At 71.1% G+C, this 57,671-nt stretch carries 43 protein-coding genes and 3 pseudogenes (1 of these 46 running past the window's edge); 28 read left to right on the top strand and 18 right to left on the bottom strand.

Translation table 11 applies throughout. The annotated features are described in order from the left end of the window. Both proS and AC507J_RS19510 read left to right on the top strand, forming a co-directional pair. A protein-coding gene (gene proS / locus AC507J_RS19515) for a proline--tRNA ligase (protein ID WP_496290608.1) crosses the window boundary here: on the top strand, positions 1-280 show its 3' end. 1,127 nt of this gene lie to the left of the window's left edge; only the last 280 of its 1,407 coding nucleotides appear in the window; the start codon falls outside the window, past its left edge; it ends in the stop codon at positions 278-280. 278 nt (positions 281-558) lie between these two features. After that, entirely contained in the window at positions 559-2,115 is a 1,557-nt protein-coding gene (locus AC507J_RS19510; RefSeq protein ID WP_496290607.1) for a chloride channel protein, read from the top strand. Between the two features lie 9 nt (positions 2,116-2,124). On the opposite strand, the gene fxsT is transcribed toward AC507J_RS19510, so the two are convergent. The 7 genes from fxsT to AC507J_RS19475 form a co-directional block, all read right to left on the bottom strand. Beyond that, positions 2,125-5,106: an FxSxx-COOH system tetratricopeptide repeat protein gene (gene fxsT, locus AC507J_RS19505; protein WP_496290606.1), complete on the bottom strand. Its 2,982-nt coding sequence runs from the start codon at positions 5,104-5,106 to the stop codon at positions 2,125-2,127. Between the two features lie 93 nt (positions 5,107-5,199). Then, the gene (locus AC507J_RS19500) at positions 5,200-6,429 is read right to left on the bottom strand and encodes an FxsB family cyclophane-forming radical SAM/SPASM peptide maturase (protein WP_496290605.1); all 1,230 of its coding nucleotides are present in this window, start codon (positions 6,427-6,429) and stop codon (positions 5,200-5,202) included. Continuing rightward, a complete protein-coding gene (locus tag AC507J_RS19495) occupies positions 6,416-6,670 on the bottom strand; it encodes a hypothetical protein (protein WP_496290604.1) in 255 nt (84 codons plus the stop codon). Before AC507J_RS19495 ends, AC507J_RS19500 begins: the two co-directional genes overlap by 14 nt. Before the next feature lie 146 nt (positions 6,671-6,816). Next, positions 6,817-10,110: an SAV_2336 N-terminal domain-related protein gene (locus AC507J_RS19490; RefSeq protein WP_496290603.1), complete on the bottom strand. Its 3,294-nt coding sequence runs from the start codon at positions 10,108-10,110 to the stop codon at positions 6,817-6,819. Continuing rightward, positions 10,110-11,120 carry an AAA family ATPase gene (locus AC507J_RS19485; protein ID WP_496290602.1) on the bottom strand — a complete coding sequence of 337 codons (1,011 nt, stop codon included), beginning with the start codon at positions 11,118-11,120 and terminating at the stop codon, positions 10,110-10,112. The genes AC507J_RS19490 and AC507J_RS19485 overlap by 1 nt, the downstream gene beginning before the upstream one ends. A gap of 32 nt (positions 11,121-11,152) precedes the next feature. Then, a complete protein-coding gene (locus tag AC507J_RS19480; protein WP_496290601.1) occupies positions 11,153-13,102 on the bottom strand; it encodes a VMAP-C domain-containing protein in 1,950 nt (649 codons plus the stop codon). An 11-nt stretch (positions 13,103-13,113) separates the two neighbouring features. After that, positions 13,114-13,476, bottom strand: coding sequence for a CU044_2847 family protein (locus tag AC507J_RS19475; protein WP_496290600.1), 363 nt, complete (start codon positions 13,474-13,476; stop codon positions 13,114-13,116). Positions 13,477-13,625: 149 nt separating this feature from the next. Between AC507J_RS19475 and AC507J_RS19470 the strand changes: the two genes are divergently transcribed. The 11 genes and pseudogenes from AC507J_RS19470 to AC507J_RS19420 all read left to right on the top strand — a co-directional run bounded on the left by AC507J_RS19470 (position 13,626) and on the right by AC507J_RS19420 (position 20,453). Then, positions 13,626-14,273, top strand: coding sequence for a ribonuclease FAU-1 family protein (locus tag AC507J_RS19470; protein WP_496290599.1), 648 nt, complete (start codon positions 13,626-13,628; stop codon positions 14,271-14,273). Positions 14,274-14,532: 259 nt separating this feature from the next. Beyond that, positions 14,533-14,985 (top strand): 30S ribosomal protein S16, encoded by a 453-nt coding sequence (gene rpsP / locus AC507J_RS19465; RefSeq protein WP_496290598.1) that lies wholly within the window; start codon positions 14,533-14,535, stop codon positions 14,983-14,985. Position 14,986: 1 nt separating this feature from the next. Beyond that, entirely contained in the window at positions 14,987-15,220 is a 234-nt protein-coding gene (locus AC507J_RS19460) for an RNA-binding protein (protein WP_013732101.1), read from the top strand. 2 nt (positions 15,221-15,222) lie between these two features. Beyond that, positions 15,223-15,786, top strand: a complete 564-nt coding sequence (gene rimM, locus AC507J_RS19455; RefSeq protein ID WP_496290650.1) for a ribosome maturation factor RimM — start codon at positions 15,223-15,225, stop codon at positions 15,784-15,786. Positions 15,787-15,803: 17 nt separating this feature from the next. Further along, entirely contained in the window at positions 15,804-16,577 is a 774-nt protein-coding gene (gene trmD / locus AC507J_RS19450) for a tRNA (guanosine(37)-N1)-methyltransferase TrmD (protein WP_496290597.1), read from the top strand. A 145-nt stretch (positions 16,578-16,722) separates the two neighbouring features. Further along, positions 16,723-17,079, top strand: a complete 357-nt coding sequence (gene rplS / locus AC507J_RS19445) for a 50S ribosomal protein L19 (protein ID WP_496290596.1) — start codon at positions 16,723-16,725, stop codon at positions 17,077-17,079. A gap of 183 nt (positions 17,080-17,262) precedes the next feature. Beyond that, positions 17,263-18,137: pseudogene (gene lepB, locus AC507J_RS19440) on the top strand (signal peptidase I). 9 nt (positions 18,138-18,146) lie between these two features. Next, positions 18,147-18,782 carry a signal peptidase I gene (lepB, locus tag AC507J_RS19435; protein WP_496290595.1) on the top strand — a complete coding sequence of 212 codons (636 nt, stop codon included), beginning with the start codon at positions 18,147-18,149 and terminating at the stop codon, positions 18,780-18,782. Between the two features lie 53 nt (positions 18,783-18,835). Continuing rightward, a complete protein-coding gene (locus tag AC507J_RS19430) occupies positions 18,836-19,324 on the top strand; it encodes an NUDIX hydrolase (RefSeq protein ID WP_496290594.1) in 489 nt (162 codons plus the stop codon). Then, complete coding sequence (locus AC507J_RS19425) at positions 19,318-20,130, top strand: ribonuclease HII (protein ID WP_496290593.1); 813 nt, start codon at positions 19,318-19,320, stop codon at positions 20,128-20,130. Before AC507J_RS19430 ends, AC507J_RS19425 begins: the two co-directional genes overlap by 7 nt. Next, positions 20,127-20,453, top strand: a complete 327-nt coding sequence (locus AC507J_RS19420; protein WP_496290592.1) for a DUF2469 domain-containing protein — start codon at positions 20,127-20,129, stop codon at positions 20,451-20,453. The genes AC507J_RS19425 and AC507J_RS19420 overlap by 4 nt, the downstream gene beginning before the upstream one ends. An 86-nt stretch (positions 20,454-20,539) precedes the next feature. On the opposite strand, the gene AC507J_RS19415 is transcribed toward AC507J_RS19420, so the two are convergent. Then, positions 20,540-21,166, bottom strand: a complete 627-nt coding sequence (locus AC507J_RS19415; RefSeq protein WP_496290591.1) for a methyltransferase domain-containing protein — start codon at positions 21,164-21,166, stop codon at positions 20,540-20,542. Positions 21,167-21,298: 132 nt separating this feature from the next. Between AC507J_RS19415 and AC507J_RS19410 the strand changes: the two are divergent. Further along, a pseudogene (locus AC507J_RS19410) lies at positions 21,299-21,850 on the top strand (murein hydrolase activator EnvC family protein); the annotation flags it as partial. Positions 21,851-21,908: 58 nt separating this feature from the next. Here the strand turns inward: AC507J_RS19410 and AC507J_RS19405 are convergent. Further along, positions 21,909-23,087 carry an aminotransferase class V-fold PLP-dependent enzyme gene (locus AC507J_RS19405; protein WP_496290590.1) on the bottom strand — a complete coding sequence of 393 codons (1,179 nt, stop codon included), beginning with the start codon at positions 23,085-23,087 and terminating at the stop codon, positions 21,909-21,911. A gap of 80 nt (positions 23,088-23,167) precedes the next feature. After that, on the bottom strand, positions 23,168-24,268 hold the full coding sequence (locus AC507J_RS19400; RefSeq protein WP_496290649.1) for a tyrosine recombinase XerC: 1,101 nt from the start codon (positions 24,266-24,268) through the stop codon (positions 23,168-23,170). A gap of 355 nt (positions 24,269-24,623) precedes the next feature. Between AC507J_RS19400 and AC507J_RS19395 the strand changes: the two genes are divergently transcribed. Then, positions 24,624-24,824 carry a hypothetical protein gene (locus tag AC507J_RS19395; protein WP_496290589.1) on the top strand — a complete coding sequence of 67 codons (201 nt, stop codon included), beginning with the start codon at positions 24,624-24,626 and terminating at the stop codon, positions 24,822-24,824. Positions 24,825-24,967: 143 nt separating this feature from the next. Here the strand turns inward: AC507J_RS19395 and AC507J_RS19390 are convergent, their stop codons facing one another. The 3 genes from AC507J_RS19390 to AC507J_RS19380 are packed head-to-tail and all read right to left on the bottom strand — an operon-like array spanning position 24,968 to position 28,016. Next, complete coding sequence (locus AC507J_RS19390; RefSeq protein ID WP_496290588.1) at positions 24,968-26,143, bottom strand: DNA-processing protein DprA; 1,176 nt, start codon at positions 26,141-26,143, stop codon at positions 24,968-24,970. Then, on the bottom strand, positions 26,140-27,657 hold the full coding sequence (locus AC507J_RS19385; RefSeq protein ID WP_496290587.1) for a YifB family Mg chelatase-like AAA ATPase: 1,518 nt from the start codon (positions 27,655-27,657) through the stop codon (positions 26,140-26,142). Before AC507J_RS19385 ends, AC507J_RS19390 begins: the two co-directional genes overlap by 4 nt. After that, a complete protein-coding gene (locus AC507J_RS19380; protein ID WP_496290586.1) occupies positions 27,657-28,016 on the bottom strand; it encodes a YraN family protein in 360 nt (119 codons plus the stop codon). Before AC507J_RS19380 ends, AC507J_RS19385 begins: the two co-directional genes overlap by 1 nt. Positions 28,017-28,227: 211 nt before the next feature. Here AC507J_RS19380 and AC507J_RS19375 point away from each other — a divergent pair, with 211 nt between their 5' ends. The 8 genes from AC507J_RS19375 to AC507J_RS19340 all read left to right on the top strand — a co-directional run bounded on the left by AC507J_RS19375 (position 28,228) and on the right by AC507J_RS19340 (position 37,712). Next, on the top strand, positions 28,228-29,292 hold the full coding sequence (locus AC507J_RS19375; RefSeq protein WP_496290585.1) for a hypothetical protein: 1,065 nt from the start codon (positions 28,228-28,230) through the stop codon (positions 29,290-29,292). Between the two features lie 858 nt (positions 29,293-30,150). Beyond that, entirely contained in the window at positions 30,151-31,023 is an 873-nt protein-coding gene (gene rpsB / locus AC507J_RS19370; RefSeq protein WP_496290584.1) for a 30S ribosomal protein S2, read from the top strand. Positions 31,024-31,149: 126 nt separating this feature from the next. After that, positions 31,150-31,977 (top strand): translation elongation factor Ts, encoded by an 828-nt coding sequence (gene tsf / locus AC507J_RS19365; protein ID WP_496290583.1) that lies wholly within the window; start codon positions 31,150-31,152, stop codon positions 31,975-31,977. Positions 31,978-32,130: 153 nt separating this feature from the next. Beyond that, on the top strand, positions 32,131-32,898 hold the full coding sequence (gene pyrH / locus AC507J_RS19360) for a UMP kinase (RefSeq protein WP_496290582.1): 768 nt from the start codon (positions 32,131-32,133) through the stop codon (positions 32,896-32,898). A 74-nt stretch (positions 32,899-32,972) separates the two neighbouring features. Continuing rightward, positions 32,973-33,530 carry a ribosome recycling factor gene (gene frr / locus AC507J_RS19355; RefSeq protein ID WP_496290581.1) on the top strand — a complete coding sequence of 186 codons (558 nt, stop codon included), beginning with the start codon at positions 32,973-32,975 and terminating at the stop codon, positions 33,528-33,530. A gap of 303 nt (positions 33,531-33,833) precedes the next feature. Continuing rightward, positions 33,834-35,111 carry a phosphatidate cytidylyltransferase gene (locus tag AC507J_RS19350; RefSeq protein ID WP_496290580.1) on the top strand — a complete coding sequence of 426 codons (1,278 nt, stop codon included), beginning with the start codon at positions 33,834-33,836 and terminating at the stop codon, positions 35,109-35,111. 104 nt (positions 35,112-35,215) lie between these two features. Then, positions 35,216-36,367, top strand: a complete 1,152-nt coding sequence (gene rlmN / locus AC507J_RS19345; protein ID WP_496290579.1) for a dual-specificity RNA methyltransferase RlmN — start codon at positions 35,216-35,218, stop codon at positions 36,365-36,367. Positions 36,368-36,398: 31 nt separating this feature from the next. After that, a complete protein-coding gene (locus AC507J_RS19340) occupies positions 36,399-37,712 on the top strand; it encodes a DivIVA domain-containing protein (RefSeq protein WP_496290578.1) in 1,314 nt (437 codons plus the stop codon). Positions 37,713-37,815: 103 nt separating this feature from the next. Here the strand turns inward: AC507J_RS19340 and AC507J_RS19335 are convergent, their stop codons facing one another. Beyond that, positions 37,816-38,037, bottom strand: coding sequence for a DUF2631 domain-containing protein (locus AC507J_RS19335; protein ID WP_496290577.1), 222 nt, complete (start codon positions 38,035-38,037; stop codon positions 37,816-37,818). A 258-nt stretch (positions 38,038-38,295) separates the two neighbouring features. Here AC507J_RS19335 and AC507J_RS19330 point away from each other — a divergent pair, with 258 nt between their 5' ends. Then, positions 38,296-39,888 carry a Rieske 2Fe-2S domain-containing protein gene (locus tag AC507J_RS19330; RefSeq protein WP_496290576.1) on the top strand — a complete coding sequence of 531 codons (1,593 nt, stop codon included), beginning with the start codon at positions 38,296-38,298 and terminating at the stop codon, positions 39,886-39,888. A 27-nt stretch (positions 39,889-39,915) separates the two neighbouring features. Here the strand turns inward: AC507J_RS19330 and AC507J_RS19325 are convergent, their stop codons facing one another. Continuing rightward, the gene (locus AC507J_RS19325) at positions 39,916-41,538 is read right to left on the bottom strand and encodes a phytoene desaturase family protein (RefSeq protein ID WP_496290575.1); all 1,623 of its coding nucleotides are present in this window, start codon (positions 41,536-41,538) and stop codon (positions 39,916-39,918) included. A 107-nt stretch (positions 41,539-41,645) separates the two neighbouring features. On the opposite strand from AC507J_RS19325, the pseudogene AC507J_RS19320 reads away from it, so the two are divergent. Beyond that, positions 41,646-41,982: pseudogene (locus AC507J_RS19320) on the top strand (alkaline phosphatase PhoX); the annotation flags it as partial. Here the strand turns inward: AC507J_RS19320 and AC507J_RS19315 are convergent. Continuing rightward, positions 41,952-42,803 (bottom strand): YhjD/YihY/BrkB family envelope integrity protein, encoded by an 852-nt coding sequence (locus tag AC507J_RS19315; protein WP_496290574.1) that lies wholly within the window; start codon positions 42,801-42,803, stop codon positions 41,952-41,954. The pseudogene AC507J_RS19320 and the gene AC507J_RS19315 sit on opposite strands and share 31 nt — an antisense overlap. A 224-nt stretch (positions 42,804-43,027) precedes the next feature. Between AC507J_RS19315 and AC507J_RS19310 the strand changes: the two genes are divergently transcribed. Next, the gene (locus AC507J_RS19310) at positions 43,028-45,586 is read left to right on the top strand and encodes a M14 family metallopeptidase (protein ID WP_496290573.1); all 2,559 of its coding nucleotides are present in this window, start codon (positions 43,028-43,030) and stop codon (positions 45,584-45,586) included. A 101-nt stretch (positions 45,587-45,687) separates the two neighbouring features. Here AC507J_RS19310 and AC507J_RS19305 read toward each other — a convergent pair whose 3' ends face one another. Continuing rightward, on the bottom strand, positions 45,688-48,840 hold the full coding sequence (locus tag AC507J_RS19305) for an FG-GAP repeat domain-containing protein (RefSeq protein ID WP_496290572.1): 3,153 nt from the start codon (positions 48,838-48,840) through the stop codon (positions 45,688-45,690). A 146-nt stretch (positions 48,841-48,986) separates the two neighbouring features. Continuing rightward, the gene (locus AC507J_RS19300) at positions 48,987-49,205 is read right to left on the bottom strand and encodes a hypothetical protein (protein WP_496290571.1); all 219 of its coding nucleotides are present in this window, start codon (positions 49,203-49,205) and stop codon (positions 48,987-48,989) included. 83 nt (positions 49,206-49,288) lie between these two features. Here AC507J_RS19300 and AC507J_RS19295 point away from each other — a divergent pair, with 83 nt between their 5' ends. Together AC507J_RS19295 and AC507J_RS19290 are read left to right on the top strand one after the other, a co-directional pair. After that, the gene (locus AC507J_RS19295) at positions 49,289-57,076 is read left to right on the top strand and encodes a ricin-type beta-trefoil lectin domain protein (protein WP_496290570.1); all 7,788 of its coding nucleotides are present in this window, start codon (positions 49,289-49,291) and stop codon (positions 57,074-57,076) included. 23 nt (positions 57,077-57,099) lie between these two features. Next, positions 57,100-57,585 (top strand): hypothetical protein, encoded by a 486-nt coding sequence (locus AC507J_RS19290; protein ID WP_496290569.1) that lies wholly within the window; start codon positions 57,100-57,102, stop codon positions 57,583-57,585. Positions 57,586-57,671: the final 86 nt, after the last annotated feature.

Below are 57,671 nucleotides of genomic sequence, written 5' to 3'. Positions count from 1 at the left end.
CGCGGTGCTCGCCGCCCTCGACGCCGACCAGCGGGCGCTGCACGACCAGGCGCTCGCCTTCCGCGACTCGCGCACGGTCGACGTGGCGACCCTGGACGAGGCGATCGAGGCGGCGGCCACCGGCTGGGCCCGGGTGCCGTGGCCGGCGGTCGGTGTCGAGGGCGAGGCGAAGGCCAACGGGCAGGGCGTCACCGTCCGCTGCCTGCTGCGCGCCGACGGCTCCGTGCCGGACACCGAGGACGAGCCCGACCTGTACGCCATCCTCGCCCGCGCCTACTGACCGCGTCACCCCGCCTGCCCGCCCCCGTTGTACCGGGCGGGCGGGAAGTGGTCGCCCGCCGGTCCGGCAGCCCGGCCGTGACGGGGGACCCCCGCCGTGGGCCGGCCCGGCCGCTGCCGGGGTACGGGCGACCCGTGGGGACCGCGCTCGGGCGTGGACCCGCGTAGCTCCATCGGCCGATATCATCATGCTGCCCGCGCCGCCCGGCGGCGGGCGAGCTGGCTGCGAGCAGACGTGCGGGCGGCGCCGGAGGGCGCCGGCAGGGTGATGGAGCCGCGATGACGGACCGGGGACCGCGGGGCGGCTGGCGCCTGTGGGTTCCGCTGTCGCTGCTGACCGGAGCGGTGGCGGGCCTGGGTGCCGCGGCCTTCGCGGCGTTGCTGAAACTCGGTGAGCGGTTGCTGCTCGGCGGGCTCGGTGGGCACCACGTGCCGGGCGTGGCGAGCGAGGGTGGCGGGGATCCGAGCGGCTTTCCGCATCCGTGGGTCATCCCGCTGCTCGTCGCCGGCGGGGCGTTGGTGGCCACCGCGTTGGTGCTCAAGGTCGCCCCGGAGACCAGCGGCCACGGCACGGACGCGGCCATCCACGCCACCCATCACGACCCGGCGGGCATGCGGGCCCGGGTTCCTGCGGTCAAGATGGTGGCCTCGGCGGTCCTGATCGGCTCGGGTGGGTCGGGCGGCAGTGAGGGGCCGACCGCCCAGATCACCGCTGCGCTCGCCTCGGTGCTGGCCCGACGCTTCCGGCTCTCCTTCACCCAGGCCCGGACCACCGTCGCGATGGGGCTGGCCGCCGGGGTCGGCGCGATCTTCCGGTCTCCGCTGGGAGGTGCCCTGCTCGGCGCGGAGCTGCTCTACCGCTCGGACGTGGCACCCGGCGTGATCGTGCCCGCCCTGATCGCCTCGGCCGCCGCGTTCATGGTCTTCGGGTCCATCCACGGGTTCGATCCGCTCTTCGGCGTGGTCGACGGCATCGGTTGGGACAATCCCGGGCAGTGGCTCGCGATACCGGTCCTCGGCCTGCTCGCCGGCCTGCTCGGGCGGTTGTACGCCAGCACGTTCTACGCCACCGCGAGCTTCTTCTCGTCGGCGCGGATGCGGTGGCTGCCCCGGGTTCTGCGTACGGCCGGTGCCGGGCTGCTGGTCGGTCTCCTTGGTCTCGCCATTCCGGGCGTGCTGGGCACCGGTTACGGCAGCGCGCAGCGGGCCATGGATCCCGAGGTGGTGCTGCAAGCCTCCCTCTGGCTGCTGCTGGCAGTCCCGCTGGCCAAGATCGTGGCAACCTCGCTCTCGGTGGGCTCGGGTGGCTCAGGCGGGATCTTCGGCCCGGGGCTGGTCATCGGGGGGACTGCGGGCGCGGCCTTCTGGCGTCTCGTGGAGCCGCTCGGGCTGGCACCGGAATCGCCGGCGCCCTACGTGATCATCGGGATGGCCGCGTGCCTCGGCTCGATCACGCACGCACCATTGGCGCTGATCGTGATGGCGGCGGAGACCACCGGAAACCTGAGCATCCTCTTCCCGACGATGCTCGCCACCGGGGTCGCCTGCCTGGTGGTCGGGGACCGGACGCTCTATCGCAGCCAGCTTAGGGATCGTACGGAGCAGCCGGACGAGCCGGGTGCCGCACCGATCCCGGCGCCGCCGACGGTACCGCTCCGCCCGCGACCGAGCGGACGGGCCCGTAACACCGGGCGCGAACGCGTGGCCGGAACGCGCCGTCGCCGGCTGACCGGCCGGCTCTACCCGGCGACGGATCCGACGGGCCGCCCGGCGCCGCCACGGATTCCGGGGCCGAAACGGCCGAGCCTGATCGAGACGCCTGCCGACGAGGGCTGATCCCCGCCCTCAGGTCGGTGGCGGCTCGGTGTCGCACTCCAGTCGGACCTGACCGGCCGCGGCCGAGGTCTCCGGATGCGTCGGGCCCAACCGTGCCTCGAAGCTCGACAGCGTCTCCCGCAGCAGCTCCCGCGCTCCCTGCTGGTCCCCGTCGGCGCGCCGGTCAGCGGCCAGGTTGGCAGCGCACGCCAGGGTGTACGGGTGGTCGGCGCCGCGTACCTCGCGCAGCTGCTCCAGCACCTCCTCGCCGAGCCGCCGGGCCTGGGCCACCTTGCCCACCGCCTGGAGGTCGCTGGCGAGATTGGTGGCGCAGGCCAGCGTGTACGGGTGGGTGGGCCGCAGGCTGACCGAGAGCGCCGCCCGGGTCTGCTGGTTCAGGTGGCGGGCCTGTTCCGGCTCGCCCGTCCGACGCAGGCAGATGGCGAAGTTCACCGCCGCGCAGAGCGTGTAGGGGTGGTCCTCTCCTGCGGTGGCGCGCAGCCGTTCCAGGGCTTCCTCCGCCCGGGCCCGGGCGCCGGCCTCCTCGCCGAGGCTGCGGAGATCGTTCGCCAGGTTGGTCGTCGAGGCCAGCGTCTCGGGATGGTCGTGCCCGAACCGGCGCTGGTGTCGCCGCAGGCAGAGCCGGGCCAACTCGTACGCCGCGAGATAGTCGCCGGCCTTGCGCCTGGACACCGCCAGGTTCTTCATGGCCCGCAGCGAATCGGGGTGATCCTCGCCGAAGAGTTCCCGATACCGCTGGTAGACGCCTTCCTGTAGCTCGCGGGCGCGGGCGTACTCGCCGCACTCGCGCAGGTCCCGCGCCACGTTGTTGGCCGACAGGAGGGTGGAGCGGTTCTCCTCCCCGGCGAACTTGATGCGGTACCGCCGCAGGGTCGCCTCGTCCAGCGCGAGCGCCTCCCGGAACTCGCCCATCATCCGTCGGCTCACCGCGAAGTTGTGCGTGCTGAGCAGCGCCCGGTGATGCTCCGGCCCGAGCGCCGCCTGCGCGGTCTCGAAGGTCTGCCGGTCGATGTCGTAGGCGGTCTGCCAGTCGCCGAGCCGCCGCAGGTCGGCGGCGAGGCCGTTGGCGGCGCCGAGGGTGTCCGGATGGGCGGCACCCAGCTCGGCCCGGGCGTGCGCGAGATTCGCCTCGTCCAGCTCGCGGGCCCGCTGGTGGTCGCCCCGGCCGCGGAGCGCGTTGGCCAGGGTCACGCTCAGGGCGACCAGATCCGGATGGCTCGGCGGCAGGACGGTCAGCCAGGAGGCGCGGGCGTTCTCCCCGAAGGACCGGCAGGCCGTGTACTCGCCACGGGAGAAGAGGTACTTGGCCATGTTGATGACCAGTTGCCGGACGGCCGGATCGCTGGCGGCGGAGGTGACGTCGGCGGCGTCGAGGTGTAGCAGCAGGTCGTTGTAGCGACCTCGGTTGCTGATCAGGTCCGGCTGCCCGGGATCGGCGGCGACGAGGAGTCGGCGACCGGCCTCCGCGTACGCCCGGCGTTCGTCCGGGCTGAGTTGTTCGCGCAGGAACTGCTGGAACACGCGGTGCAGTTGCAGGAACTCCCGCCCCTCCCGTTGGCCGACCTTCGCCAGGGCGTACGTGCCGATCTCGGTGAAGATCCGGGCCCGGGAGACCGCGTCGCCGATCTCGTCGCCGAGCGGAAGAGGGAGGGTCATCGCTGGTGGGACACCGTCCGGGGAGCCGAGCAGCAGCGACATCGGCACCGGCTCCGGCGCGAGGAAGGCGCACAACCGGAGCAGCTGTGCGGCGGCCGGGCTCTCCTCCCGCAGCCGGTTCATCGGCAGCACCCAGGCCATCACCACCTGGCGGTCGTACGACGACACCTCCGCCTGGCTGAGCAGGGTGGTCATCCGCTGCTCGCATTCCCGCAGGTAGTCCCCGACCGGCAGCTGGGAGGCGGCCAGATAGCTGGCGGTCGCGTCCAGGGCGAGGGGTAGATCCCCGAAGCGGTCAGCCAGTTCCACGCCGTCGTCCTCGGTCAGCCGGGGCGCCCGTCGTTGGAGGAAGTGCACGCTCTCGGCGCGCCGGAAGACGTCCAGTTCCAGTAGCTCAGCGCTTGCCTCCCAGCCGCTGTGCAACGAGGTGACAAGCACGTGCCCCACTCCGCGTGACCGGCCTCCGGGCAGCAACCGGGCCAGCTCCTGCGGGCCGGGCGCACTGTCGAAGATCAGCAACCAGTTCGCGGCCGGCGTGCCCTGGCTGAGCGCTTCGAGGACGGTGTCCGCGGTGACGCCAAGGTCGTCGCTGATCCGCAGCCCGGCCGCGGCGGCCAGGCCGGCCAGGTCGGCCCGGACCGTGGCGGGCTGCTCGCTACGGACGTACCAGACCAGGTCGTAACAGGCGGCGAAGCGGTACGCGTACTCGATCGCCAACTGGGTCTTACCCACGCCGGCGGGACCGTGCACAGCGACGGTGACCACGGCGGAGATGTCGCCGGCGAGCCGGTTGCGCAGGTCGAGCAGTTCCGCTTCCCGTCCGGTGAAGTGCGGGTTGCGAGCTGGGAACGGCTGTCGCCAGAGTCGCGGTTGGCGCAGCGGCCATGGCACCGTCGCCGGTCGGCCGGTCGGGGCCGGCCCGAGCCGGAGGTGGCGGGCCACCTCGTCGCGGGCGGCGGTCTCGTCGAGGATCCCGAGCAGCGGACACTCCCGCGGCGACAGGAAGGCGGGCCGGCGGGCGCCGACCGAGATCGTGCTCAGCCGGCCGGGCAACTCGTCCCGCAGGGTCGCGACCAGCTCCGCCCACTGGCCGGTGGACCGGCCACCGGCCCGGACCAGGGAGTCGCTGATCACCAGCAGCAGACGGGCCGGTGCCGCGACCATCTCCCGGGCCGCCGTGGCGAGGTCCGTGCGGGGTTCCATTGACCACGGGAGCGCGGTGGCTCCGCACTGCTCGATCTGCTCACATAGCCATTCCGCCCAGAGGCGGTCGGGACCGACATGACCGACCACAATGGTGATCTCGGCTCCGCCGACACCGCGCTCAAGTCCCATCGCGCCTCCCTGCCGCGGCGGCCGGGGGAGCGGCCAGCAGGACCGCCGCGTCTCCCCGTCGAATCATGAGAATAGCCGTCCGTTCCGGTGTTCTCACTTAGCGTCTGTCCTATCGAGAATCCGACAGCCCGTTGCAGAATCGGCCGTCGCCACCGGGCCGACCGGTCGACCGGTGAGGTCGACGATTCGCCGTGCCAGGTGGGTGATCAGCCGGTAGAGGTCGGCGCAGTAGACCGACGGATTGTCGAAGCCAGCCCCGGCGCGGTACCGGTGCGGGTAGTGGCCGCCGCCGCAGACGGGGTGGACCGGACAGGCCCGGCACTGCGCCGCCAGGCCGGCCAGTCCCAGCTGTCGAGCCGCCACGGCCGGGTGCCGCAGCGCGGCATCGAAGGAGTCCCGCTGCACCGTCAGCCCGGTCACCGGAGCACCGGGATAGGCGACCTTCAGCGTGTCCACCAGTTCGATCTCACCGTCGCTCTCCACCACCACGAACGCCGCGGGCGAGAGCCCCACCGACTCGGTACGGCTCGCGCCGCCGAGCAGCAGCACGAGGATCTCCTCCAGCAGGCGTACGCCGGTCTCCCGCCGAGCCGCCGACCACCAGCGGTCGAAGACCGAGATGAGCCAGTCCGCGTACGGGGTCCGGCGCGGATCGGCCGGTCGGCCCGGCGGCGGCGTGGTCCAGGTGCCGTGCGGAAGCAGAAAGTCGATCATCGGTGGTTCGTACGCCAGCAGGGTCTCGTAGCCGCGAACCGGATCGGTGGCCAGATCGATGGTCGCGAGCAGCCCGCCGAAGAGCGGCCGGTAGGCAGGCTCGGTCAGCAGCCGTAGCGCCCGGGAGGTGGCTGGATAGCTGCTGCCGCCATCCGGCCGCCGACGGTGCCGGTCGTTGGCCGTCCGGTCGCCGTCGAGGCTCACCCCCACCCCGACCCCGTGCCGGAGGAACATCTCGAGCATGGCGCGGTTCAGCAGGGTCCCGTTGGTCTGCACGGCGAACGAGAGCGTGATTTCCGGGCCGGCGATCCGACGTATTTCCGTCACCACGTACTCCAGTTGGGCGCCGCCGGCGAGCAACGGCTCACCACCGTGCAGTACGACGCTCGCCTCGGTGATTCCGTGCGCCCGCAGATGCTCGACTATCCGGGCTCCGGTCTGCCGTACGACATCGCCGCTCATCCGCTGCGGACGACGTCGCCAACTCTGGTCGGCCAACGTGTAGACGTAACAGTAGTCGCAGGCCAGATTGCAGCGACTGTGCACTTTGAGGACGAACTCCCGGAACGGGACCGGGGCGGTCGGTGCCGCCCGGTCAGTCACTGCCACCGGGCCCCTCCTCGGCCCCGACCGCCCCGGTCGGCACGCGTGCCGACCACTGTTGACGGGCGCCCCTGGGAATGTCACCGATCTGGTTGTCGAACCGGGCGAAAACGGCGCGTCCGGTGGTTATCTCGGTTAACACCCGCTGCGCCGCGTGCCGGAGCACCTCATTGCCCTGCTCGGACAAATCAGCCAGGAGTTGAACCGCCAGGAAAGGCGGAACTGTCCCGAAATTGGCTTCCCTCATGCGCTCGGCCGTCCTTCCGCCAAGTGCCCGGGATCGCACTCCGTCGAGCGACCCAACTGCGTACGTCGGTCGATGTATGAATATCGAGGATAACGCGTCGGTGCATAGCGTCCTCCGGTGCGAAATATGGTGCCCGACCGGGCCGGTCAGCCCGAGGTGTCGCCGTCGCCGGGCAGCGCCGCCAGGGCTTCCCGGGTGGCCTGGGTCGTCGGATCCTCGTCGCCGAACAGCCGCTGGCGGGTGGCCAGCACCGCGGTCAGTTCGCGGCGTGCCTCGTCGGGCCGGCCCGAGCCGGCCAACGCCTTCGCCGCGGTGTCCCGGATGGACAGGGTCGCCGGTGCGTCGGGACCGAGCCGTTGACTGAGGATCTCCACAACGGCCTGTGCCTCCTCTCGGGCCTCGTAGAACCGGCCGGCGGCCAGCAGGGCCCGTCCGAACGCGATCCGGGTCTCGACGGTCGGTGCCGCGTCCGGACCGAAGCGGCGCCCGGACAACTCCACCGCCCGGCGGAAGCCGGCCACCGCCTCGTTCCACTGCCCCTGCTCGGCCAGCACCTCGGCCAGCGACCGGACCCGTTGCACCAGCCCCGGATCCTCCGGTGCTGTGGCGTCGATCGCGCGCCGGAGAGCCTGCCGTGCCGCGTCCAGGTCTGCCCGGGAGCCGAACCGCTCCGCCCGGGCGCGCAGGGCATCGGCCAGGTCGGCGAGCCGTTCGCCGAGCGGGCCGCTCTCCGGCACGCATCGGACGGCCTCCTCGAAGCGGGCGCAGGCCTCCTGGAGGTCGCCGGCGTCGCCGCCCTGCCGGTACCGCTGAAGCAACGCCCGGCCGAGGTCGCCGAGGTGGTGGTGCCGATCCGGGTGGTAGCCGGGCAGTGCCCCGAGCAGCTTCCGCGCCGCGGCGACGAGTTCGTCGAGCACCGCTTGTCGCTGATCGTGCGCGGCCGTGAGACGCAACAGGCCGACAAGGGTGACCAGACTGTCCACGTACGACTGGTCCGCCTCGTCGCTGGCGGCCACCGCCGAGCGGGCCACCCGGACCGCCCGCTCCAGGGCCGCGGGATCGCCGGTGTGTACGGCGAGTTCACCGAGCACCTCGGCGAGGCCACGGGTCACCCGCAGCTGGAGATGGGTGGGCGTCGCGGCCGGGTCTTCAGCGCTCTGCTCGTAGAGCTGGGCAGCGGTCCACAACAGACGTACCTCTCCGGTGTCCCGGAACGCCGACCGCAGCAACGCAGCCAGCCGAGCCTGCCTGCTGCGGCGGCCGCTCTCGTCGGCCACGTCGGTCAGGACCATCATCGCGTCGAGCAGGGACTGACTGTCGCGGCCCAGCGTGTAGCGGCGCAGCAGGGTGTCGACCAGTCGCAGCGCGGCCTGGTCGCGGACCGGCGCGGCGGCGTCGACGAGCGCGGAGCGGTAGAGCGTGCTCGCCTCGTCCAGGTCGGCCAGCGTCCCCGACCGTTCCCCCCGGATCGTGAGGGCCCGGGCCAGCCCGATCAGGCCACGCCGGTGCAGCGTCGGATCGGCGTCGGTGAGCGCGCTGCGGAACAGCGACACCGCCTCCGCCAGGTCACTGCCGAGGCCCCGCTCGACGGCGAGCGTCAGGCGCAGCTCACCCAGCTCGACGGAGAGCCTCGGGGCGGCCGGCCCGGTCGTCGCGGCGCGCGACTGCTCCAGTACGGAGACCGCCTCGACGAGATCGGCCAGGTCTCCGGTCTGTTCGAACCGGCTGCGCAACGCGGCGACGAAGTTGACGACGATTCGCTGGTTGGTGGGCTCGGCGGTCGAGTCGCGGCGCAGCCGCCGGATGACCTCGCCGAGCCCTTCGGGCGTCCACGGACCCTCCGGCTCGTCGGCCTCGATCGGCGACACCGGTGTCGGCTCGGTCCGGCGCGCCGGCATGACCTCGACGTCCTCGGTCCGGAACAGGTCTATCAGCGCGAGGTGGCGGCCACCGAGGCGGGCCAGCACGGTCGTGGGAAGTCGACCGAGCGATGCGCCGCGCGGGTCCGCGCCATCGCTCTCCGGCATGCTGTCCGCGCTCACCACGGCGGCGAACTCCCGCAGACTGATGCCCATCTGTCGGGCGATGAAGGCGGCGATCTCGTGCCGCAGCCGGACCAGGTCGCTGTGCCGCACCAGGCTCCGCAGCAGCGGCCGGATCCCGGGCCGGAATTCGAACCGCAACTCGTCGCCGGATGGTCGGTGCCGGACGAGCAGACCACCGAGGAGGACCTCGGCCAGATGCGCCGGGTGACCAGGCACCGGCAGCGCCCGCTGCACCAGTCGCATGACCGGCAGGGTGACGGGCAGATCCGCGAGGTGAGTGGCGAGCCGGAAGGCTTCCGGGCTCGCGGTCGCCCGGAACCGGCGCAGCCGCTCCGCGGCCTGCTCCACGGTGCCCTCGTCCGAGGGCGGGCGGTGGGCTCTCGGACGGGGTGGCAGGGTGATCACCGCGTCGATCGAACCGTTGCCGGTACCGGTGAGCCGCGCCCAGGAGGCCAGCCAGTCGGGTTGGATCTGAAGCACCGGAACCGGAGCGGCCACCTCGACCGCCCGTCCAGGACGCCAGTTGTGCGGGGCGAAACGCAGCCGCGCATTCGTGCTCTCGCCGTCCACGGCACTGAGCCGGCCGCGTACCGGTACCAGCCCGGTGCGGGACCACATCCGCTGTGGCAACGGCTGCATGATCGCCACTGTCTGGTGCCGGGCCCAGGTCTGGAGCTTCCCGAACAGGGAGCCGTCGTGCCAGCGCGGACCGGTGCAGTCACTGATCACGAGAATCAGCCGCCGTCCCGCCACGGCCAGCGGTTCACCGGCCGTCCCGGTGCCGCCCCGACCCGGCTCGTGGGAGGGCAGCGAGACACGCCGGATGCGCCGGAAGGCGCCGAGTGAGCGCAGCACCGACTCAAGCTCGGCGACCACCGGCGACCACACCGCCATCGACGCTCCGGCATCGACGACGAGGTCGAGGTCGTACCAGGGACATCGATCATGGTGCAGGACAGGCAACCAGATCCCCTGCTCAGCGATCCGTTCGGCGGTCGCCTGTTCGTCCACCACCCACCGATCCGGATCCGATGCCGTCCGGCGCAGCGGACGCAGGCTCCGGGTGAGGCTCCGGCCGCGCAGCGCGGGCGCCTCTGGTGCGCGGACCGGCAGGCCTCGACCAGCGCCCGTCGGTCTCGGCTCCGGCACGTGTAGCTGGGCCCACGGCTGGCCGTCCCGGGGTGCGGCTTCCCCGACCGACGTCACGGCGGACGGTTCGGCACCCGACCCGGGAACGGCTCCGGTCTGCCCCGTCGACGCCGGCGGCGATCGCACCGGCATGGCGTCCGGGTCGTCGGGCAGGAACGGGGCCAGCCAGAGCGCATCGGCCAGCTCGCGGGCCTCGGGATCGAGACCGGCGCCGCGCAGCACCTCGATCAGCCGGCCGGTGCCCATCACAGATCCCGGTCGTCGTCGAGGTGTCGGAGCACCACGCTGGCCAGCTCGCCGCGGTCGGGCGGAGCCCCGTCGGTGGCCCGGACCGTCAGGTAGATGGCATTCAGCAGTTGGTCGGTGGCCAGCGTGCCGTGCTCCCGCCGGGAGAGGAAGAGTTCGACCAGCTCATTGGTTCCGGGAATCGGATCGGTCCCGAAGTGGGCCTCGACGATGGCGGCGAGCTGTTCGGCGTCGGGCTGACCCAGTTCGAGTTGGAGGCAGCGGCGTTTGAACGCGGGCGAGAATTCGCGTTCGCCGTTGCTGGTCAGGATCACCAGCGGGAAGGCGTTGCAGCGCACCACCCCACGGTGCACCGGCACCAGTTCCTCGCTGCCCTCGATCGGCACCTCCACCTCCGGCTGACTGTTGGCCAGCCGCTGTAGCTCCGGGATCCGGTACTCGCCCTCCTCGAAGACGTTGAGCAGGTCGTTGGGGAGGTCCACGTCGCTCTTGTCGATCTCGTCGATGAGCAGCACCCGGGGATGCTCGTAGGGCAGCAGGGCAGTGCCCAACGGGCCCAACCGCAGATAGCGGCCGATCTGTAGGTCGGCCGGCCCGTCCAGTTGGTGCGCGAGGCTCGCCTCCTGAAGCCGAGCGATCGCGTCGTAGCTGTACAGGCCCTCCTGGAGGTTGGACCGGCTGCTGATCGGCCAGCGCAGGACGGGCCCGAGCGCCAACTCGTGGGCCACGGCGTAGGCGAGCGTCGACTTGCCCACCCCCGGCTTACCCACGATCAGCAGCGGACGACGCAGATAGAGAGCGGCGTTCACCAGGGCGAGCTCGTTCGGGCGAGGACGGTAACTCACCGCCCGGTGCAGCTCACCGAGCCGGCGCCCGGTGGCCAGGTCGGCTCCGGGTGGAGGCGGTACGAGTGGCGCGCCGTTGAACACTCGCCAGGGCGGGGGCGGCGGCAGCCGGCGGATCCCGGTGTGCGGACTCGTCGTACCACGGTATATCCACCAGTCCTGCACGGTGCTCCTCCTGTCGTCCTGGCGGTCGGGCGTCACCACAGCGGTTCGAACGCCTCGTCCCGGGTGTGCCGGAAGGGGTTGTCCCAGAGCAGGACCAGACGGTGCCCGCAGTGGTTGTCGTCGCGAGCCGCCACGGCGGCGTTGCGTAGCTTGCGGACCCGCAGTGGGAGCGAGTCGATCGTTTCGGTACGCAGTTCCCTGGCGAGGTCGGCCAGGAAGGTGGACCCCCGGCAGGGGCTGCTCTCCCCGTCGGACGGTTGGCCGTGCTCCGGACAGCCGGTCCGGTTCCAGAGCGCCACCGACATCCCGGCCTGGGCCCCCGATTCCAGCAGGACCTGGTACCGACGGTCGCGGGCCGGACCGGGTAGCAGCACCGCCGTGCGGCCGGTGGTGTTGAGCTGGGCGAAGAACCATTGTGGGTCGGTCTCCGTACCGCATTCGACGATCTCGAAATCGATGCCGGCGGTGCCGTCCTGGGCGGCCTTCCACCGGGCCTCGGCCTCCGGCCCGGTGTTGATTCCCTCGCCGTTGTCCCACATCCGCACCACCACCGGCCGCCGCAACCCGATCGGCGCGATGTCGCCCTGGCTCAGCGACCACTCGTCCAGCGGCAGGTCCAGCAGCTCTGGCGGCAGGACCAACTCGATCATCACCGTGTGCGCCGAACTGAACTGCAGCAATCCGGTACGCAGCAGCCCGGGCAGGACCACCGCCAGGCGTTGTGCCGCCATCGGTTCGTCGAACTGCTCGAAACTGCGGATGTCGTCCTGGCTGCGATACAGCGAGACGGTGAGCAGGTAGCGCTCCCGGTCGTGCCCGTCCGGCGTCACCTCCACGAGCACCGATCGTGGGTCGCTCAGCCCGGCGGAGTTCTGCATCCCCGAGCGCGGGGCGGGCAACTGCCCCGTTGCGAGTTGCTGGAACTGGCGGTGCTGGCCGAGCCGGGCGGCGAGTTCCGCAGCCCATTCGTCGAGGCGGACGGCGTCCGTTCCCGGATGGTGCCGGCTCAGCAGCTTCGCGAAGATCAGCAGCGGATGCAGCTCACCCCGGCGGGCCATGCTGACGTCGTCGAGGGCTCGGACGACATCGCGTCGGTCCAGCAGCGGCTGGGCCGGGCTCGGCGCCCAGCCGTGACACGCCTGCTCGTAGAGGTGCTGCGCGTCAGGCGCCGCCGGCAGTCGCGCCAGTATCCCCCGCAGCTTCGCCTCCTCGGTGGCCCGCAGGACCGGCTGGACGAAATCCGGGTGCAGCAGCTCGATGACCTCCCGCGGGATACCGGCGACGCGGCGGTGGCGCAGCCGGTCGATCGCGTTCGCCCAGCTCGGATCCGCCGCGTGATGTCGATCGTGGCCCTGCCACAGCTTGCGGAGCAGCCCGGCGGGCAGGTCCCGAAGCCGGTCCAGCGGCACCGCCAGGCCGCCGTGCGGCAGATCGGCGCTCCGTGCGGTCTTCACCAGCGCGCACACCTCGCCGGTGTGGTCGTTCAGCACCGGGCTGCCCGAACTGCCCGCCGGCAGTTCGTCGTTGCGGAGCCGGATGGCCCGGGCACCCGGACGGCCCTGTACGCCGGCCGAGTCGAGCAGCATCGGGGTCGGCTCGGGGCTGCCGTACGCGCCGCCGTAGCCGTACGCGTACAGCGCCTCACCCTCGGGCGGCAGTCGCTCGCCGAGCCAAACACAGGGGTGTTCCGTCGGTGCCTGGTCGATGCGCAGCACCGCCAGATCCGGCAGCGGCCAGACGCTGGCCGAGCCGTCTGGCGGGGGGTCGGTGTGTACCACCTGGGCGTTGAGGAGACGATCCTCCCAGCGCACCCGAAGCCTGGCGTCCTTCCGACCGTTTACGACGTGAGCGCAGGTAAGCGCGTATCCGGGCGCGACGAAGAAGGCCGTCCCGCCGCGGCTTCCGTCGCCGTTGAGCACCTCGAGGACGGCAGCCCGCATGGCTGCCCTGAGATCGTGCGCCTCGACCGGCCCGCCGTGCATGACCCGATCACCTAGGCACGTGGGTCGGCCGGGTCGCCAGCCTCGTCGGGGTGGCCGCCGGTGCTGGTGTCGGCGCGCTGCCAGCCGAGCGTGATCGTCAGATTGGCCTCGCCGCCCACCTCGGTCAGGACGCTCAGGACCCGGCCGCTCTTCGCGGAGACCGTGATGCCGAACTCGACGGAAACGGTGTTCGGCCGGGCCTCCCGCAGCCCCTCCTGAACGCTCGCGGCGACCGCGCGTACGGTCTCCACCAGCCCTTCCAGTGGATGTACGCGTTCGTCCCACCAGCCCACATCGGCCGGTCCCGTCGGATCCGTGACCCGAACCCAGACCGGATCGCCGCTGGGCAGCAACACTTGCATGTCCTTCGGCACGGAACCGTCCTTCCGTTCGGCCGATCGCCGGCACCCCACACCGTAGCGATTCAGTGACTCCGGTCGTTAGACCTGCGTCCGGAATTCGAGTGTCGGAACTCGGCGCGATGGACCACCGTCCGGTCGGTGCCGGTCGGTAGGGTCGGTGCGTGAGATTCGAGCCGGGTCGGTTGGTCGTGCACCGGAACGTGCGGCGGGGACGGATCGGCTGGGTCCGGCCGGCCCGGGTGGTGAGCGACGACGAGCGCGGCCTGCTGCTCTGGGTGGCCGAGGGGTCGCCGGTCGCCGGTGAGGTGACCGAGGCCGGGCTGGGCATGCGGGCCGTTCCCTTCGCCGAGTGGATCACGTCGGGCTACCGCCTCGCCGAGGGCCGGTGGAACGGGCCACCGTTGCTGAAGTTCCTGCCCACCGGTGCGGCCCACTCGGTCTGGTGGTTCCGGGACGCGCAGGGGCGCTTCATCGGGTGGTACGTCAACCTGGAGGAGCCCGGCGTCCGGTGGGATGACGGAGGGCTGGCCGGGGTCGACATGGTGGACCAGGACCTTGACGTGTGGGTCCGGCCGGACCGCAGCTGGGAGTGGAAGGACGAGGAGGAGTTCGCCGAGCGGCTGGCCTTCCCGGAGCACTACTGGGTGGCTGACGAGGCCGGCGTCCGGGCCGAGGGCAAGCGGGTGATCGCCCTCGCGGAGGCCGGCGAGTTCCCGTTCGACGGCACCTGGTGCGAGTTCGTCCCGCCGGCCCAGTGGAGCACCCCCGAGCGCCTGCCGGAGGGCTGGGACCGGCCCCCCGTACGCTGACGCCGAGCCCGCCCGTCGGTGTGTCCTCGGTCACCTTCGGTGCGCGTCGGGGGAACCGCACCGGTCCGGTGTGAGCGATCCCGGGCGGATCTGGCAGAATGGCTGGCTGGTATCCGGCGCGTGTCCGGCGCCCTCTAACCCGGGCGCGTCGCCAGTCCACCCGAGCGGTCTCCGGCCCAACCCCACTGTGCCGGTTGGCGCTCACCCATGCACACCGCCCGCACCGGGCAGGTGAGATCGCAACAGGAGCGAAACAACCGTGGCCGTAAAGATCCGGCTCCTGCGGATGGGCAAGATCCGCAACCCGCAGTACCGCATCGTCGTCGCCGACTCGCGCACCAAGCGCGACGGCCGGGCGATCGAGTTCGTCGGGATCTACCAGCCGAAGGAAGACCCTTCGGTGATCGAGGTCAAGTCGGAGCGGGTCCAGTACTGGCTGTCCGTCGGCGCCCAGCCGAGCGAGGCGGTGCAGCGGCTGCTGGAGCTGACCGGTGACTGGCAGAAGTTCAAGGGCCTGCCGGCTCCGCCGCCGCTGAAGGTTGCGCCCGAGCGGGCCGACCGCAAGGCCGCCTACGAGGCCGAGGCGAAGGCCGCCGCAGGCGTGGCCGACACCCCGGCCAAGCCGGCGAAGAAGGCCGCCAAGGCCGAGGTGCCGAAGGCTGAGGAGCCCAAGGCCGAGGCGCCGGCCGCGAACTCCGGTGAGCAGGCCTGACATGGCACTGCGGCCGGCGTTGGAGCATCTGGTCAAGGGGATCGTCGATCACCCCGACGACGTACGCGTCCGGATGGTCGACTCCCGGCGGGGCAAGCGGCTGGAGGTTCGCGTGCACCCCGAGGACCTGGGCACCGTGATCGGGCGGTCCGGCCGGACCGCCAAGGCGCTGCGCCAGGTGATCGGCTCCATCGGTGGGCGCGGCGTACGCGTCGACATCGTCGACTCGTACTGATGCTGCTCATCGTCGGCAGGATCGGCAAGCCGCACGGCATCCGCGGTGAGGTCACCGTGGAGGTGCGTACCGACGAGCCCGATGCGAGGTTCGCTCCCGGCATGGTGTTGCGCACCATGCCGGGGGTGACCGGCGGGCGTGGCGCGCCGCCCCCGGCCGCCGGTCCCGGCGTGCCGTTCGAGGTGCCCGACGAGTTGACCGTGGAAGCCGCCCGCTGGCACCAGAGCCGGCTGCTTGTCGTCTTCGAAGGGGTGCTGGACCGCGACGTCGCGGAGGCGCTGCGCGGCACCCTACTCGCGGTGGACAGCGCCGAGGTGGCCCCGCCGGAGGACCCGGAGGAGTTCCACGACCACCAGTTGGTCGGGCTGGCCGTGGTCACCCCGGACGGCGAACCCCTCGGCGAGGTGGCCCGGATCGACCATGCCCCCGCCTCCGACCTGCTGGTGCTGCGTCGCCCCGAGGGGCGTACCGCGCTGATCCCGTTCGTCAAGGCGATCGTCCCCGAGGTCGATCTCGCCAATGGCCGGGTGGTGGTCGACCCGCCCGGTGGCCTGCTCGACCTCTGAGCCGCGGAGCACCCCTGATGCGCGTCGACATCGTGTCGATCTTCCCGGAGTACTTCGCCCCACTGGACCTGTCACTGGTCGGCAAGGCGCGGGCCAACGGCACGCTGCGGCTGGTCGTACACGATCTGCGCGGCTGGACCCATGACGTGCACCGCACCGTCGACGACACCCCGTACGGCGGCGGGCCCGGCATGGTGATGCGGCCCGAGCCGTGGGGCGAGGCGCTGGACGCCCTGGCCCCGCCGGAGCTGACCCCGCCCCGGCTGCTGGTGCCCTCCCCGGCCGGCGTCCCGTTCGACCAGGCGCTGGCCCACGAACTGGCCGCCGAGCCGCACCTGCTCTTCGCCTGTGGCCGGTACGAGGGCATCGACCAGCGGGTGCTCGACCACGCCGCCACCCGGATGCGGGTGACCGAGGTCAGCCTCGGCGACTACGTGCTCTTCGGCGGCGAGGTGGCGGTGCTGGTGATCCTGGAGGCGGTGACCCGGCTGCTGCCCGGTGTGCTCGGCAACGCCGGCTCGCTGGACGAGGAGTCGCACGCGCACGGGCTGCTGGAAGCGCCGATGTACACCAAGCCGGCGACGTGGCGCGGGCTCGACGTGCCCGAGGTGCTCCGCTCCGGCGACCACGGCCGGATCGCCCGCTGGCGCCGGGACCAGGCGCTTGAGCGTACCGGTCACCGCCGGCCCGACATGCTGGCCGCACTCGACCCACGGAGCCTGGGCAAACGGGACGTGGCAGCGCTGGAACGGGCCGGATTTCAGGTGCCCGGGGCGGATGTGGCAGAGTAGAGGGGTTGCCGCAGACGTCTGCGCCGCAGACGGCTGCGAGGATCCCCGGCCGGGGCCGGTCCGTCGCCAGCCACCATCCGGGGATCAGTATCACCCATCCGCGCGCCGAATGACGGTGCGCCGTGAGCCTCACGAGGACATCGCGATGAACATCCTGGACGCCCTTGACGCCCAGTCGAAGCGCACCGACCTGCCCGCCTTCCGCGCCGGTGACACCGTCAAGGTGCACGCCCGGGTGGTCGAGGGCAACCGGTCCCGGGTCCAGATCTTCCAGGGCGTGGTCATCCGCCGTCAGGGCGACGGACTGCGCGAGACCTTCACCGTCCGCAAGCTCAGCTTCGGTGTGGGCGTCGAGCGGACCTACCCGGTCAACAGCCCGGCGATCGACCGGATCGAGGTCGTGACCCGCGGTGACGTCCGCCGCGCCAAGCTCTACTACCTGCGTGAGCTGCGGGGCAAGAAGGCCAAGATCAAGGAGCTGCGCGAGAAGCAGCCCAGCTGACCTTGCTCTGCGCCACGCCGCCTGAGCTGCGCGTATGCCGTACCGGCCAGATCGCACTACCCTGGTCGTACGGGCGCAGCGCGGCGGTGACCCGCCTTGCGTGGCGGGTGACCTCCACTACCGCCCGGGAAGTCTCGACGAGACTGCCGGGCGGTAGTCGTTTCTGCGGACCGGGGAGTGGGCGTGGTACGGACGCTTGACGACGACGGTGCGGTCGATCCGTGGCGCCGACGCACCCGGCGGAGCCGGCCCCAGATGCCGTTGTGGCAGGAGTTGCCGCTGCTCCTGATCGTGGCCTTCTGCCTCGCCGTGCTGATCCGCACGTTCCTGCTCCAGGCCTTCTTCATCCCCTCCGGGTCGATGGAGGACACCCTGCTCGTCGGCGACCGGGTCATCGTCAACAAGGTCGTCTACACCATGCGGGACCCGCAGCGGGGCGAGGTGGTGGTCTTCCGTGGCACCGACCAGTGGGTTCCGCAGGTCGACGCGGAACCGCCGACGAGTTTCGCGGACAAGCTCGGGCGCACCGTCGGCGACCTGGTCGGCTACAGCCGCCCCGGCGAGAAGGACTTCATCAAGCGGGTAATCGCGCTGCCCGGCGACCGGGTCAGCTGCTGCGACGACCAGGGGCGGGTGCTTGTCAACGGCACGCCGCTGGACGAGTCGTCGTACGTCCTGCGGGACTCGCCGCTGGACCTGGCGCCGAACCCGGAGGAGTGCCGGTCGCGGCGGTTCGAGGAGATAGTGATCCCGCCCGGTCAGATCTTCGTGCTCGGTGACCACCGGCTGGTCTCGCAGGACGCGCGCTGCCAGGGCCCGGTGCCCATCGACAACGTGGTGGGACGGGCGTTCGCGGTGGTCTGGCCCTCCAGCCGCTGGCATTCCCTGCCGATTCCCGACACGTTCAGCAGCGTCGCTCCGCCGGCCGCCACCACCGCCGGTGCCGCCCCGCCGGTGCGCCCCACGCCCGCCGGAGGTGTCGTCCTGCTTCTCCCGATTGCAGCCACGCTATCCGTTCTCGCGCGTTCCAGGCAGTGGTCCGGATCCGGGCAACGTAGGCTCCTTCCGTGATTGACGAGCAGACCGACAAGTCGCGCCACTCCTTCTGGAAGGAACTACCCATCCTGCTCGGGGTGGCGATCCTGGTCGCGGTGCTGGTGCGCGCCTTCGTACTGCAGACCTTCTTCATCCCCTCGCCGTCCATGGAGAACACTCTCAAGATCGACGATCGGGTGCTGGTCAACAAGCTGGTCTACAACTTCCGGTCGCCGCACCGGGGTGAGGTGATCGTCTTCAAGGCGCCCATGGAGTGGAGCGGCAACCCGGCGGGCGAGGACTTCATCAAACGGGTGATCGGCATCGGCGGTGACCGGGTGGTCTGCTGTGACGAGCAGGACCGACTGGTGATCAACGGGGTGCCCCTGGACGAGCCGTACATCTTCTCCTTCGACGGGCAGCAGGACAAGCCGGCGGACCAGGAGTTCGACGTCGTCGTGCCGTCGGGCCGGCTCTGGGTGATGGGGGATCACCGCTCCGCCTCCGGCGACTCGCTGGAGCATTACCAGCAGTCGGGGCAGAACATCACCTCGGCCACCATCCCGGAGTCGGAGGTCGTGGGCCGCGCCTTCACGATCTTCTGGCCGATCAATCGGGCCACCCTGCTGAGCGTGCCCGAGCAGTTCGAGGCGATTCCCACGCCCTGACCGGGGTCACCCGGGGCGTGGGCGTTGTCGGCGGCGTCTGGCAGGCTGGTGCGGTGACGGTCCACACCCCGAGGCGCGCCGCCCGCGTGCTCCTGGTCGACGCGGCCGGTCGGTTGCTGCTCTTCCGTGGCTTCGACCCGGCTCGTCCCGAGGGTGGGCGGTGGTGGTTCACCCCGGGTGGGGGCCTGGATCCGGGCGAGACGTACGCCGAGTGCGCCGCCCGCGAACTGGCTGAGGAGACCGGATTGCAACTGACGGTGGCCGAGATCGGCGAGCCGGTCCACGCCGACGTGACGGAGTTCTCCTTCGACCGGGTGTGGTACCGACAGGAACAGCAGTTCTTCCTGGTTAGGGTGGCCAGCCACGAGGTCGACACGGCCGGGTTCAGCGAGGTGGAGCGGGGCAGCGTGGACGGCCATCGCTGGTGGTCGGCACGGGAGTTGACCACCACCGGCGAGCGCTGCTACCCGACCGACCTGGCGGCGGTGTTGGCCGACGCGCTGACGCGGTCGGCGCTGCGGAAGGTCGGCCCGGCGTGCTGACTCCGCCGCGCACTGTGGTACGCCGCGAGGCCGGGCTCTACGCGCTGGAGCGGGCCCTGCAACGGCGCGGCTTCCGGTTCGTCGCCGGTGCAGACGAGGCCGGTCGGGGCGCCTGCGCCGGGCCGCTGGTGGCCGCCGCCGCGGTGCTGCCGGAGGGACGGCGTGGCGAGATCGACGGGCTGGCCGACTCCAAGCTGCTCACCCCGGCGAACCGGGAGCGGGTGTACGACGAGGTCGTGGCGCGTGCGCTGGCGTACGCGGTGGTGGTCATCCCGGCCGAGGAGGTCGATGCCCGGGGGCTGCACGTGTGCAACCTGGCGGCGATGCGCCGGGCCCTGGCGTCGCTCACCGTCCGGCCGGAGTACGTACTCACCGACGGCTTCGGCGTCGACGGCCTGGAGGTGCCCGGGTTGGCGGTGTGGAAGGGCGACCGGGTGGCGGCCTGCGTGGCGGCGGCGAGCGTGCTGGCCAAGGTGACCCGAGACCGGATCATGGTGGAACTGGACGCCGCACATCCCGGCTACGGCTTCGCCGAGCACAAGGGGTACATCACCGCCGAGCACACCGCGGCACTACGTGATCGCGGTCCGTGTCGGGAACACCGGTTCTCCTACGTCAATGTCGCAGCCGTCACCGGCCTCGACAGCCGTCCACCGCGCTCGCGCCGACCGCTGGGCGCAAGCCGGGACGAGCCGATGGAGCGTTCAGACGCCGTAGGGGGTACCGTCGGCGTGGCGTTGGGCGAGCAGCCTCGGCCCCCGGCGCCGGTGGGGGAAGATGTGGTCATGGAAGGCGGAGTGGGATGAGCGCGGAAGATCTCGAAAAGTACGAGACAGAGATGGAGCTCCAGCTCTACCGGGAGTACCGCGACATCGTCCGCCAGTTCTCCTACGTGGTGGAGACCGAGCGGCGGTTCTACCTGGCCAATCAGGTCGACCTGCACGTGCGCAACTCCGACGGCGAGGTCTACTTCGAGGTCGAGATGCACGACGCCTGGGTCTGGGATATGTACCGCCCCGCCCGGTTTGTCAAGAATGTCCGGGTGATGACGTTCAAGGACGTCAACGTCGAGGAGTTGGAAAAGCCGGACATTTCCCTGCCCGCCGACTCCGGTTTCGGCGGCGGCTGAGCTCCGTACCCCCTCGGCGCCCGCACCTCGGCGGACCCCCACCCGCCACGCCGTGTCCACATTGCTGCGCTCCGTCCGCAGGAGTGTCAGACGAACTCGAACATCGCCACTCCGGCCGGCAGCGGTCGTGGCGTACCGAGAAACCGGTGCACTCCCACGCCGACCTGCTCCGCCGGGGTGCTCACCGCGACCGGCTCGAACCCTTCCGCTGCGAACCAGTCGCAGATCGTCGGAACCAGGTCGGGTTCCTCCCGGTGCCGGGTCCAGAAGACGGCCCCACCGGTGGCGCAGAGCGACGCGCAGTGGCCCACCACGGCCCGCACGTCGGCGTCGGAGATGTTGCCGAAGACGCCGCAGACCAAGACCAGATCGGCCGGTGCCAGCCCGGCGTACGCATCGGTGCGGGCCGCGTCACCGAGCACCACCTCGACGCCGGAGAGCCCGGCCTCCGCAGCCGCTGCGCGGGCCAGCTCGGCGTTTCGGCTGTCGAGTTCGACCAACCGCGCCGTCACGTCGCCGCCGCGCGGGTGGGTCGCCAGCACCGGGATCAGGTCACGTCCCTGCCCGGCGCAGAGACTGACCGCCCGCAGCGGCCCGGGTGACGCCCGATCCAGCTCGTCGGCGATCCGGCTGCGTAGTTCCGCCAACCTGCGCGACAACGCGGACGCCGGATCTGCGTAGTGGTCGTGCCAGGCATACCAGTCGCGGGTCATGCGACCGAGCCTAGAAGAATCGCCATAACAGATCACTTCGATTCGCGCGGGCTGTCCACAGAGCGCTCCGCTGTCCACAGTTCAGTGGGACAGGGCAGCGAAGAGGCATGGCGGTCGATCAGGCTGGCCGGCATGTCGCCCTGCCTCCGCTCGCGTCGCATCCTTCTGCTGTGTTGCGCCCTGGTCATACCGCTCGTCGTGCCGGCTGTCGCCGCAGCGCAGCTGGCATCGCCGGAGTCAACGCCGCCGACTGGCGAACCGGCGAGGGCCGCCGGTCCGTTCCGCTGGCCGGTGGACGGTGCCCCGCAGCCGGTACGCCGGTTCGATCCACCGCCCCGCCCATGGCTCTCCGGTCACCGGGGAGTCGACCTGTCGGTCGCGACCGGCGCGACGATCCGGGCGACCGGTGCCGGCACAGTCCTCTTCGCCGGCCCGGTCGCCGGCCGACCGGTGATCTCCGTGGGCCACGCCGACGGATTTCGGACCACCTACGAGCCGGTCCAGCCGTCGGTCCCGGTCGGCGCGGCGGTGTCGGCGGGGTCCGTCCTGGGGCACCTGCTGCCCGGCCATTCGGGCTGCCCGGAGGCCGCCTGCCTGCACTGGGGACTGCGCCGCGAGGATGACTACCATGACCCGCTGGCCCTGCTCGGTCTCGGCCGGGCGCGCCTGCTACCCCTCGACGGCACCGGCACCTCCGCGCCGTCGGCCCGGCTCATCCGGGCGGCAGCGGTGGCGCCCCGGGTCAGCGTTGGGCGAGCAGCGCGGGCAGTCGGGCGGCGAGCCGTTCGTACTCCTCCGGCGAGTTGTAGACCTGCCCGCAGAGCCGGAGCCAGCCGCGCTCGTTCCAGGACATCACCGCGACCTGGGTGGCGAGCCGCTCGGCGATCCGGGCCTGCAGCGCCCGCGCCGAGTCGATACTGGTGGCCAGGCCCGCCGGCAACGGGATGATCCGCATGGCGACCGCGGGTCCGCCGGGGTCCGGCAAATCGGTCGGTGGCACGCCGAGCGCGTCCCCCACCACCCGCTGACCGTACGCGGCCAGGGCCGCGTTGTGCGCGCGTACCCGGTCGACGCCGAGGCCGCGCAGCGCGTACAGCCCCACCGGCGCGCTGAGCCAGGCGGTGTAGTCCGCCGTCGCCTGCCACTCCATCCGGCCGGGAAAGCCCGCCTCCTGTTCCCAGGAGACCACCAACGGCTCGATCCGCTCCCGCCACGCCTCGGCGACAACGAGTACGGCGGTGCCCCGTGCCGCGTACCCCCACTTGTGCAGGTTGCCCACCCAGAAGTCGGCGCCGATGCTCTGCACCGTCGCCGGCAGCATGCCGGGCGCGTGCGCGGCGTCAACCAGCACCGACACCCCGTGCTCCCGGGCCACCCCGACGATGGCGGCGGCCGGGAGCAACCATGCCGTGGCCGAGGTGAGCTGGTCGACGACGAGCAGCCGGGTGCGCCCGGGCCGCAGGCCGGCGCGCACGATCTGCACGACCTCCTCGGCCGTGGCGCCGAGCGGCAGCCGCAGCACCCGGTGGGTCGCGCCGGTCCGGCGGCACTCCCGCTGGACGGAGAACCCGACCGCGCCGTAGCCGTGGTCGGTGGTGAGCACCTCGTCGCCGGGGCGTAGCCCGAGCGACTGGAGCACCACCGCCACCCCGGTCGTCGCGTTTGTGGTCAGCGCCGTGCCGTCCGGGTCGGCACCGAGGAAACCGGCCAGATGCCGGCGGGTATGGGTGATCCGGTCGACAAGTCCCTGGGTGAAGAAGCGCAGCGGGTCGGCTTCCATCTCGTCGCGCAACCGCTGCTGGGCCCGCTGTACGACGATCGGCACCGCGCCGAACGCGCCGTGGTTGAGATGGCTCACCGCCGGATCGAGCGAGAAGAGCAGCCGGGCGCCCGCGATCGGCTCGGGCGGCACAATGCTCACCGGATGATCGTAGCGCCGTGCGTGATCGCCTCGCGTCTGTCGGCAGCTTCGGCCGGGGCGGCCTGCGGGTTCCGCCGCGGTCAGGCGCGGGGATGTGCCTGCTGGTAGGCGGCCCGCAGCCGATCCATCGAGACATGGGTGTAGACCTGCGTGCTGGCCAGCGAGGAGTGGCCGAGCAACTCCTGCACCGCCCGCAGGTCCGCACCGCCTTCGAGCAGGTGGGTGGCGGCCGAGTGGCGTAGCGCGTGCGGGCTGACCCGGGGCAGGCCGGCGGCGTCCGCGTACCCGCCGACGATCCGGCGGGCGGTCGTCGGATGCAGCCGACCGCCCCGGGCGCCGAGCAGTAGCGCGTCGCGGGATCCCGGGACCGCCAACACCGGCCGCCCCCGCCGCAGCCAGTCGTCGATCGCCCGCTGGGCCGGCAGGCCGTACGGCACCGTCCGTTCCCGGCCGCCCTTGCCGCGTACCCGCACCACCCGCCGACCGTGGTCGACGTCCGCCACGTCGATCCCGCACGCCTCGCTGACCCGTACCCCGGTGCCGTAGAGCAGTTCCAGCAGTGCCCGGTCACGCAGCAGCACGGCCTCGGCGGCGTCGGCCTCGGCCCGGCCGGTGTCCTCGGATGGGTACAGACGATCGGTGCGCTCGTCTGGTTCCGGGCCGTCGGTGGCGTCGGGTGATCTGGTCCGAAGGGCGGCGTCGGATGGTCTGGTTCGGTCGGCGGCGCCCGGTGACCTGGCTTGGTCGGCGGCGTCGGGTGGTCCGGGGCGGGCGGTCGGGGCGCGGGACGGTGCCTCGACGAGCAGCGCGGCCTGGTCGGCGCGGAGCACGGTGGGCAGCGTGCGCTGCGGACGGGGACTGGCCAGCGTGGCGGCGACGTCGGTGGGCAGCAGCCCGCTGCGATGCGCCCAGGCGCTGAATGTGCGTGCCGTCGCCGCTCGTCGGGCCAGCGAGGTGCGGGCCGCGCCCATCGTGCGTTGCCTCGCCAACCAGCTGCGTACCGTGTCGAGGCTCAGCTCGGACACCTGGTTGCAGCCCATTCGCTGGGCATGGTTCAGCAGGGACACCAGATCGGCGACGTACGCGCGCACGGTGTGGGCCGAGCGGTTGCGTACCCCGGCGAGGTGGCGGGCGAACTCGTCCACCGTGTCCCGCAGCGGTGCCGGCAGCGCCGCGTGCATGGCCTGCGTGCCGCGGGAGCTGGTCTGCGTGCTGCGGGCCCCGGCTTGTGTGCTGCGGGCGCTCGGCTCCTGCCCATCGATACCTCGCACGAACCCAGCCTACGGCCGTTGCCGGCCGCCGGTCCCGCTCCGGATGTCACAGCCGGTTGGCGCTGGGCTGGCCGGGATGGTTGTACTACTCCAGTCGGGTCTCTGCCCACGTCAGCGATGGACATCCGGCCGGCTGGCCTGGCACGGTCACGGCTTGGGGGGCAGCGAAGCGGTTCGGCCGGTTGGCGGCCAGGCGGCGGGACTTTGACCACGCCGATGGCCCAGCTCAGCATGTCGCACCCGTCGTCGCGGCACTCTGGTGGCCATGTCCGACATCGCCGACATGCTCGCCGGTGTGTCGCGTACCAGGGCCACCGAGATCACGAATCGCGCGACCTTCCCCGCTCCCCTGGACACGGTGGCTAGCGGCAAGGTGCGGGTCTGGGAGCGCGCGGCGGTGGAGGCATGGATCAGGACCTACCGGCCCCACCAGGCCCGGGACGCCGCATCCGATGAGGAGAGCTGAGCGGCCAGGAGAGCAGACGCAGCACAGCCCGGACCACGCGGTCCGGGCCGTTGCTCTCAGGCTCAAGGTTTCTTCGCGACGTTCCCTCAGCCGGCTCGAGACGTAGCGGAGGCTGGTCCCGGCGTCCGCACCGTACGGGGCGGTCACCGTGCAGCCGGTCGAGCTGCCAGGAGGTAGCCGTCGGCACGGCGTACCACCAGGGCCAGCTCCTCCAACATGGACATCTTGCGCAGCACCGTCCGGATCGGCAGGCCGGCCCGCGCGGCGACGGCCTCCACGTCGACAGTGCCGCGCCGGGGCATCGCCTCCACGATCGCCCTCGCATCGTCGTCGAGCAGGTCGGTGGGCCGATCCGGGCCGCGCGGCACCGGGGCGAACTCGCCGATCCGGCCGACCTCCTCCAGCACCTGGTCGAGGTCGGTCACCAGCCGCGTCGCCGGCTCCTCGCGCAGCATCTCGTGGGCGCCGACGGACATCGCCGAGGTGACCGGACCGGGCACCACCATCGCCGGTCGGCGTAGCGCGATGGCCCGCCGGGTGGTCTGGGTCGCTCCGCTGCGGGCCGCCGCCTCGACCAGTACCGTGCCCTTCGTGCCCGCCGCGATCACCCGGTTGCGGATGAGGAACCGCGGGCGCAGTGGCTCTGCCCCCGGCGGCCACTCGCTGACCAGGAGACCGGTGTCCGCGATGCGGTCGAACAACGCGGTGTTGCCCATCGGATAGGGGCGGTCCAGACCGCAGGCGAGCACGGCGACGGTCCGGCCACCGGCGTTCAGGGCACCACGATGCGCGGCGGCGTCGATGCCGAAGGCACCGCCGGAGACCACCGTCCAGTCCCGATCGGCCAGGCCGTAACCCAGACCCGTCGCGACATGCACGCCGTACGCCGTGGCGGCCCGCGCGCCCACCACCGCCACGGAACGCTCCAACGCCTCGGCCAGCGGCCAGGGTCCGCGTACCCAGAAACAGAGCGGCGGTGCGGTCTCCCGGTCGACCCGGCGGCGGGCGTCGGGCAGGTGCAGCGTGCGTAGTTGCTCCACCGTCACGGGCCACTCCTCGTCGCCGGGGATGACGACGCGGGCACTGAGCCGGTCGCAGTGTTTCAGCGCCTCGGCCGCCATCGCCCGGGCGTCCCCGGCTCCGCTGCGCGCCGCCACGCTGTCGCGCAGCCCTTCGTGTGGCGCCCCGCCGTCGAGCAACAGGTCCAGTGCCGCTACCGGTCCGAGCTGGTCGACCAGCCCGTGCACCGACCGGGTGCCGGGCTCCGTCAACCAGGTCAACGCCACCCGGGCCAGCACCGACTCCTCGCGCGTACTCATGTGCCCTCTCCCGTTCTCAGTTGGATGGCCTCGGCGACGTCGACCCGGTCGGGGCGGGCCCGTCCGTCCAGGTCGGCGATCGTCCAGGCGAGCCGGATGACCCGGTCGAATCCGCGCGCGGAGAGCGAACCGGCGTCGAGCCGCGAGCGCAGCTCGGCAGTGTCCCGGGCCGGTAGCCGCCACGGTGGCCGGCGTAGGTTCGGGCCGGGTATCTCGGCGTTGAGGTGGTGCCCCCAGGCGGCCCATCGGGTGGCCGCCGCCGTGCGCGCGCCGGCCACCCGCGCGGCGACGACCGTGGACGACTCGGTGGCGGCGGACTCCATCAGGTCGGCCGCGCGCACCGGTGGCAGGCGGACCTGAAGGTCGATCCGGTCGAGCAGCGGGCCCGAGAGCCGGCCGAGGTAACGGCGTCGGGTCAGCGGGGGACACTCGCAGCGGTCGTCGCCGGCCGGGTTGGCGCAGGGGCAGGGGTTGGCCGCGATCACCAGCTGGGCGCGGGCAGGATATTCGGCACCGCCTCGGCTGCGGGCCAACCGCACCCGGCCGTTCTCCAACGGCTGCCGCAGCGCCTCCAGGGCCGCCTTGCTGAACTCGGGCGCCTCGTCAAGAAAGAGCACCCCGCGATGGGCGAGGGAGACCGCGCCGGGCCGGGCCAGGCCCGCGCCACCGCCGACGATGGACGGCACGGTCGCGGTGTGGTGCGGCGCCTGGAACGGAGGTCGACGGAGCAGCCCGCTACCCGCAGGCAGCTGCCCGGCGATCGAGTGCAGCGCCGTCACCTCCAACGCGGCCTCGTCGTCCAGCGGCGGCAGGATCGACGGCAGGCGCTCGGCGAGCATGGTCTTGCCGGCTCCGGGCGGCCCGATCAGCGCCAGATGGTGCCCACCGGCGGCGGCGACCTCCAGGGCCCGTCGACCGAGCGGTTGGCCGGCGACCTCGGCCAGATCGGGACCGCTGTCGGCCGGGGGTGGAGCAGCGGCCGGCGGTTCGACAAGCGGGTCGCCGTCGCGGACAAAGCCGATTAGCCGGTGCAGGCTGTCCACTCCGCGTACCCGTAGCCCGGGCACGACCGCCGCCTCGGCGGTGTTGCCGGTCGGCACGATCACCCGCTCGACGCCGGCCCTCGCGGCCGCGGCGACCATTGGCAGTACGCCCCGTATCGGCCGCACCGTGCCGTCCAGACCCAGCTCGCCGAGGATCACCACGCCGTCCAGCGGTGCCAGCGGCAGCTCACCGGACCCGCCGAGCAACGCCACCGCGATCGCCAGATCGAACGCCGACCCGAACTTGGGCAGGGTGGCCGGTAGCAGGTTGAGAGTTATCCGCCGGTTCGGCCAGCGCTGGCCGGAGTTGACCACCGCGGCGCGGACCCGGTCCCGGGCCTCGTGCAGGGCGGTGTCGGGTAGCCCGGAGATGACCACCCCGGGCAGGCCGGGCGCGAGATCGGCCTCCACCTCCACCAGATGGCCGGTCATTCCGACCAGCCCGACGCAGAGCACCCGCGCGTAGCTCATCAGAACGCCCCTCTGAGATGCTCGACGCGGGCCCGGCCGGTGCCGGGCACCAGGACCGAGATGACGTCGAAGCGGATCTCGTCGGCGCTGGTGCCGGTCGCGGACAACCATTCGGCCGCGAGGCGGCGCAGGCGGCGGGCCTTGCTCCGGATCACCGCCTCGCTGGGGGTGCCGAAGGCCATGGTGCGCCGCGTCTTCACCTCGCAGAAGGCCAGCACCGGGCCGTCCCAGGCGATGATGTCGATCTCTCCCGACGAGCAACGCCAGTTTCGGGCCACCGGGCGCAGCCCTGCCTCGATGAGGTGTCGGACGGCGCACCGTTCCCCGTACCCGCCGACGGCCTGGTTCCGCTTGGTCATGACGGCACCCTGCTCGCGTCGGCCGGTTTTTGGCGACCCCGTCGGTGCGATCTGTGGACAACGGAGGGTGTTGTGGACAACCGGACGATCATGCCCTCGTTGTGCTATGGCGATCGAATTCGGTTCTTACTCTCCGTACCGGGTCGAAATGACTGCACCGCCTCTGGCCAGCGCAGGGGCCGGATGGCGCTTGGTTGATCGGTCGCATACGGTGCCGGGCGTGGACGGACGACGCAGCTTTGCCGACGATCAGGAATCGCGCTGGTACCCGGGTGACCGCGGTGGGTACGGCGACCCGGACTGGCGCGGTGCGGCGGAGGCGCGCTACCGCGACGACGAGTCGAGAAGCGCCGCCGAGCCGGGGACCGGGCCCGACCCCTCCGCGGTCGCCCCCGGCCCGAGCACCCCCGCCGACCCGCGGGTCACGTCCGATTCCTGGGCCGCGTTCGACTCTCGGGCTGATGACGACGATCGGTACGGGTCGGCACGCCGCTTCGGCGGTGCGGACCCGTTGGGGGACGCCCCGGCGGAGACCGAGCGCTACCGGGCATCGCGCATGCGACGTCCCGAATGGGTGGATCCGGAGGTTTCCGGCGAGTTGCCGGCCGATCGACCCGGTCGCCGCGCCGTCCCCGAGCCGAGCCCCGCCGATGCGGACCCGCTGGCAACCGAGGCCACCCGGTCGGCGCTGCTCGCGGGTTACCCGATCGTCGAGGCGAGGCGGGGCCCGGAGCCGACCAACCCGGTGCAGCGGGCTCCGGAGCCGCCGGGCTCGATCCAGCGGGCTCCGGAGCCGGCCAACCCGGTGGAGCGGGGCCCGGAGTCGGCGAATCCGCTGGAGCAGCCGACCGGACCGATGCCGGCGGTCGCCCTCCGGGCCGACCTGCAGGTGGGGGAGAGCGGACCGCAGGCCGGCGCCGTCGAGGGCGGGCACCCGGCATTCGGTACGCAGGCGAGCCTGCCCGCCGGCGACGGGGTCTACCGCAGCCGGCGGCCGGTTCTCGCCGTACTCTGTGCCGTGCTGGTCGTGATCTTCGAGGTGCCGGCGCTCCTGGTGCTGCTGCACGGGGTGACCGCGGATCCGGTGTCCGCCGCCGACGTGCTGGCGGGCACGTTCCTGGCCTGCGGCTTGCCGATCTTCGCAGCCGGCCTGTACGGGTTGCGGACCACCGGATTCTCGCTGACCGACGGGGCACGCGGCTGGCTGCGTCCGCCGACCGCGTACCTGACCGTCGGACTGGCGCTCTTCCTGGCTGCCGCCCTCGCCACCGGCTGAGCAAACCCCGGCTGCCTGCCCGGCCGGCTGCCTGCCTGCCCGGCCGGGGTCCCTGCGCGGCCGGCTGCCTGCCTGCCCGGCTGCCTGCCTGCCCGGCTGCCTGCCTGCGCGGCGAGGTCCTCTGCGCGGCCGGGGTCTCCGGCGCGGCCGGGCTTCCTGCCTGCGCGGCCGGCTTCCTGCCTGCCCGGCCGGGGTCCCTGCGCGGCCGGCTGCCTGCGCGGCGAGGTCCTCTGCGCGGCCGGGGTCTCCGGCGTGGCCGGGTTTCCTGCGCGGCCGGCTGCCTGCGCGGCGAGGTCCTCTGCGCGGCCGGGCTTCCTGCGCGGCCGGGGTCCCTGCGCGGCCAGCTGCCTGGCTGGCCCGGTGCCTTCTCGGCCGGGGTCCCCTGCGCGGCTGCCTGCTCGGCCGAGGTCCCTGCCCGGCCGGAGTGGGTGCCTGCGCGGCCGCGGTCCCCTGCGTGGCCCGGTGCTTGCCCGGTCGGGTGCCTGCCCGGCCTGGGTGCTCACCCTCTGTGTGCCGGCCCTCTGTGTGTCGACCGTGCGTGTGCTGCCGGACCGGTGCGGGCGTGCGTGTGCGCGCGTGCGGCTGTGCGGGCGGGGCCGTGAATGTTAATAGGGGGCCCTTCCTCTACATCAGGCGTTAATAAGGGGCCCTTCCTTACACCTCAGCTGGGGCGCGTACACTGGTCGACTGGCGACCGCCTCGTGCGGTCGACCTCGCGTGCCCTCCTCACGAGTCGTCGTGCGGCGGCGGCCTCCCTGGTCTCGATCTTGGTCGGGCCCACCATGGCCGGTGACCGGGCACCAGGCCGCCCGGCCGCCGGCTGGGCGGGACAACCAGGGATCACAAGGAGTACGAAACATGGCCGTCGTGACCATGCGTCAGCTGCTGGAGAGCGGTGTTCACTTCGGGCACCAGACCCGGCGCTGGAACCCGAAGATGAAGCGCTTCATCTTCACCGAGCGTAACGGCATCTACATCATCGACCTGCGCCAGACTCTCGACTACATCGAGAAGGCGTACGAGTTCGTGCGCAACACGGTGGCCGAGGGCGGCAGCATCCTCTTCGTCGGCACCAAGAAGCAGGCCCAGGAGGCGATCGCCGAGCAGGCGACCCGGGTCGGCCAGCCGTACGTCAACCACCGCTGGCTCGGCGGCATGCTTACCAACTTCCAGACGGTGTACAAGCGGCTCCAGCGGATGAAGGAGCTGGAGGCGCTGGGTGACCTGAGCGGCACCGCCGCCGGTTACACCAAGAAGGAGACCCTCCAGCTGTCCCGCGAGAAGATCAAGCTGACCCGCACCCTGGGTGGCCTCCGGGACATGCAGAAGCTGCCGGCCGCGGTCTGGGTGGTCGACACCAAGAAGGAGCACATCGCGGTCGACGAGGCCCGCAAGCTGGGCATTCCGGTGATCGCCGTGCTCGACACCAACTGCGACCCGGACGAGGTCGACTTCCCGATTCCGGGTAACGACGACGCGATCCGTTCGGCCGAGCTGCTGACCAAGGTCGTCGCCGCCGCCGTCGCCGACGGTCTGATCGCCCGGTCCGGCCGTCGCCGGGGCGGGGATGAGAAGCCGGAGGCGGGCGTCGCCACCGACGAGCCGCTGGCCGAGTGGGAGCGCGAGCTGCTCGAGGAGCCCAAGAAGGCCGATGAGCAGCAGCCGGCGGCCGAGCAGCAGCCAGCCGAGCAGCAGCCGGCCGAGCAGCCGGCCGCCGTCTCCGGGCAGTGACCCCGCCGCCGCCCGGCCACCGTCAGCGACGGTGGCCGGGCGGCCAGGCCGGGCAGGAACTTCCCGGATCCGGGTAACCGGCACCTCAGACCATCCCACCGCAATCTCAACACCGAAGAGAGAGCCATGTCCCAGATCACCGCGGCGGACGTCAAGAAGCTCCGCGACCTGACCGGCGCCGGCATGATGGACAGCAAGAAGGCCCTGACCGAGGCCGAGGGCGACTTCGACAAGGCCGTCGAGATCCTGCGCGTCAAGGGCGCCAAGGACGTCGGCAAGCGGGCCGGTCGGACCGCCGCCAACGGCCTGATCGCGCACTCCGGCCAGGCCCTGCTCGAGCTCAACTGCGAGACCGACTTCGTCGCGAAGAACGACGCTTTCATCGCGCTGGCGCAGCAGTTGGTCGAGCACGGTGAGCGCTCCGGCGTGAGCAACGCCGAGGAACTGCTGGCCAGCGAGATCGACGGCCGTCCGGTCGCCGACCTGATCCAGGAGCAGTCCGCGAAGATCGGCGAGAAGCTGGTGCTGAACCGCTTCGCCAAGCTGGACGGCACCGTCGCGGTCTACCTGCACCGTAAGGCCCAGGACCTGCCCCCGGCGGTCGGCGTGCTGGTGCAGTACAGCGGCAAGACCGACGAGGCGGGCGACGCCGACGCGCGCGGCACGGCCATGCAGATCGCCGCGATGCGTCCGCAGTACCTCACCCGCGACGAGGTGCCGGCCGAGGTCGTCGAGTCCGAGCGGCGCATCGCCGAGCAGACCGCCCGCGAGGAGAACAAGCCGGAGGCGGCGCTGCCGAAGATCGTCGAGGGTCGGGTGAACTCCTTCTTCAAGGACTTCGTCCTGCTGGAGCAGTCGTCGGTCACCGACAACAAGAAGACGGTGAAGCAGGTGCTGGCGGAGGCCGGCATCGAGGTCACCCGCTTCGTGCGGTTCGAGGTCGGCCAGGCCTGAGGCCGCCGACCGGGCGCGCCGCGCCCGTGGGCTGAGCAACGACACGACGAGGAGGCCGCCGGTGTACGCGACAGACACCGCGGCCTCCTCGTCCCATAAGGTCTGCAAGGGCAGGTACGCACCCGGGCGCACCGGTGGGGGAAGGACGGGCGGATGACGCAGGTTGTGAGGGACCGGACGGTGGCGGCGGATGATCCGACGGCACCGCCGCCGGGCCGGGCGCGCCGGGTGGTGCTGAAGCTCTCCGGCGAGGTGTTCGGCGGCGGCGCGATCGGTGTCGACCCGGATGTCGTCCAGGCCATCGCCCGCCAGATCGCCACCGTGGTGCGCCGCGGGGTCCAGGTTTCCGTGGTGGTCGGCGGCGGCAACTTCTTCCGCGGCGCGGAACTGCAGAAGCGGGGCATGGACCGGGCTCGGGCGGACTACATGGGCATGCTCGGCACGGTGATGAACTGCCTCGCCCTCCAGGATTTCCTGGAGAAGGAGGGCATCGAGACCCGGGTGCAGAGCGCCATCACGATGGCCCAGGTCGCCGAGCCGTACATCCCGCTGCGGGCGATCCGGCACCTGGAGAAGGGCCGTGTGGTCATCTTCGGCGCCGGAGCGGGGATGCCGTACTTCTCCACCGACACGGTGGCCGCCCAGCGCGCGTTGGAGATCCACGCGGACGTGGTGCTGATGAGCAAGAACGGCGTGGACGGCGTCTACACGGCCGATCCGCGGATCGACCCGACCGCCAGCAAGTTCGACTCGATCACCTTCTCCGAGGTGCTGCGTCGCAACCTCCGGGTCGCCGACGCGGCCGCCTTCAGCCTCTGCATGGAGAACGGCCTGCCGATGCTGGTCTTCGGCGCGCAGGGCGAGGACACCATCGTCCGGGCGGTGGGCGGCGAGCAGATCGGCACGCTGATCACCACCTGAGTCGACCGCCGATCTCGGCGGTTCCGGCGACCCGACAAGCCCACGACAAGCACAAGAAGGAGGCGAGGAGAGCGGTGATCGACGACACCCTCCTCGAGGCCGAGGAGAAGATGGAGCGTGCGGTCGAGCACGCCAAGGAGGAGTTCGGGGCCATCCGCACCGGTCGCGCCACTCCGGCCATGTTCTCCAAGATCATTATCGACTACTACGGCACTCCCACGCCGCTTACCCAGATGGCGTCGGTGGGCATCCCCGAGCCGCGGATGGCCATCATCAAGCCGTACGACAACTCGCAGATCAACGCCATGGAGAAGGCGATCCGCGACTCGGACCTCGGGGTCAACCCGAACAACGAGGGCAACCAGCTGCGCATCCTGCTTCCGCAGATGACCGAGGAGCGCCGCCGCGACATGATCAAAGTCGCCCGCCACAAGGGCGAGGAGGCCAAGGTCGCGATCCGTAACATCCGGCGCAAGGGCAAGGAAGAGCTGGACCGGATGGTGAAGGACGGCGAGGTCGGCGAGGACGACGGTCGCCGCGCGGAGCGGGAGCTTGACGACCTGACCCAGCGCTACGTCGCGCACGTCGACGAGCTGGTCAAGCACAAGGAAGCCGAACTCCTGGAGGTCTGAGCCTCTCCGCCCGTCCTGCGCTTCCCGCGACATTGATCATGAGGTTGTCGTCGCCGTCGGCGTGGCGTGGCGACAACTTCATGGTCGACGTCGCGCGGGTCGTGCACGGAGGCCGGGGCTGCTGCGTCCTGCCCGGTGGGGAGGTGCAGTAGGCTCGGCACGATTCCCGGCGACCCGGCGGTGAACGGTGGGAATCGGCCAGCCGACGGACCGGCAAATCAGACGGAGCGCCTCGCGCGGGTAGGGGATGGTAGTGGCTGTGCGTCAAGCGGTGGACCTCGTACCACTCTCGTTTGGTGCGTGATGTCCCACCTCGACCCCTACGGTGGCGCCGAGGCTCGCGGCTGGGATCGGCCGGAGCGCCAGGTGTCGCTGCCCTGGCCGGAGCCGGACCTCGAACCCGGTCCGTGGGACCGCGACCCGCGCGCCGCCGCCGAGCTGTACGCCGATCCGCGTAACCAGCCCCGCCCCCGTGACCTGCCCGACCGGCGCCCGGGCGGCATGAACGGGCGCCGGGACCTGGACCACGAAGATGCGCCGACGGCGCAGTTCGCGCCGGTGCGCGCGGGTGCCGGCCTCGATCACGAGGAGGCGCCCACCGCGCAGTTTCCGCCGGTGCCTGCCGGGGCGGGCCCGGAGCGGGAGGAGGCGCCGGTGCGCGCTGCCGACGAGCCGGAGCCCGACGAGCAACCGGCGCCGGGCAAGCGCCATCGCGGTCGGCGCCGCGCCGGTGCCGGCCGGCCCGCCGGCCCGCAGAAGTCGTCCAGCCGGGCCGGCCGCAATCTCCCCGCGGCCATCTCGGTCGGGGTGTGTCTGGGCGCCGCGGTCCTGCTGCCACTGTTCCTCTACACGCCGGCCTTCCTACTGGTGCTCGCCGCTGCCTTCGGCATCGGCATCTGGGAGATGTCCCGCGCGGTGCGGCGCAGCGGCGCCCAGGTGCCGCTGGTGCCGCTGATCGCCGGCGGGGTGCTCACGGTCACCATGGCCTGGTTCGCCGGCCCGGATGCGCTCCTGCTCGGGCTGCTCGTCACGGTTGCCGGCACGATGGTCTGGCGGCTCGGCGACGGCACCGCCGACTTCCGGCGGGACATGACCGCGGCCACGCTTATCGCGGTGTACGTCCCCTTCCTCGGCGGCTTCGCCGCACTGCTCGCCTCCAGCCCGGGCGACGGGGACCTGCGGGTGCTGGTGACCCTCGTCGCCGTGGTGCTCTCCGACACCGGCGGGTACGCGGCCGGTGCCAACTTCGGCAAGCACCCGATGGCCCCGGCGATCAGCCCCAAGAAGTCCTGGGAGGGGTTCGCCGGCTCGGTCACCGCTGCGGCGTCGGGCAGCGCTCTGCTGCTCTGGCTGCTGTTCGACGTGGCCCCCTGGTGGGGTGCCGTCTTCGGAATGGCGATCTCGGTCGCCGCGGTCCTCGGTGACCTGGCCGAGTCCATGATCAAACGTGATCTCGGCGTGAAGGACATGAGTAATCTGCTGCCCGGTCACGGTGGTCTGATGGACCGGCTCGACTCGGTGCTGTTCGCCGTGCCCACCGCGTACCTGCTGCTCGTGGTCTTCGTGCCGGCGGTGAGCTGAGCCATGGATCACGCTGGCGGCGCCGGCTCACGAGGGCGAGGGGAACGGATTCGCCCGTCGCGGACGGGTACGTTCCGTGTCCGGCGTGCCAGACTGGACGAGCCATGACGAGCCTGCCCCTGATTCCGGTCGACCCGGACGCGCCCGGCGCGCGCCGGGCGGCAATGCCCCCGCAACACCTCGCCGATCTCGACCTGGCCGGCCGAAAAGCCCTGGTCACCGGGTTGGGTGAGCCCGCGTTCCGCGCCCAGCAGGTCTCCACCCACTACTTCGGCCGGCTGGTTCGCGACCCGGCCCGGATGACCGACCTGCCGGCGGCGTCCCGGGATCGGCTGGCCGACCAGCTGCTGCCCCGACTGCTCACCCCGGTACGGGAGTTGGCCTGCGACGACGGGGCGACGCGCAAGGCGCTCTGGCGGCTGCACGACGGGTCGATGGTGGAGAGCGTGCTGATGGGCTACCCGGACCGGGTCACCGTCTGCATCTCCAGCCAGGCCGGGTGCGGGATGGCCTGTCCGTTCTGCGCGACCGGTCAGGCGGGGCTGACCCGTAACCTCTCCACCGCCGAGATCGTCGACCAGGCGGTCTACCTGGCCGGGGTGGCCGCCTCCGGCGCGGTGGCCGGGTCGCCGCCGAGGCTGTCACACGTGGTCTTCATGGGCATGGGTGAGCCGCTGGCGAACTACAACCGGGTGCTGGCGGCGATCCGCCGGCTGGTCGCGCCGGCACCGGAGGGACTCGGTCTGTCGCAGCGACACATCACCGTTTCCACGGTCGGGCTGGTGCCGGCCATCCACCGACTGGCCAGCGAAGACCTCTCGGTGACCCTTGCGTTGTCGCTGCACGCGCCCGATGATGAGCTGCGCGACGAACTTGTGCCGGTCAACCAGCGCTGGAAGGTGTCCGAGGTGCTGGACGCGGCGTGGGCCTACGCGGCTCGCACGGGGCGTCGCGTGTCGATCGAATACGCGATGATCAAGGACGTGAACGACCAGCCGTGGCGAGCCGATCTGCTCGGGCGGCTACTGGCCGGCAAGCTGGCCCACGTGAACCTGATCCCGCTCAACCCGACTCCGGGCAGTCGTTGGGACGCCAGCCCGAAGCCGGTCGAGCGGGAGTTCGTCCGGCGGTTGCGCGATGCCGGGGTGTCCACCACGGTGCGGGACACCCGAGGCCGCGAGATCGACGGAGCGTGTGGGCAGCTGGCCGCCGCGGAGGACAGAGGCACCGACCCGGCCGGGGAGATGTCGGCTTGACCGGGCGTGGCGAACGAGACCAGGAGACATAGTGGCGAGTCAGGGTCAGCGTTTCCGGCGTAAGGCGCTCCGCCGGGGATACAAGGTTGACGAGGTGGACGCCTTCCTGGACCGGGTCGAGGCGACCCTCGCCGGCCAGCCCGTCGGAGCCCCGGTGGCCTCCCAGGAGGTCCACGACGTCGTCTTCCGGGTCCGTTTCAACGGCTACGACGAGTGGCAGGTCGACCTGCACCTTGACCGGGTCGAACGGCAGCTGGCTGAGTTGGAGGAGCGGGGCGCGGGCCGCCCCGGTGGAGACTCTCGACTGGGCCCGCCTGACCGGATGGGCCCGCCTGACCGGATGGGTCCGCCCGACCGGATGGGCCCGCCCGGGCGCGAGGACCGCGGCATGTCGCCGGTGCCGCAGCCGCCGATGCCACCCCGGTCGATGCCGGCGCAGGCCGGTCCGCCGTACGGCCGCTACGACGAGCCGACCGGTGCGTTCGCCGGCGGATACGACGCACCCCGGGGTGGCTACGACGCGCCGCGTGGCCATGCCGCCCCGATGGGGCCGCCCGGCGCTCCGGTGGGCCACGGCGGCCCGCCGTCGCGCGGCCTCCCCGCCGGTCCCGGTGGCTACGGTCCGCCGGACGGTCCCGCCGGTCCCGGTGGTTACGGTCCGCCGGACGGTCCCGGTGGTTACGGTCACCCGGAGGGTCCCGGTGGTTACGGTCCGCCGGACCGGTCCGGTGGTTACGGCCCCCAGGACGGGCCCGGTGGTTACGGTCCGCCGGACCGGTCCGGCGGCTACGGCCCCCCGGACGGACCGGGCGGCTATGGTTCCCAGGACGGTCCCGGTGGTTACGGTCCACCGGACGGGCCGGGCGGTTACGGTCCACCCGACGAGCAGCGCTTCGATGGCTTCGAGGCGGGCCGGCGTGGCCGTGCCGACATGACCGCGGAGATCCGGCTGCCGGACCGGCGCGGTCCGGCGGGGCCGCCTGGCCTGCCGCAGCAGGCGCTCGGTGGCTCGTCGATGGCCGGGCCGCCGATGGCGGGTCCGCCGGCGATGGCCGGGCCGTCCGTGGGTGGGCCGCCGATGGCCGGCCCGCCCGGCAGCGACCTCTACCGGGTGGACCAGATCCGGCGCAGTTTCCAGGTACGCCGGTTCGGCAGCGGGTACGACCCGGACCAGGTGGACCGCTTCTTCGAGAGCCTGCTCGGCGGGATGGCCGGGCGTAACCCGATGCCGGTCAATCCGAAGGACCTGGACACGCTGCGCTTCGGGCTGGTGCAGGGCGGTTACTTCGAGGCCGAGGTCGACGCCGCGTTGAAGAACGTCCAGGACATCCTCTTCGGCCGCTGAGCGAAGCCGACATCCGGCCGCTGCCCGACGACGCGCGAGGGCCCGCTCCCGGAACCGGGGGCGGGCCCTCCTCGCGCTTGTCGGACGATGGTGCTCGGCTGGATCAGGATCGCAGCCCGTTGCGGCGCAGCACCACGTCGCCGATCACGATGAGCAGCAGGAGCACGGCCACGCCGATCAGCCAAAGGTCCTCGACCCTGCCCTCGTGGTTGCCGCAGAGCATCGCCAGCATCGCGAGCGCGGTGACGACCGCGCCGATCCGCCCGGCCTTGCGATGCCCAGGCTTGTGCTGGTCTGGCGACGTTACCGGCTCGCTTCCTGCCACTGTCGGTCCTTCCCTCGCGATCGGATCTCCGGTTAGTCTGGCACGCCCCGTACCGGCCCTAACGCAGGGTCCGGCCGATAGCGGGAGACCGACGCCCGGCCGGCGGAATCGGACGGGCCGGTCGAGCTCTGAGCCCCCGGGCCGGTTGACCTGTTCGGGCGGGCCGGAGGGGACTACCGGCGTCGCGGAACGGCGACCACACTGCCTCCGGTAGCGTTCTGGCGTACGCCTTGATTGTCTTGATGAGGGGGAACTGCGGTGCGAGTGACCGGTACCGGGCACGCGAGCATGCGGATCGACACGGCTGCGGGCAGCATCCTCTGCGACCCGTGGGTGAACCCGGCCTACTTCGCGTCCTGGTTCCCGTTCCCGGACAATTCCCAGCTCGACTGGGAGGCGCTCGGCGACGTCGACTACCTCTACGTCTCCCACCTGCACCGGGACCACTTCGACGCGGCCCACCTGAAGCGGTACGTGTCCAAGAAGGCGACCGTGCTGCTGCCCGAGTTCCCCACCTCGGAGATGGAGGACGAGTTCCGCGAGCTGGGCTTCACGAAGTTCCTGAAGACCCGCAACGAGGAGGTCTTCGAGCTGGACGGCGGCCTGAAGATCATGATCCAGGCGTTGACCAGCCCGACCGACGGCCCGATCGGTGACTCCTCGCTCTGGGTGGAGTACGACGGCGTCCGGCTGCTCAACCAGAACGACGCCCGCCCGACCGACCTGAGCGCCTTCGCCGAGCTGGGCCACGTGCACGCGCACCTGCTCCAGTTCTCCGGTGCGATCTGGTACCCGATGGTCTACGAGCTGCCGCAGGCGGCGAAGACCGCGTTCGGCAAGCAGAAGCGCGACCGGCAGTTCGACCGTACCTGGCGCTACATCGACGACCTGAAGGCCGACCACGTCTTCCCGATCGCCGGCCCGCCCTGTTTCCTCGACGACGAGCTGTGGCAGTTCAACGACATCTTCGGCGACGAGGGGAACATCTTCCCCGACCAGTCGGTCTTCCTGGCCGAGTACGCCAAGGTCGGCGGGACCAACGGCATCGTGCTGCTGCCCGGCAGCGTCGCCGAGGTCACCACCTCCGGGGCGACGACGACCCACCCGCAGCCGGTGGAGGAGTTCTTCGCCAACAAGGTCGCGCACCTGGAGGAGATGCGCGAGCGCAAGCGGCCGATCATCGAGGCGGAGAAGGCGTCCTGGCGGCACCCCGAGATCGACGTGCTCAAGGAGCTGAAGCGGCGGATCGAGCCGCTGCTCGACGAGTCGATCTACCTGGCCAAGGGCGTCGGCGGTCCGGTCCGCTTCGACCTGGTCGGCACTGACAGCTCAGGCGGCGAGACCGTTGAATCGATAGTGGTGGACTTCCCGGGCAAGCAGGTGCGGCCGTACGCCGACGAGAAGGTGCGTTACCGGTTCCGGACCGAGCGGGCGCTTGTGGAGCACCTGCTGTACATCGGTGAGGTGGACTGGGTCAACTCGCTCTTCCTCTCCTGCCGCTTCTCGGCGGCCCGGATCGGGCAGTACAACGAGTTCGTGTACGCCTTCTTCAAGTGCCTCTCCACCGAGCGCCTCCAGTACGCCGAGGGCTGGTACGACGAGCACGAGCGGGCGGTCGACGCCGAGGACATCACCATCGGCGACTGGACGGTGCAGCGGCGCTGCCCGCACCTGAAGGCGGACCTGAGCCGGTTCGGCATCGTCGAGGGCGACCAGCTCACCTGTCAGCTGCACGGCTGGCGCTTCGACCTGCCCAGCGGCCGCTGCCTCACCAGCGTCGGCCACAAGATCCGCGCGCACCGCGTCGGCGAGGAGACCGCCGTCCCGGAGACCGCCGACAGGTCGAGCTGAGTTCCGGCTGTTAAGAAGGGGCCCTTCCTATACACCAGGCGTTAATAGGGGGCCCTTCCTTAGGTCCTGAAGAATGCGCTGGGCGGCGTTGTGGCCGGCGGCGCCGATGACGCTGCCCGCCGGGTGGCAGCCGGCGCTGCCCGCGTACACGCCGTCGACGCCGGTGGCGTACGGCATCCGGTCGGCGAACGAGACGGTGTTGTCGACGTGGTGGATGTGCCCGCCGGTGATGCCGAAGTGCGCCTCGATGCCGGGTGGGGGCAGTGGTACGGCGTCGGCGATCAGGTCGCCGGTGCCCGGGGCGTACCGTTCGCAGATCGCCACCAGCTGCTCGACGTAGCCGGGCAACGCCGCGTCCCAGTCGGTGTCGGCCAGCTCGTACGGCACCGACTGGACGAAGAGCGCCGACGAGTGGTGCCCGGCCGGGTCGGCCAGCGACGGGTCGACGGTGGTGTGCAGGTACCACTCGATTGTCGGCTCTGCCGGCAGCCGTCCGGCGCGTACGTCGGCCCACATGGCCCGCAGCGCCGCCATCGGTGACTCGGCACCGCCGCCGGTAAGCGAAGCCGAGCCGGGCAGCAGGTGGATGGTCGAGCCGAACGGGCTCGGTGCGCCCGCCGGCAGGCAGGAGAAGCGGGGCAGGCCGCGCAGCGCCAGGTTGAGTTTGAGGGTGGTGCCGGTGCGCCGGACCGCCGCCATCCGCCCGGTCAGCGTGGTCGGCAGCGCCCCGTCGGGCAGCAGCTCCATCAGCCGGTACGGGTCACAGGCGCCGAGCACCACCTCGGCGGCGACCTCGCGCCCGTCGGCGAGCACGACACCGGAGGCCGCGCCGCCGTCGAGGGTGATCGAGGTGACCCGCGCGCCGGTGACGATCCGGGCGCCGGCGGCTCGGGCCGCCTCGGCGAAGGTGCGCGACACCGTGCCCATGCCGCCTTCGGCGATCATCCAGGTGCCGCCCGAGCCGGGCAGCCGGCACATGTTGTGCACCAGGAAGTTGTGCCCGGTGCCCGGGTCGTCCGGCCCGGCGTTGAGCCCGGAGAGCCCGTCGGTGACCGCGTACATGCTGACCAGCAGCTCGGAGCGGAAATCGAAGCGGGCCAGGTAGTCGGCGACCGACCCGCGTACCAGGTCGATGAAGACCTCGCGCAGCGCGGGCCGGAGGTAACGGTCGGCGGTCTGCTCCACTGGCAGCGGCTCGGCCAGCCAGGCCGGGGCGAGGTCCTCGCGCAGCTCGGCCAGCTCGGCCTGCATCGCGTCGTCGGCGGCCACGTCGGCGGGGGAGAAGAACTCGGCGAGCTGCGCGCGGGTGGCCGCGGTGTCGGTGCCGAAGAGCAGGTACGGCGATCCGACGCCGCCCGGGGTGGGCAGGAAGTAGTGCGGGTCCCGGCGCAGCACCGGGATGCGCACGTCGAGCGTGGCGAGCAGTTCCGGGGGCATCAGCCCGAGCAGGTAGGAGCCGGTCGAGTGGCGCAGCTCGGGCACCCTGGGGAACGGGTTCTCGGTGCGGGTGGCCCCGCCGATCACGTCGGCCGCCTCCAGCACCAGCACGTCCAGCCCGGCGCGGGCCAACAGGATCGCCGACACCAAGCCGTTGTGCCCGGACCCGACCACCACCACGTCGACCCTGCCCGGCAACTCACCACCCGTCATCCCCGCACCCTAACCCTCGAATCCCGGATCCGCGGGTGGGTCAAGGTGTCATGTGGGGTTCACGCGGAAGAGGGTTTCCTCGATGCCCGGGCGGGCTTAGCGTCGGGCCGGACGGCAGCCGCAGCGCCGAGGAGCGCACCCGGATGGGTCGGTTCAAGCACGAGGCGGCGGCCTGCGACCCGGAGCGCCGGGTGGTCTACCTGACCGAGGACGAGGGCGACGGCTGTTTCTACCGGTTCGTCCCGGACACCTGGGGCGACCTGCGGACCGGCCGGTTGCAGGCCGTTCCTGCGACTGCCCGGCCAGTCGTCGTCGGAGATCACCGGACCGGCCTTCAGCCCCGACGGCTCGCGCCTCTACTTCTCCTCGCAGCGTGGCACCAGCGGCGACGCCACCGGCTCCGGCGGCATCACCTACGAGGTGACCGGGCCGTTCCGCCGCTGACGCCGCTCCCGCCAACCGGCGAGGGCGAGGGTGGCCGAGTAGCCGGCCAACACGATCACATGGAATAGGTAGAGCCAGAGCAGGACGGCCACCGCGCCACCCACCACGTCCAGGCCGCCGAAGGGCACTCCGAGGTCGAGCGGGAGCGAGGCGAACAGGACGAAACCGTGGAGGAATCCGGAGAGGTTCGCTGCCGTGAACGAGCCGACGCCCAGCGCGGAGAGCCAGTCCGGCGAGGCCGGACCAACCACCCGGAACACCCAGAGCAGCACCGGGGTGAGCACCAGCCACACCGCCAGGAAAGAGAGCACCACCCCGAGCGCGCCCACCCAGCCGCCGCGCCGGACCAGCCCGGTGGTGGTCGGCAGGGCCAGCAGGATCGCCAGCAGCAGGGCCGGGGCGGGGGCGAGCAACGGCAGCAGCAGCAACCGCCCCCGCCAGCCGACCAGGTGTTCGTCGCTGCGGGGCGCCGCGACCGAGACGAACGCCCGGCGCAACCCCTCGCCGTAGAGCGACGCCGGCAGCACCGCGGCCAGCGCCAGCCACGGCGTCAGGTTCACCCCGGCCTCGAACAGGGCGGCCACCGCCGAGGGCGCGCCGATCGCGTCGGGCAGGGCGTTGATGGCGTACCCGACGAGCCGGTGCACCCGCTCCGCGCCGGCCACCAGCGTGGTCAGCCAGATCGCCAGCAGGGCCACCGGCACCACGGCGATCGCCCCGTAGAACGTGATCGCGGCGGCGTGCAGCGACAGGTCCCGACCGCGTACCGGCCGGAAGGCGGCTCGGATTATCCGCCTCGTCCGCTGCCACGCACCACTCATCGCGCTTCATTTCCCCGTCGTCCGCACCGGCAACCGTGCCCCGGCTCACCTGGCCCGGCTCACCCGACCCGGCCAGGTCACCGGGGGTGGCCGCCCGGTCGGAACAGTACGAAGGCTATCGACTTGCACTGTCCTGGCTGGTAGAACAGCCAATCATCGTCGCCTTGGCGATCAAGAGTCGCCTTCGGCGCCCTACCCCCTCGAAGCGAGGTTCCTGCGTGGCCTTGAGACGATCAGTGACCGCCCTACTCGCCGCCGTGCTGCTGTTCGGCCCGGCGTCCGCCGCCGTGGCGGCGCCGGCCGACCCGGAAGCCGCCGACCCGGCCGCCGCGTCGCCGCGAGGGCCGTCCGACACCGAGCTACCCTTCGGCACCGGATCCGGCCAGCGCGGCCGCTCCGCCGACGCCCCCGGCCGGCAACCAAGCCAGCCGGCACCGTCGGCGAAGCTGTCCGGCAAGCCGCGAAACGATGTCATCGCCGACGCGCCGGTGGAGCTGACCGACGCGTCGATCGCGTACAACCTCATCCCGTACCACGACATCCCGCCCGCCCTGCGTGACCTCCAGCGCAGCGACCGGATCAGCGTGGAGGTCATCGGGCAGTCCGTGCTCGGCCGTGACCTGCACCTGGTGGTGGCGACCGCGCCGATGAGCGACAGCCAGTGGAAGAGCTGGCAGCAGCTGTCGGACCTGCGGTTCAGCGATCCGCACGCGGCCCAGGCCAAGTTCGCGGCCGGTGACTACGCCAACTGGCGTACCCCGCTGTTCATCAACAACAACATCCACGGCAACGAGTGGGAAGGTACCGACGCCAGCCTCCAGGTGTTGCGGGAGCTGGCCTTCTCCACCGACCCGGCGGTCGTGGAGATGCTCGACAAGCACGTGATCGCCTTCGTGGTCACCAACAACCCGGACGGTCGGGTGGCAGCGACCCGGGCCAACGCCAACGGCTTCGACATGAACCGGGACTACATCACCGCGTCCCAGCCCGAGGTCCGCGCCGTGCGCGCGCAGCTGGTCCGCTACAGCCCGCTGACCATGCTGGACATCCACGGGTACGTCTCCTGCACGCTGATCGAGCCGACCACCGGCCCGCACGGTGACAACTACGAGTACGACCTCTACATCAGGCACGCGCTGCGCAACGCGCTGGCCATGGAGCAGGCCATTCTCGCCACCGGCGAGACCCGCGCCACCTGCCAGAACCCGGACGGCACCCGGCGCAGCGACATCCCGTTCCGGGACCGGACCCAGGGCTGGGACGACTGGCCGCCGATCTTCACGCCGATGTACTCGATGTACCACGGCACCATCGGGCACACCATCGAGGTGCCGCTCAACCCGCGCGGCAACCTGACCGTGACCGAGCGGCACGAGCGGACCCGGATCAACACCGCAGTCGCGGTGGCCTCGATCAAGGGGAACCTCGGCTACGCCACCGAGAACCGGGCGGAGCTGCTCGCCAACCAGCTCGAATGGTTCCGGCGGGGCGTCGATGGCGAGTCGACCCGACCGATCGACGACCCGCTGGCGATCTCGCTGGCGCGTGGCGACAACGCCAAGACGCACCTTCAGGACTTCGCCCGCGCGTACGTCATTCCGGCCGGCACGGACCAGCGCAGCGCCACCGCGGCGGCCCGGCTGGTGCAGTTCATGCTCGACAACGACCTCAAGGTCCACCGCGCCTGGCGACCGGTCAAGCTGGGCGGGACGCACTACGAGGCCGGCACCTACGTCGTGGACATGCGCCAGGCCAAGCGTGGCCTGGCCAGTGCCCTGCTGGAGGTCGGGCGGGACGTGACGAACGACTTCAACGCGATGTACGACATCTCGGCCTGGAGCCACGGTCACCTCTGGGGTGCGACCGTGCAGCGGGTTGGTGCGGACGTCAGCCTGGACACGCAGGCGCTGCGGCCGGTGACCGAGGCCCGGGCCACCGGTGCCGTGGCGCCGGGCAAGCAGGCGAACTACGGTCTGGTGGTCGACTCGGTGGCGGGCATCCAGGCCGTCAACCGGCTGCTCGCCGACGGGGTCGCGGTGTCCAGGACCGCCGACGGCACCTTCGTGGTGCCGGGGGACGTCTCCGTCGTCCGGGCGATCGCCGAGGCGTACGGTGTCGAGTTCACCAGGCTCACCCCGCCGCAGGTACGCACCGCCGAGCCGGTGTCGAAGACCCGGCTCGGTGTCGCGGCAAACGCGGGTGAGATCTTCGCCCTGCGGCAGATGGGCTTCGACCCGATCTCCGTGACGCACACCGCGTTCAACAACCGCACCCTGTCCTTCGCCGACTTCGACGCCCTCTACGTCTCGTCGACGGCGTTCAACCCGCTGAGCCTGGACGCCACGCAGCGCGCCGCGTTCGACAGGTGGCTGGCGGACGGGGGGACCGTGGTGGGCCGCGGTGCGAGCGGTAAGCAGTTCAACGACCGCGCCGGGCTGCTCGACGTGACCATCGCGGCGGGCCGCAGCGATGCGAACGGCATCGTCAAGGTGGTGAACGACCCGGCTTCGCCGATCACGGGCAACGCGCTGCCGACCGCGTTTGTCGACGCACCGCAGTACTTCACCCGCGTCGGTGACGGCGTACGCGTCGACCAGCGGCTGGCCGGCGAGGGCTTCTTCCTCGCGGGTCACTGGGGCGGTCAGGAGGCCGCGGCCGGGCACGCGGTGGTGGTCAGTGGCGAGGCGAAGGGCGCGAAGGTGACCCTCTTCGGCACCGAGCCGCTCTTCCGGGCCCACCCCGAGGGCCTGTACCCGCAGGTGGCCGCCGCACTCTGGTGGTGAGGTAGGGCACCGGTAGCAACCGGCGACGGGCTGAGCAGTGCAACTCCTGCTCAGCCCGTCGCCGGGAAACCACTGCTCAGCCCGTCGCCGGGCGGGGCCGCTCAGCCGAAGGCGCGGTAGAGCCGCCAGTCGGCGCTGAGGACGACCTTCTTGGACTGCCCGGTGTTGGTCTTGGACGGGTGGTAGATGTGCATGTTGCCGTTGGACTCGTAACGGACCCACATGTCCGGGATCCCGTCCCGGTTGATGTCGGGGATGCTGACGACGACACCGATCGCCGCCTCGGTCCAGGACGTGCCGTAGCTGACGTCGCCGTCGCGGCTGTTGTTCGCCAGCTTCAGCGAGTTCAGGTCGACGCTGCCGGCGACCGCGCCCGGCCGACCGTGCCGGATGTACATGGTGCCAGCGTCCAGGTTGCGCCAGAGCAGGTCGGGCGTGCCGTCCAGGTCGATGTCGGCGATGTTGAGCACCTCGCGGCGGGCCCAGGCGTCGTGGTTCATCAGGGTCGCCTCCTCGAAGGCGGCCCCGGTGTACCCGGAGAGCACCCAGAACTCCGCACCGGAGCGCAGCGCCAGGTCTGGCTTCTTGTCACCGGTGATGTCGCCGAGCGCCTTGATCTGCGTCCAGGTCGACGGGTTCGGCGCGTTGGCCGGCAGCATGATGCGTAGCCGCTTGTCGACGTTGAAGCTGCCGTACCCGTCACCCGGGTAGAGCCAGAACCCGCCGTCGGGCGTACGGGCGAACAGGTCGGTGAGGCCGTCACCCGGGTACGCGTCGGAGTGCTTGGTGATCAATGCGGCCTTGCTGGTGGTCGGGTTCCACCAGTGACCGGGCGGGTTCAGGGTGCCGGAGTTGTCGTACGAGGCGTACACCCAGCCGTACAGCTCACCGTTGTCGGGTCCGGTTCCTTCCGCCGGGCGGTCGCCCGCGTAGCTGCGCAGATTGCCGTTGTTGTCGACGAGGATCAGGTCGGGAACTCCGTCACCGGTGACGTCGCCGGCGCCGTCACCGGAGGCGCGGGGCGGCACGTAGAACGCGTAGTCCGTCCGGGCGCTGCGGTTGCCCACCGCGTCGTAGGCGTACACCTGGAGGGTGGTGGGGCCGGCGTGCCGGGGTTTCAGGTCGGGCACCGTGGCCACGCCGTTTGTGGCGTTCACGGACAGGGTGCCGACCCCCTCGAAGGCGTAGGTGAACCGGACCGCGCTGGTGGCGCTGAACCGGATGGCGCCTGTGCTGCCGAAGTCCGCAGTTGCCCAGGTGGCACCGTCCTCGGTGGCCTGCAGCCAGACGTCGCTGCTGACATCCGGTGCCGGCGGCGCGGAGGCGTCGATCTTGACCCGGCAGGGCTCGCTACCCGGCGGGAAGTAGGTCGACAAGGCACCCACCTCATCCTCGGAGCGGACGTCCCACGAGTAGGTGGCCTGGTCCTCAAGTTGCGCGGCGGGGATGGTCAGGCTGGCCAGGCCGTTGGTGTCGGGGGTGCGCAGGGTGTCCGACGGCACGGTGGTCCCGGTCTTCCAGAAGCGGAACCGGAGCGACTTCAGATTGCCGTCCTTGTCGACCGCCTTCGCGGAGATGACCAGGTTGGTCTTGGCCACGGTGACGCTGCCGGGCGCCGCCACGCAATCTCCACCGGGGGAGGTCTTGCCGTTCGTCGGCTCCCCGGGCGTCTGGTTGTAGGTGACCGACAGCTCCGACTTGCTGATCTGGAACTTGCGCCAGGTGAGGGTGTCGGATTCGCTTGTGGCCCGCATGCCGAGGGTGAGGTTCGAGGCGCCGGCGGTGGCGGCGGCCTGGGCCGCCTTCTGGACGTCGAAGCGGGCGTAGTCCTCGTTGCAACTGGTGTTGTAGCCGTACGCGAAGGACTGCTTGTCCTGCAACACCTGCCACGTCGGCTGCTTGTTCCAGGTGGTGCCGGAGGAGATGGCCTTGGTCTGGTACAGCTCCATCTGCCGGGCCGTGCAGTTCCAGGAGTGGTTGTTGTACACCCGGAAGCTGGCCTCGCTGACCTTGGAGTCCTTCATGGTGGTGCTGAAGCCCATCCGCCAGAAGGAGCGGGCGGTTAGTGGCGTCTGCTGCTCGTAACCCACCCGGGCTTCGGTGGTGCCGGTGTTGAAGTTGGTGCCGTTCCAGGTGTTCGTGTTCGGGTGCTGCTTGTAGACGGTGGCCCAGGCCTGGCGGCCGCTCTTCAGCGTCGGGTCGAGGAAGATCGGGAAGAGGGTCTCGTCGTCGGTGAGCAGGCCGGTCGCGGCGGCGTCCAGGTGCAGCTGTGCGTTGCCGGTGCCCGCACCGTCGAGTCGGGTCGGGATCTGTGCGTGCCGCGCGCCCGGCTCGCTGCCGGCGAGGCCGGAGAGCCGCAGCACGTCGGCGGGGGTGTCGACGGCGGTGCGGGGCGGCGCCTCGGGGGCCTCCGGGTCTCGGCCGGCGGAGTCCCAGGCGAACGGAGTGGGGATCGTGCCGACCTCGGTGCCGCCTGCCGGGTCCAGCACCTGGACGCCACCGGTGGTCGCGTCCCGACGGAAGTGCAGCGTCTCGGAGCGCAGGCCGTACTCCAGGGCCCGGACGGCCGAGGACTCGGCGGCGGCCCGGTTCTTGACGATCAGGAGCTGGGCGACGGCGCCGTCGTCGCGGACCACCACCAGCAGGTCCACTCCGGCCAGCACCTCGGGGTATAGCGCGCGCGGGCCGTCCAGCACCGGCTGCGGCAGCGGACCCGGCCAGGTGTACGCGATGGTGTGGCCGTCGAGTTCCAGCTCGGCGAGCACCGTCTCGCCGGCGCCCCCGCTGCCCCCGGTGCCGCCGCTGCCACCGTTCTCCCCGGTGCCGCCGGGGCTACCGCCGAAGAGGCGGACGGGAGACGGCGGATTGACCGGTCGGATGTGGAGTCCGTCCTGGCCGTCGGCGACGTGGGTAAGGGTGGTGTCGACAGGCGTCCAGCGGCCCGCGTCGTCCTGGACCCGCTGCGGCGTGGCGTGGATCGTGGTGCGCAGCTGGCCGGTGGGCAGTGCCCAGGTCATCGAGGTGGCCGTCGTGGCGGTCTCCACCAGCACCTCGGTACCGGTGCGTCGGGCCTCGTCGCGGGCCGTGATCTCGTCGTGTGGGACCGGCGGCGGGGCGGCGACGACCGCCTGCCGTGGTTCGGCTCCGGGCCACCCTGGCAGCAGGGCGGCGGTGAGTGCGGCCAGCAGGACGCCGGTGAGGGTCAGCCTGGTGCGGGTACGCACGAGGGGGCTGATCAGGCGAGGCACGGTCACGGCGGGCTACTCCCGTGGGGCCGGGCGGACAGGGATAGGCGCGGAAACAGCCCCTCCGGCGGGCCGCGGGGGCAGAAACGCGGGCACACGATCGCATGCCGACATGGCGTCCCGTCCATCCCGTCAATGTGATGAATTCGTGACCTTCACTCCGCGAACATCGCGCAAAATGCCGGGATTCGAGCTTGTGCGTGAGCTTTTGTCGGCGCGACTTGTCCGGCCCTGGCCTGAACGTGCGTTTGGCGATCTTCGTGCTGATCGATGATCCACTGTGGTGAAAGTTGAGTGACGAGGATCACTTCGATTTCATAGCGGTGACGTTCGGTGACCTTGAGTTGTGGTCGGCGCTGCCGGAAAGTGCTCACGCACGTGCCGAACCGGCGCGTGCTACTCGCGGTTTTCCGCACCTTCCTCTTTCGTCTTCGCGCCTGGGTGGGAGTCGACGCGCATGCGTGGTACCGGTTTGCTGGCCCGGCGGTGGGTTCGCCCCACCCGTACGGCGTTCGTTCTGACGCTGTCCACGGTCATGGCGGTGACGAGCCTGCCCGCCGCCGCGTTCGCGATCCCCGCACCCGGCATGAGCCGGGTGGAGATCGACCTACCGGACATCCCGGAGGTCGACCAGGTCGACCCGAACGAGCAGGCCGTCACGGACCTGCTCACCGACGAGCCGGAGCCGGTCGAGCTGTACGAGCCGGCGGCCGTCGAGGCGTGGCAGCAGGGCACCGGAAGCGTGGACCTGACCGGGCTGGCGCCCGGCGAGGCCCTGCCGGTCGACGACCTGCCGGTCGCCCTCGGCGTGCCGGAGGGCGGCGACGCGGCGGCCCTCGCCGGCACCTGGACCGTCGACCTGGCCGCCCCCGAGGCGTCCCAGGACGCGGGCGTGCCGGGTCTGATCATGAAGGTCACCCCGCCGGCCACCGCCGACCCGGCCGCCGAGGTCGCGCTGAACGTGGACTACACGGACTTCGCCGACCTGTACGGCCCGCAGGCCGCCGACCGGTTCGGCGTCATGCTGCTGCCCGACTGCGTCTTCGACGACCCGGACGGCGGAGACTGCGCCCTGATCGAAGACGACCCGGAGCCGCAGACGCTCGGCGCGCAGGCCGTGCCGAGCGAGGTGGAGCTGGTCCCGGTCACCGGTGCCGGCGCCCGCGCCGCCCGGGTCGCCGGCGTGGACGAGGACACCCCGGCCCGCCGGGTGGTCACCAGCACCGTGCCGGTCGGCCCGCTGCTCGGCGTCGAGCCCGACACCGCCGGCCGGTCCGCGCTCGACGCCCAGGCGGCCAACGCGGGCGGCAACGTGGTCGGCGTACTGGACACCGGTGCCTCGGCCTCCGGCGACTTCACCGCCACCCCGCTGCTCTTCTCGGGCTCCTGGGCGGCGGGCTCCTCGTCCGGCGCGTTCACCTACTCGTACCAGGTGCAGGTCCCCGAGACCGCCGGTGGCCTGATGCCGAAGGTGGCGCTGGGCTACTCGTCGCAGTCGGTGGACGGGCGCACCTCGGCCACGAACAACCAGGCCTCCTGGATCGGCGACGGCTGGGACTACGCGGCCGGCGCGATCACCCGTACCTACGCCAACTGCCGGCAGGACTCCAAGAAGGAGGGGTCGAACAACAAGGAGCACCGGACCGCTGACCTGTGCTGGGGCTCCGAGAACGCCACGCTCTCGCTCGGCGGGATGACCACCGAACTGGTCCGCGACGACGTCACCGGGACCTGGACCACCGCCAACGGTGACGGGTCAAAGGTCGAACTGCGCAAGGAGACGGCGCGGGCCAACGGTGACGAGGACGGCGAGTTCTGGATCGTCACCACGAAGGACGGCACCAAGTACCACTTCGGCCGGCATCGCCTGCCCGGCTGGTCCAGCGGCGACCCGGTCACCAACTCGGTGCTCACCGTGCCGGTGTACGGCAACCACAACGGCGAGGACTGCTACAAGGCGAACAACTGGGCCGGCTCGGTCTGCACCCAGGCGTGGCGGTGGTCGCTCGACTACGTCGAGGACATCCACGGCAACGCGATGAGCCTGTGGTGGGCCAAGGAGAAGAACCGCTACGCCCAGAACTTCAACTTCCAGAAGTCGGTCGAGTACGACCGTGGCGGCTACCTGCTGCGCATCGACTACGGCCAGCGCAGCAACAACATCTACTCCACCCCGCCGCTGGCCCAGGTGAAGTTCGACGTCAAGGAACGCTGCTTCACCGAGGGCTCGCTCACCTGCTCCGAGGCGAACTTCAACAGCAAGGTCCCGGACGACTACCGGATCTGGTACGACACCCCGGCGGACCTCGGGTGCATCGCGGGCCGCAAGTGCTGGAACGCCGGGCCCTCCTTCTTCACCCGCAAGCGGCTGGAGACCATCACCACCTTCGCGCAGCGGCGCAGCGGTTCCACCGCGCTCCAGAAGGTGGACGAGTACAAGCTCGAGCAGTCCTTCCCGGTGCTGCGGACCGGCCCCAACACCGCGCTCTGGCTGGAGTCGATCAACCGGACCGGTTATGGCGTCGAAGGCGACGTGGCCAAGCTCAACGCGGTGCGGTTCGAGCACAACGCCGAGGACATGCCCAACCGGGTCAAGGACGACAACCGGCCCGGCTTCTCCCGGCTGCGTATCGCCCGGGTCGTCAACGAGTACGGCGGCGAGACCGTCGTCACCTACAAGAAGCCCGAGGGCGCCTGCGACACGGGCACCGGCCTGCCCACCACGACCGCCGGGCTGAAGGCGAACCAGCGGCTCTGCTACCCCAGCTACTGGCATCCGGACGCGACAAACGACGACACGATCGACTGGTTCCACAAGTATGTCGTCGAGTCGGTCGAGGAACTGCCGGCCATCGACGGCGCCATCTCCACGGTGACCAAGTACGCGTACGCCGACGCCGGCTGGAAGCTCGCCGAGCAGGAGTTCACCAAGAAGTCCCGCCGCACCTACTCGCAGTTCGCCGGCTTCGCCAAGGTCACCGTCCTCACCGGACCGGAAGAGCCGGAGCTGGGCAGCCAGCGGACCAAGTCCGTCACCCGCTTCTTCCAGGGCCTGGACGACTCCGCATCGGTGCGGGACGCCGGCGGCACCGAGATCGCCAAGGACCGGGAGCCGTTCGCCGGCCGCGTCGCCGAGGAACTCAGCTACGCCAGCGCCAGCGACGCCGACGACAAGTGGCTCACCCGTAGCGTCACCTATCCCGTGGCCAAGGTACTGGCCACCCGTGGCCGCGACGCCGACGACCTCAGCCCGCTGAGGGCGTGGCGGGTCACCGACACCCGGTCGAAGGCTTGGGCCCGGACCTCGGCCAACGACGCCGACGCCCGCGTGGTCGAGACGAAAACCACGTACGACGAGGACTACGGCCTGCCGACGAAGATCGAGTCGCTCGGTGACGTCGCCAAGAGCGGCGACGAGTCCTGCACCGACGTCGAGTACGTCCACCGCATTGACAAGAACATCATCGGCCTGACCAAGCAGATCCTGACCAGTCCGACGACCTGCCTGGCCGCCAACTTCAGCAATCTGAGCACCCTCTCCTCCGCCGGCCGGGTCGCCTACGACGGCGCCGCCTACGGCGCGGCACTGGCGGCGGACACCCGCGGCCTGGCCACCCAGACCTGGTCGCTGAAGGCGGACGGCTCCGGCTTCCAGAGCGACGGCACCACCAGCTTCGACGCCATCGGCCGGGTGCTGACCCGTACCGACCCCGACGGCAAGGTCTCCCGGATCACCTACACGCCCGCCACCGGTCAGGCGTACTCGGTGACGGAACGGAACTCGCTCGGGCACGAACAGACCCGGGAACTGGACCCCGGCCGCGCGGTCACCCTGAAGACCACCGACCCGAACAACCGGGTCAGCCACGCCGAGTACGACGCGCTCGGCCGTCTCGTCAAGGCGTGGGCTGCCGGGCGCACCCCGTCGCCCTCGGCCGTGCCGGACTTCCGTGCCGAGTACGCGCTGCCGGCGGTGGTGGACGACCCGGAGAACCCCGGCGAGAAGATCCGCAAGCCGCCGTACATCACCACCTTCGCCCGTGGACACGAGGGGCGGATCCAGACCTCGGTCACCATCTACGACGGGTTGGGCCGGGAGCGGCAGACCCAGGTGGAGGCCACCAACGGCGGTCGCCTGATCACCGACACGCTCTACAACTCCGCAGGTGAGATCTGGCAGACAAACAACGCCTACCTCGCCAACGGTTCGCCGATCGGCCGGCTCTTCGTGCCGTACGAGGATCCGGAGAACCCGGGCAACGTCCCGAACGCCACGCTCTACACCTACGACGGCCTCGGCCGGGTGGTCAAGGAGCTGCCCGTGCTGAACGGTGCCGAACGGCCGGAGCGGGCCACCCGCTACGAGTACGGCTTCGAGTACTCGACGGTGATCAACCCGCAGGGCGCGGCCTCGTACCGGGTCTGGAGCGACGCCCTCGGCCGCACCACGAAGGTCGACACCTTCACCGACGCCGCCCGCACCCAGTTCACCACCATGCACTACGAGTACGACTCGCGTGGCCAGTTGGTGCAGGCCAACCACTCGGCGAACCCGGTCCCGTGGACCTGGACGTACGACCAGCGTGGCCGGCTGACCCGGAGCACCGATCCGGACACCGGCGCCACCACTTACACGTACGACCACCTCGACCGGCATGTCACGCTCACCAACGCGCGGGGCGTGACGGTGTGGAACGGGTACGACGAGCTGTCCCGCCCGACCCAGCAGCGGCTCGGCGGCAGCGGCGGCACCCTGCTGGCCGACTACACCTACGACACGGCGCCCGGCGGTAAGGGCCTGCCGGCCACGTCGACCCGGTACACCGACGGCCTGCCGTACACCAAGTCGATCGGCGGCTACACCCAGGACTACCAGCCGACCTCGACCACGCTGACGCTGCCGGAGCAGATCGCCACCACGTGGGGGCTGAACCGGGAGTACCGCTACGACTACGCCTACACCGACACCGGCCTGCCCGAGTCGACCACGCTGCCGGCGGTCGGTTCACTGCCCAGCGAGAAGGTGCTGGTCCGCTACAGCTCCGACGGCCTGCCGCTGTCGGTCTCCGGCAAGGACTGGTACGGCTCCGAGACGGTCTACTCGCCGTACGGCCAGGTGCTGCGCTCCACCCTGGGCGCGCACCCGTACCGGGTGTGGACCATGGCCGACTACGACGACGCCAGCGGCGAACTCGAGCGCCAGCAGGTGTTCCGCGAGGTCAAGGACTCGCACCTGGTCTCGAACCGCTCCTACTCCTACGACAACGCCGGCAACGTCACCTCGATCCGGGAGCACGCCAGCACCATCGCGGAGCGGCAGTGCTTCACCTACGACCCGCTGGGTCAGCTCCGCAACGCCTGGACGGCAACGAGTCAGACGTCCTGCGACGCCGGCCCGGGCACCGCGACCTCGCCCAACGCGATTGCCGGCCCGGACGGGACCGGTTACTGGCAGGAGTACGAGTACGACCTGCTCGGCAACCGCACGAAGCTGGTCGAGCGGGACCTGACCGGCCGGACCTCCACCGGCCCCATCGAGACCACCTACGGCTACGGCTACGGCGCGGAGGGCGGCGGGGCACAGCCGCGCACCCTGGACGCCGTCACCAAGACCTACACCACCCCGCAGGGTGCGGCGATCGTCGCCGAGGCGAAGCGGCTGTACGAGCTGACCGGCGAGACCAAGTCGGTCACCTCGACCAGCAACGGTGACCAGCAGGAACTCTCCTGGACCTACGACGGCCAGGTCGAGCGGATCACCGGAGCGGGCAGCAAGGGCCGCACCTCGTACGTGGGTCTGGCCAGCAAGTGTCTGGACCTGAGTTCCAGCCTGGCGGAGCCGAACCGGCCGATCCAGCTCTACACGTGCAACGCCACGATCGCGCAGAAGTGGGCGTTCGTCCCGACGCCGGGCCAGAACAACGGCAACCTCGGCACCCTGTCGATCTTCGACTCGTGGTGTGCCCAGCCGGCCGCCAACACCGCCGGCTCGGCGTTGCGCCTCCAGCGTTGCGACAACTCGCCCGCCCAGCAGGTGGAGCGGCTCTCGACGGGGCAGCTGAAGCACGCGGCCTCCGGCCTCTGTCTGGCCGTGCAGAACGGCGCCATCGCCAACTCCACGCCGATCGTGCTCGCCGCCTGCGCCGGTGGTGTCCCGGCCCAGGTGTGGGAGGCGGAGGACGAGACGCGGCACATTTACGGGCCGGGTGGTACGCGGCTGCTGAAGGTGCAGGGCCAGCAGGCCACCCTCGACCTCGGCGAGGCCCAGGTCTCCGTGCAGCGCGGTGGGCTGCTGCTAAACACTCAGCGCACGTACGCCGCGCCGGGTGGTGCGGTGATGCGGTACGCGTACGGCAGCGGCACCGCGTCCAACCTGGTCGCCCTCGCCGGTGACCACCAGGGCAGCCCGTACGCCGAGGTGAACCTCGCCGCGGGGATGACCAGCCGGATCCGGAAGCAGGATCCGTTCGGTAACCAGCGGGTCGCCGATTCACCGGCCAACCTTCAGACCAACCTCGGTTTCCTGGGCGCGGTACGCGACGACCCGTCGGGCTTCGTGCCGCTGGGTGCCCGGTTGTACGACCCGGAGGTGGGTCGGTTCCTCTCCGCGGACCCGGTCCTGGATCTCACCGACCCGGTGCAGAACAACGGCTACACGTACGCGCACAACAACCCGGTGACGCACGCGGACCCGACCGGTCTGTCGGTGTCGCTGACCCCGTCGGAGATGGCGGCGGCGCTGGCCGGTGCGGGCCTGTCGGCGGCGATGGTCGCCCAGGCACAGGCCAACATGAACCGCTCCCTGGTCTCGGTGATCCTCGAATCGGCCTGGTACGTGCTGAAGGAGTTCATCGGCATCAACGATGCGATCAACTGCTTCGGCGGTGACATGTGGGCGTGCGGCAGCCTGATCATCGGTGCGATCCCCTGGGGCAAGATCGCCAAGATCCCGTCGGTGATCAAGGCGGTCAACCGGACCATCTCCGCGATCCAGGCGTGGCACGCCGCGAAGCGGGCCGCCGAGGCGGTCCTGGCAGCGGCGCGGGCCGCCGAAGCCGCCGCACTACAGGCGAAGAAGTTGGCGATCGAGCGGGCGAAGAAGGCCGCACAGGCGGCGAAGAAGAAAGCCGCCGACAAGGTAAACACGACGAGCAGTCGGGCAGCGAACTCGTCGAAGAAGACGGGTAACCCAACGCAGAAGGGAGCCCAGGCCACCGCCAACCCGAAGGGTTCCTCCGCGGCGTCCAGCGGTGCGGGTGGCAAGGGCGGTGGCGGCAAGGGCGACTCGAAGCCGGGTGGCTCGTCGGGTGCCTCGGAGCGCAGCAACGCTGGTACCAGCGGCCAGAAGGGCGGCGGTCCGACGGATGGGGGATCGTGCCCGGTCCCGAACAGCTTTGTCCCAGGCACCCGCGTGCTGATGGCCAACGGCACGACCAAGGCGGTCGAGGACGTCGAGCCGGGTGACAAGGTCGTGGTCACCGACCCGGAAACCGGTCGTACCGAGGTGGACACGGTCACCGCGACGATCACCGGTGACGGCGTCAAGCAGCTGGTGAAGGTCACCATCGACACCGACGGAGACCAGGGCTCGGATACCGCTGAGGTCACCGCCACCGACGGTCACCCGTTCTGGGTGCCCGAATTGGGCGAGTGGGTCGACGCCACCGACCTCCAGGCCGGCCAGTGGCTTCAGACCAGCGCCGGCACGTACGTCCAGATCACCGCTGTCGACCGCTGGAGCGTCCCCCGCGCCACCGTCTACAACCTCACCGTCGCCAACACCCACACGTACTATGTGGTTGCCGGCAACACGCCAGTCCTCGTCCACAACTGCGTAGCGGATGTGACGATCACCTGGGAGCCGGGTATGCCCAAGGTGGAGTTCAACCGAAAGGCAGCAGAGTTGCAGGCGCTCAGCGACGCAGGAAAGCTCTTCAAGGCGCCAAACCCGGTGTCGCGGGACTCGTCAGTCACTGGAAAGTACAAGGCTGACCTGATTCGCCGCGTCTATGACCAGTACGGTGACACGAATCCGGCTTTTGCGGACGCGCTGAAGAACAGGATTCTGACCCGCATGGATCCCGACCATGTGTGGGAGCTCCAGTTGGGTGGTCCGGACTCGGCAAGCAACCTTCGGATGCTCGACAGGTACACGAACCAGACCATCGGTATGCGGCAGATCTGGCCGCAGATCCGGAACCTTCCTGACCACACGCAGATCAGAATCATCGTTCAGGGGCCTTGATGACGTCATCGCAAGCAGTTGCCGTGGCGGAGGAGATCCGTTCAGCGTTGCCGCTCGACCGGGAGTGGCAGATGATGAACGCGATGCCTCCGCCGCGGCGGGAGACCTCGCCGACGGTGGAAGCGCCCGAGACGTACTGGCGTTTCCTCGCGGTGGCCGACGGCTTCATCTGCGGACCTGTGGTGATGTTCGGTGCGGAGACCGCACCGGCAATGCAGTTCTACTCGGAAACTCCAGACGGTGCTCCGGTGCGACTGGTCTCCGACGAATGGTTCTGCGGTGGAGTCATCAGTGACGAGCCGTGGTTCATCAACAGGGCAGACGAAACTGTTTGGACTTTTCCGGACACCGGGGTTCCCTGGTCGATGAGTAGCCGTTTCGAGCAATTTTCCCCGAGCCTTGAAGATTTCTTTCTTGAGGGCGTGGCTGGGCGTTCGTATCTGACGCTGAATGGGGCATTTGAAGGCGATCAGTGGTGGCGGCTGCTCAACCGGATCGGTCGGATCTGAAGGACGTCGCTTTGTTACGATCGCCGGTCATGGCGATCGTGATTACTGAGCGGCTGTTGGTGCGGGAGTGGACCGATGGGCCGGGC

It is taken from the genome of Micromonospora sp. PRAS1 (assembly GCF_059553435.1).
This window is presented reverse-complemented; position numbering and strand designations above follow the sequence as displayed.

Excerpts from the sequence above, each read along its gene's own strand:
- AC507J_RS19510 (WP_496290607.1), top strand. The coding sequence starts at position 559 with ATGACGGACCGGGGACCGCGGGGCGGCTGGCGCCTGTGGGTTCCGCTG.
- fxsT (WP_496290606.1), bottom strand. The coding sequence starts at position 5,106 with ATGGGACTTGAGCGCGGTGTCGGCGGAGCCGAGATCACCATTGTGGTC.
- AC507J_RS19495 (WP_496290604.1), bottom strand. The coding sequence starts at position 6,670 with ATGAGGGAAGCCAATTTCGGGACAGTTCCGCCTTTCCTGGCGGTTCAA.
- AC507J_RS19490 (WP_496290603.1), bottom strand. The coding sequence starts at position 10,110 with ATGGGCACCGGCCGGCTGATCGAGGTGCTGCGCGGCGCCGGTCTCGAT.
- AC507J_RS19480 (WP_496290601.1), bottom strand. The coding sequence starts at position 13,102 with ATGCACGGCGGGCCGGTCGAGGCGCACGATCTCAGGGCAGCCATGCGG.
- AC507J_RS19460 (WP_013732101.1), top strand. The coding sequence starts at position 14,987 with ATGGCACTGCGGCCGGCGTTGGAGCATCTGGTCAAGGGGATCGTCGAT.
- trmD (WP_496290597.1), top strand. The coding sequence starts at position 15,804 with ATGCGCGTCGACATCGTGTCGATCTTCCCGGAGTACTTCGCCCCACTG.
- rplS (WP_496290596.1), top strand. The coding sequence starts at position 16,723 with ATGAACATCCTGGACGCCCTTGACGCCCAGTCGAAGCGCACCGACCTG.
- AC507J_RS19420 (WP_496290592.1), top strand. The coding sequence starts at position 20,127 with ATGAGCGCGGAAGATCTCGAAAAGTACGAGACAGAGATGGAGCTCCAG.
- AC507J_RS19415 (WP_496290591.1), bottom strand. The coding sequence starts at position 21,166 with ATGACCCGCGACTGGTATGCCTGGCACGACCACTACGCAGATCCGGCG.
- AC507J_RS19400 (WP_496290649.1), bottom strand. The coding sequence starts at position 24,268 with ATGCACGCGGCGCTGCCGGCACCGCTGCGGGACACGGTGGACGAGTTC.
- AC507J_RS19395 (WP_496290589.1), top strand. The coding sequence starts at position 24,624 with ATGTCCGACATCGCCGACATGCTCGCCGGTGTGTCGCGTACCAGGGCC.
- AC507J_RS19390 (WP_496290588.1), bottom strand. The coding sequence starts at position 26,143 with ATGAGTACGCGCGAGGAGTCGGTGCTGGCCCGGGTGGCGTTGACCTGG.
- AC507J_RS19385 (WP_496290587.1), bottom strand. The coding sequence starts at position 27,657 with ATGAGCTACGCGCGGGTGCTCTGCGTCGGGCTGGTCGGAATGACCGGC.
- AC507J_RS19380 (WP_496290586.1), bottom strand. The coding sequence starts at position 28,016 with ATGACCAAGCGGAACCAGGCCGTCGGCGGGTACGGGGAACGGTGCGCC.
- rpsB (WP_496290584.1), top strand. The coding sequence starts at position 30,151 with ATGGCCGTCGTGACCATGCGTCAGCTGCTGGAGAGCGGTGTTCACTTC.
- tsf (WP_496290583.1), top strand. The coding sequence starts at position 31,150 with ATGTCCCAGATCACCGCGGCGGACGTCAAGAAGCTCCGCGACCTGACC.
- pyrH (WP_496290582.1), top strand. The coding sequence starts at position 32,131 with ATGACGCAGGTTGTGAGGGACCGGACGGTGGCGGCGGATGATCCGACG.
- AC507J_RS19350 (WP_496290580.1), top strand. The coding sequence starts at position 33,834 with ATGTCCCACCTCGACCCCTACGGTGGCGCCGAGGCTCGCGGCTGGGAT.
- rlmN (WP_496290579.1), top strand. The coding sequence starts at position 35,216 with ATGACGAGCCTGCCCCTGATTCCGGTCGACCCGGACGCGCCCGGCGCG.
- AC507J_RS19325 (WP_496290575.1), bottom strand. The coding sequence starts at position 41,538 with ATGACGGGTGGTGAGTTGCCGGGCAGGGTCGACGTGGTGGTGGTCGGG.
- AC507J_RS19315 (WP_496290574.1), bottom strand. The coding sequence starts at position 42,803 with ATGAGTGGTGCGTGGCAGCGGACGAGGCGGATAATCCGAGCCGCCTTC.
- AC507J_RS19295 (WP_496290570.1), top strand. The coding sequence starts at position 49,289 with ATGCGTGGTACCGGTTTGCTGGCCCGGCGGTGGGTTCGCCCCACCCGT.